This window comes from Delftia sp. 60 (assembly GCF_002754395.1).
Taxonomy (GTDB): domain Bacteria; phylum Pseudomonadota; class Gammaproteobacteria; order Burkholderiales; family Burkholderiaceae_C; genus Comamonas; species Comamonas acidovorans.
Genome location: NZ_PEFD01000001.1, coordinates 2,220,865 through 2,276,415, shown reverse-complemented (window position 1 = coordinate 2,276,415; position 55,551 = coordinate 2,220,865). Strand labels below are relative to the sequence as shown.

At 67.7% G+C, this 55,551-nt stretch carries 51 protein-coding genes and 1 pseudogene (2 of these 52 cut by a window edge); 24 read left to right on the top strand and 28 right to left on the bottom strand.

Annotation, left to right across the window (positions count from 1 at the left end):
* Window positions 1-395, top strand: partial view of an AI-2E family transporter gene (locus CLV01_RS10300; RefSeq protein ID WP_012204107.1) — the 3' portion only. The gene continues 664 nt to the left of window position 1, outside the view; the window shows 395 of its 1,059 coding nt (coding positions 665-1,059); its start codon lies off the left edge, out of view; its stop codon occupies window positions 393-395.
* 30 nt (window positions 396-425) lie between these two features.
* Here CLV01_RS10300 and CLV01_RS10295 read toward each other — a convergent pair whose 3' ends face one another.
* Complete coding sequence (locus CLV01_RS10295) at window positions 426-1,271, bottom strand: SirB1 family protein (protein ID WP_012204106.1); 846 nt, start codon at window positions 1,269-1,271, stop codon at window positions 426-428.
* 58 nt (window positions 1,272-1,329) lie between these two features.
* Window positions 1,330-2,895, bottom strand: a complete 1,566-nt coding sequence (gene murJ / locus CLV01_RS10290) for a murein biosynthesis integral membrane protein MurJ (RefSeq protein WP_099734375.1) — start codon at window positions 2,893-2,895, stop codon at window positions 1,330-1,332.
* Between the two features lie 180 nt (window positions 2,896-3,075).
* Here murJ and rpsT point away from each other — a divergent pair, with 180 nt between their 5' ends.
* The gene (rpsT, locus tag CLV01_RS10285; RefSeq protein ID WP_012204104.1) at window positions 3,076-3,369 is read left to right on the top strand and encodes a 30S ribosomal protein S20; all 294 of its coding nucleotides are present in this window, start codon (window positions 3,076-3,078) and stop codon (window positions 3,367-3,369) included.
* Between the two features lie 229 nt (window positions 3,370-3,598).
* On the opposite strand, the gene CLV01_RS10280 is transcribed toward rpsT, so the two are convergent.
* On the bottom strand, window positions 3,599-3,916 hold the full coding sequence (locus tag CLV01_RS10280; RefSeq protein ID WP_012204103.1) for a DUF3579 domain-containing protein: 318 nt from the start codon (window positions 3,914-3,916) through the stop codon (window positions 3,599-3,601).
* A gap of 350 nt (window positions 3,917-4,266) precedes the next feature.
* On the opposite strand from CLV01_RS10280, the gene CLV01_RS10275 reads away from it, so the two are divergent.
* The gene (locus tag CLV01_RS10275) at window positions 4,267-5,463 is read left to right on the top strand and encodes an aspartate aminotransferase family protein (protein ID WP_099734376.1); all 1,197 of its coding nucleotides are present in this window, start codon (window positions 4,267-4,269) and stop codon (window positions 5,461-5,463) included.
* A 10-nt stretch (window positions 5,464-5,473) separates the two neighbouring features.
* Window positions 5,474-6,406 (top strand): ornithine carbamoyltransferase, encoded by a 933-nt coding sequence (argF, locus tag CLV01_RS10270; protein ID WP_012204101.1) that lies wholly within the window; start codon window positions 5,474-5,476, stop codon window positions 6,404-6,406.
* A gap of 85 nt (window positions 6,407-6,491) precedes the next feature.
* On the opposite strand, the gene CLV01_RS10265 is transcribed toward argF, so the two are convergent.
* Genes CLV01_RS10265 through CLV01_RS10255 form a run of 3 tightly spaced genes read right to left on the bottom strand, consistent with a single transcriptional unit; the run spans window position 6,492 to window position 8,982 of the window.
* Complete coding sequence (locus CLV01_RS10265; protein WP_099734377.1) at window positions 6,492-6,686, bottom strand: hypothetical protein; 195 nt, start codon at window positions 6,684-6,686, stop codon at window positions 6,492-6,494.
* 14 nt (window positions 6,687-6,700) lie between these two features.
* Window positions 6,701-8,644, bottom strand: a complete 1,944-nt coding sequence (gene feoB, locus CLV01_RS10260; protein WP_099734378.1) for a ferrous iron transporter B — start codon at window positions 8,642-8,644, stop codon at window positions 6,701-6,703.
* Complete coding sequence (locus tag CLV01_RS10255) at window positions 8,641-8,982, bottom strand: FeoA family protein (RefSeq protein WP_043824050.1); 342 nt, start codon at window positions 8,980-8,982, stop codon at window positions 8,641-8,643. Before CLV01_RS10255 ends, feoB begins: the two co-directional genes overlap by 4 nt.
* 199 nt (window positions 8,983-9,181) lie before the next feature.
* Here CLV01_RS10255 and CLV01_RS10250 point away from each other — a divergent pair, with 199 nt between their 5' ends.
* The gene (locus CLV01_RS10250) at window positions 9,182-9,502 is read left to right on the top strand and encodes a YkgJ family cysteine cluster protein (protein ID WP_034391185.1); all 321 of its coding nucleotides are present in this window, start codon (window positions 9,182-9,184) and stop codon (window positions 9,500-9,502) included.
* Between the two features lie 37 nt (window positions 9,503-9,539).
* Here CLV01_RS10250 and CLV01_RS10245 read toward each other — a convergent pair whose 3' ends face one another.
* Window positions 9,540-10,010, bottom strand: a complete 471-nt coding sequence (locus tag CLV01_RS10245; protein ID WP_012204096.1) for an Lrp/AsnC family transcriptional regulator — start codon at window positions 10,008-10,010, stop codon at window positions 9,540-9,542.
* 137 nt (window positions 10,011-10,147) lie between these two features.
* Here CLV01_RS10245 and CLV01_RS10240 point away from each other — a divergent pair, with 137 nt between their 5' ends.
* From CLV01_RS10240 to kynU, 9 genes are all read left to right on the top strand, one after another.
* Entirely contained in the window at window positions 10,148-11,569 is a 1,422-nt protein-coding gene (locus tag CLV01_RS10240; protein WP_099734379.1) for an amino acid permease, read from the top strand.
* 74 nt (window positions 11,570-11,643) lie between these two features.
* Window positions 11,644-12,849 carry an amino acid aminotransferase gene (locus CLV01_RS10235; RefSeq protein ID WP_099735291.1) on the top strand — a complete coding sequence of 402 codons (1,206 nt, stop codon included), beginning with the start codon at window positions 11,644-11,646 and terminating at the stop codon, window positions 12,847-12,849.
* Entirely contained in the window at window positions 12,846-13,706 is an 861-nt protein-coding gene (gene kynA, locus CLV01_RS10230) for a tryptophan 2,3-dioxygenase (protein ID WP_099734381.1), read from the top strand. Before CLV01_RS10235 ends, kynA (CLV01_RS10230) begins: the two co-directional genes overlap by 4 nt.
* Before the next feature lie 161 nt (window positions 13,707-13,867).
* On the top strand, window positions 13,868-14,245 hold the full coding sequence (locus CLV01_RS10225; RefSeq protein WP_013803668.1) for a RidA family protein: 378 nt from the start codon (window positions 13,868-13,870) through the stop codon (window positions 14,243-14,245).
* Window positions 14,246-14,350: 105 nt separating this feature from the next.
* Window positions 14,351-14,971: a LysE family translocator gene (locus CLV01_RS10220; RefSeq protein ID WP_043824044.1), complete on the top strand. Its 621-nt coding sequence runs from the start codon at window positions 14,351-14,353 to the stop codon at window positions 14,969-14,971.
* Window positions 14,972-14,983: 12 nt separating this feature from the next.
* Window positions 14,984-15,769 (top strand): helix-turn-helix domain-containing protein, encoded by a 786-nt coding sequence (locus tag CLV01_RS10215; protein ID WP_099734382.1) that lies wholly within the window; start codon window positions 14,984-14,986, stop codon window positions 15,767-15,769.
* A gap of 141 nt (window positions 15,770-15,910) precedes the next feature.
* Entirely contained in the window at window positions 15,911-17,299 is a 1,389-nt protein-coding gene (locus tag CLV01_RS10210) for an amino acid permease (RefSeq protein WP_013803671.1), read from the top strand.
* A gap of 4 nt (window positions 17,300-17,303) precedes the next feature.
* The gene (gene kynB / locus CLV01_RS10205; RefSeq protein ID WP_099734383.1) at window positions 17,304-17,933 is read left to right on the top strand and encodes an arylformamidase; all 630 of its coding nucleotides are present in this window, start codon (window positions 17,304-17,306) and stop codon (window positions 17,931-17,933) included.
* A 67-nt stretch (window positions 17,934-18,000) separates the two neighbouring features.
* Window positions 18,001-19,305 carry a kynureninase gene (kynU, locus tag CLV01_RS10200; protein WP_043824039.1) on the top strand — a complete coding sequence of 435 codons (1,305 nt, stop codon included), beginning with the start codon at window positions 18,001-18,003 and terminating at the stop codon, window positions 19,303-19,305.
* A gap of 17 nt (window positions 19,306-19,322) precedes the next feature.
* Here the strand turns inward: kynU and CLV01_RS10195 are convergent, their stop codons facing one another.
* Both CLV01_RS10195 and ada read right to left on the bottom strand, forming a co-directional pair.
* Window positions 19,323-20,309 carry a DNA-3-methyladenine glycosylase family protein gene (locus CLV01_RS10195; protein ID WP_099734384.1) on the bottom strand — a complete coding sequence of 329 codons (987 nt, stop codon included), beginning with the start codon at window positions 20,307-20,309 and terminating at the stop codon, window positions 19,323-19,325.
* Entirely contained in the window at window positions 20,306-21,226 is a 921-nt protein-coding gene (gene ada / locus CLV01_RS10190) for a bifunctional DNA-binding transcriptional regulator/O6-methylguanine-DNA methyltransferase Ada (protein WP_049801450.1), read from the bottom strand. Before ada ends, CLV01_RS10195 begins: the two co-directional genes overlap by 4 nt.
* Before the next feature lie 163 nt (window positions 21,227-21,389).
* Between ada and kynA (CLV01_RS10185) the strand changes: the two genes are divergently transcribed.
* Complete coding sequence (kynA, locus tag CLV01_RS10185; RefSeq protein ID WP_034391164.1) at window positions 21,390-22,265, top strand: tryptophan 2,3-dioxygenase; 876 nt, start codon at window positions 21,390-21,392, stop codon at window positions 22,263-22,265.
* A 91-nt stretch (window positions 22,266-22,356) separates the two neighbouring features.
* A pseudogene (locus CLV01_RS10180) lies at window positions 22,357-23,657 on the top strand (MFS transporter).
* A gap of 18 nt (window positions 23,658-23,675) precedes the next feature.
* Here the strand turns inward: CLV01_RS10180 and CLV01_RS10175 are convergent.
* From CLV01_RS10175 to CLV01_RS10165, 4 genes are all read right to left on the bottom strand, one after another.
* Complete coding sequence (locus CLV01_RS10175) at window positions 23,676-24,884, bottom strand: FAD-dependent monooxygenase (RefSeq protein WP_013803678.1); 1,209 nt, start codon at window positions 24,882-24,884, stop codon at window positions 23,676-23,678.
* Window positions 24,885-24,958: 74 nt separating this feature from the next.
* On the bottom strand, window positions 24,959-25,138 hold the full coding sequence (locus CLV01_RS28645) for a hypothetical protein (RefSeq protein ID WP_143290083.1): 180 nt from the start codon (window positions 25,136-25,138) through the stop codon (window positions 24,959-24,961).
* A gap of 123 nt (window positions 25,139-25,261) precedes the next feature.
* The gene (locus CLV01_RS10170) at window positions 25,262-25,552 is read right to left on the bottom strand and encodes an H-NS histone family protein (protein ID WP_012204081.1); all 291 of its coding nucleotides are present in this window, start codon (window positions 25,550-25,552) and stop codon (window positions 25,262-25,264) included.
* Between the two features lie 100 nt (window positions 25,553-25,652).
* Window positions 25,653-26,966 (bottom strand): hemolysin family protein, encoded by a 1,314-nt coding sequence (locus tag CLV01_RS10165; protein ID WP_099734385.1) that lies wholly within the window; start codon window positions 26,964-26,966, stop codon window positions 25,653-25,655.
* Between the two features lie 24 nt (window positions 26,967-26,990).
* On the opposite strand from CLV01_RS10165, the gene CLV01_RS10160 reads away from it, so the two are divergent.
* Window positions 26,991-27,836 (top strand): symmetrical bis(5'-nucleosyl)-tetraphosphatase, encoded by an 846-nt coding sequence (locus CLV01_RS10160; RefSeq protein WP_097203171.1) that lies wholly within the window; start codon window positions 26,991-26,993, stop codon window positions 27,834-27,836.
* 88 nt (window positions 27,837-27,924) lie between these two features.
* Here CLV01_RS10160 and CLV01_RS10155 read toward each other — a convergent pair whose 3' ends face one another.
* The 3 genes from CLV01_RS10155 to CLV01_RS10145 all read right to left on the bottom strand — a co-directional run bounded on the left by CLV01_RS10155 (window position 27,925) and on the right by CLV01_RS10145 (window position 31,003).
* Window positions 27,925-29,439: a DEAD/DEAH box helicase gene (locus tag CLV01_RS10155; RefSeq protein WP_099734386.1), complete on the bottom strand. Its 1,515-nt coding sequence runs from the start codon at window positions 29,437-29,439 to the stop codon at window positions 27,925-27,927.
* 220 nt (window positions 29,440-29,659) lie between these two features.
* On the bottom strand, window positions 29,660-30,538 hold the full coding sequence (ypfJ, locus tag CLV01_RS10150; protein WP_012204077.1) for a KPN_02809 family neutral zinc metallopeptidase: 879 nt from the start codon (window positions 30,536-30,538) through the stop codon (window positions 29,660-29,662).
* A 108-nt stretch (window positions 30,539-30,646) separates the two neighbouring features.
* On the bottom strand, window positions 30,647-31,003 hold the full coding sequence (locus CLV01_RS10145; RefSeq protein ID WP_224986416.1) for a hypothetical protein: 357 nt from the start codon (window positions 31,001-31,003) through the stop codon (window positions 30,647-30,649).
* A gap of 101 nt (window positions 31,004-31,104) precedes the next feature.
* Here CLV01_RS10145 and CLV01_RS10140 point away from each other — a divergent pair, with 101 nt between their 5' ends.
* The 4 genes from CLV01_RS10140 to nadB all read left to right on the top strand — a co-directional run bounded on the left by CLV01_RS10140 (window position 31,105) and on the right by nadB (window position 36,609).
* Entirely contained in the window at window positions 31,105-32,052 is a 948-nt protein-coding gene (locus CLV01_RS10140) for a delta(1)-pyrroline-2-carboxylate reductase family protein (protein WP_099734387.1), read from the top strand.
* 15 nt (window positions 32,053-32,067) lie between these two features.
* Window positions 32,068-33,819, top strand: coding sequence for a sensor domain-containing diguanylate cyclase (locus tag CLV01_RS10135; protein ID WP_063326915.1), 1,752 nt, complete (start codon window positions 32,068-32,070; stop codon window positions 33,817-33,819).
* Window positions 33,820-33,962: 143 nt separating this feature from the next.
* Window positions 33,963-35,096 (top strand): quinolinate synthase NadA, encoded by a 1,134-nt coding sequence (gene nadA, locus CLV01_RS10130; RefSeq protein ID WP_099734388.1) that lies wholly within the window; start codon window positions 33,963-33,965, stop codon window positions 35,094-35,096.
* Between the two features lie 10 nt (window positions 35,097-35,106).
* Window positions 35,107-36,609, top strand: coding sequence for an L-aspartate oxidase (gene nadB / locus CLV01_RS10125; protein ID WP_099734389.1), 1,503 nt, complete (start codon window positions 35,107-35,109; stop codon window positions 36,607-36,609).
* Between the two features lie 135 nt (window positions 36,610-36,744).
* On the opposite strand, the gene dcd is transcribed toward nadB, so the two are convergent.
* The 3 genes from dcd to CLV01_RS10110 form a co-directional block, all read right to left on the bottom strand.
* A complete protein-coding gene (gene dcd, locus CLV01_RS10120) occupies window positions 36,745-37,317 on the bottom strand; it encodes a dCTP deaminase (protein WP_013803686.1) in 573 nt (190 codons plus the stop codon).
* Window positions 37,318-37,385: 68 nt separating this feature from the next.
* The gene (guaD, locus tag CLV01_RS10115; protein WP_099734390.1) at window positions 37,386-38,678 is read right to left on the bottom strand and encodes a guanine deaminase; all 1,293 of its coding nucleotides are present in this window, start codon (window positions 38,676-38,678) and stop codon (window positions 37,386-37,388) included.
* A 112-nt stretch (window positions 38,679-38,790) separates the two neighbouring features.
* Window positions 38,791-39,897: a BMP family ABC transporter substrate-binding protein gene (locus CLV01_RS10110; protein WP_099734391.1), complete on the bottom strand. Its 1,107-nt coding sequence runs from the start codon at window positions 39,895-39,897 to the stop codon at window positions 38,791-38,793.
* Window positions 39,898-40,358: 461 nt separating this feature from the next.
* Between CLV01_RS10110 and CLV01_RS10105 the strand changes: the two genes are divergently transcribed.
* Window positions 40,359-40,799 carry an HIT family protein gene (locus tag CLV01_RS10105; protein WP_071954654.1) on the top strand — a complete coding sequence of 147 codons (441 nt, stop codon included), beginning with the start codon at window positions 40,359-40,361 and terminating at the stop codon, window positions 40,797-40,799.
* A 6-nt stretch (window positions 40,800-40,805) separates the two neighbouring features.
* On the opposite strand, the gene CLV01_RS10100 is transcribed toward CLV01_RS10105, so the two are convergent.
* From CLV01_RS10100 to CLV01_RS10065, 8 genes are all read right to left on the bottom strand, one after another.
* Window positions 40,806-41,855 (bottom strand): adenosine deaminase, encoded by a 1,050-nt coding sequence (locus CLV01_RS10100; RefSeq protein ID WP_034366623.1) that lies wholly within the window; start codon window positions 41,853-41,855, stop codon window positions 40,806-40,808.
* Window positions 41,855-42,853, bottom strand: coding sequence for an aromatic ring-hydroxylating dioxygenase subunit alpha (locus tag CLV01_RS10095; RefSeq protein ID WP_099734392.1), 999 nt, complete (start codon window positions 42,851-42,853; stop codon window positions 41,855-41,857). The genes CLV01_RS10100 and CLV01_RS10095 overlap by 1 nt, the downstream gene beginning before the upstream one ends.
* A gap of 198 nt (window positions 42,854-43,051) precedes the next feature.
* Window positions 43,052-44,209: a BMP family ABC transporter substrate-binding protein gene (locus tag CLV01_RS10090; protein ID WP_012204065.1), complete on the bottom strand. Its 1,158-nt coding sequence runs from the start codon at window positions 44,207-44,209 to the stop codon at window positions 43,052-43,054.
* Window positions 44,210-44,459: 250 nt separating this feature from the next.
* Window positions 44,460-45,632: a BMP family ABC transporter substrate-binding protein gene (locus CLV01_RS10085; RefSeq protein ID WP_099734393.1), complete on the bottom strand. Its 1,173-nt coding sequence runs from the start codon at window positions 45,630-45,632 to the stop codon at window positions 44,460-44,462.
* A 46-nt stretch (window positions 45,633-45,678) separates the two neighbouring features.
* Window positions 45,679-46,599, bottom strand: a complete 921-nt coding sequence (locus CLV01_RS10080; RefSeq protein WP_013803692.1) for an ABC transporter permease — start codon at window positions 46,597-46,599, stop codon at window positions 45,679-45,681.
* A complete protein-coding gene (locus CLV01_RS10075) occupies window positions 46,599-47,705 on the bottom strand; it encodes an ABC transporter permease (RefSeq protein ID WP_012204059.1) in 1,107 nt (368 codons plus the stop codon). The genes CLV01_RS10080 and CLV01_RS10075 overlap by 1 nt, the downstream gene beginning before the upstream one ends.
* Window positions 47,692-49,281 carry an ABC transporter ATP-binding protein gene (locus CLV01_RS10070; RefSeq protein WP_063326924.1) on the bottom strand — a complete coding sequence of 530 codons (1,590 nt, stop codon included), beginning with the start codon at window positions 49,279-49,281 and terminating at the stop codon, window positions 47,692-47,694. Before CLV01_RS10070 ends, CLV01_RS10075 begins: the two co-directional genes overlap by 14 nt.
* 120 nt (window positions 49,282-49,401) lie before the next feature.
* Complete coding sequence (locus CLV01_RS10065) at window positions 49,402-50,334, bottom strand: LysR family transcriptional regulator (RefSeq protein ID WP_012204057.1); 933 nt, start codon at window positions 50,332-50,334, stop codon at window positions 49,402-49,404.
* Window positions 50,335-50,610: 276 nt separating this feature from the next.
* Between CLV01_RS10065 and CLV01_RS10060 the strand changes: the two genes are divergently transcribed.
* Window positions 50,611-52,935, top strand: coding sequence for a DUF6351 family protein (locus CLV01_RS10060; protein WP_099734394.1), 2,325 nt, complete (start codon window positions 50,611-50,613; stop codon window positions 52,933-52,935).
* 114 nt (window positions 52,936-53,049) lie between these two features.
* The gene (locus tag CLV01_RS10055; protein WP_099734395.1) at window positions 53,050-53,742 is read left to right on the top strand and encodes a Crp/Fnr family transcriptional regulator; all 693 of its coding nucleotides are present in this window, start codon (window positions 53,050-53,052) and stop codon (window positions 53,740-53,742) included.
* A 16-nt stretch (window positions 53,743-53,758) separates the two neighbouring features.
* On the opposite strand, the gene CLV01_RS10050 is transcribed toward CLV01_RS10055, so the two are convergent.
* Window positions 53,759-55,551, bottom strand: partial view of a sensor domain-containing diguanylate cyclase gene (locus tag CLV01_RS10050; RefSeq protein WP_099734396.1) — the 3' portion only. It continues 484 nt past the right edge of the window; only the last 1,793 of its 2,277 coding nucleotides appear in the window; the start codon falls outside the window, past its right edge; its stop codon occupies window positions 53,759-53,761.

Below are 55,551 nucleotides of genomic sequence, written 5' to 3'. Positions count from 1 at the left end.
CCTTCAACACCTTCCTGACGGCCATCTTCCTGCTGGGCGTGCTGCCGCACTGGAACCTGACCCTGCCCTACACGCCAGCCCTGATCACGCTGACCTTCATCGCGGGCCTGGTGCCCATCGTGGGCAACCTGCTGTGCAATGCAGTGATCACCATCGTGGGGCTGTCGGTCTCCCCGGTGGCCGCCGCGGCCTGCCTGGGCTTTCTGATCCTGATCCACAAGGCCGAGTACGTGATCAACGCCAAGGTGGTGGGCCAGCGCACGCACATGGGCGTGTGGGAGCTGCTGGCCGTGATGTTCGTGGCCGAGTCGGTGTTCGGCCCCGCAGGCCTGGTGGCGGCGCCACTGTTCTACGCCTATCTCAAGAAAGAGCTGGAAGCCGTCCGGCTGGTCTGAGCAGCGCTCCGACACTGGGGGTTGCCGCCGCTACAGCCCCCTGAGCCGCCGGATCACCTCGCGCACGGCCACGGCCTGCGCGCCCTGCTGGGAATGCAGGAAGCGCTCCAGGTCTTCGAGCGCACGCTCGGTCACTCCCCACTGCGCATAGGCCAGCCCCCGGTCCCGGAAGATCTCCGGCATGTCGGGCCGCAGCACGGCCAGCCGGTTGAGCACGGCCACCAGCAGCGGCCAGTCGCGCCGCGCATGGTGGATCTCCTGCAGATTGCGCAGCATGCGCTCCAGGATGTCGCGCGGCGATGCGCCCTGCAGGTACATGCCCAGCGGAGCCGCCTCCTCGGCGGACAGGCCGGCGTTCTGCCAGAAGGGCTCCAGCCGCTCGGCCAGGCTGTTGGCCGAGAAGGATTCACCGCTCAGCGGGTCCATCACCACCTGCCCCTGGGGCAGGCGCAGCTTGACCAGGAAATGCCCGGGAAAGCTCACGCCCTGTGCCGGCAGATCGATGGCCGCAGCCAGCTCCAGCCAGATCAGCGCCACACTGATGGGAATGCCGCGCCGCGTCTGCAGCACATGGTGGATGTAGCTGTTGGCCGGGTCGTAGTAATCGTTGAGATTGCCGCCAAAGCCCAGCTCGCCATAGAAGAACTGGTTGAGCACGCGCAGGCGCTGCAGGGAATCGGTTTCGCCGGCCAGGCGCTGGAGCAGGCGCACCTGCAGCCGGTCCAGCTCGGCGCTGGCCGCCTGCAGGTCGAGATCGGGCACGGCATCCTGGGCGATGCTGATTGCCGCCTCCATCAACGGCAGGTGGTCATCGCTTTGCACCAGCGCTGCAAAGTATTGCAGGGCCGTTGGCGTGTCTTCGTAACTCCAGCTCATGATGCTTTGTATATTGCAGCGCCCAAGCCTGCAATTATGCGGGTTTGGGCGATGCCTCTCAGCGCCGCAGCAGTGCGCGCAGCTTGAGCCCCGCCGCCCACAGCGCACCGAAGTACAGCAGCACCGAGGCGGCCATCAGCGCGGCGAGCAGGCCCACACGCTGCCAGCCGTTGGCGCGCAGCGCGATCCAGTCGAAATGCTGGCTGCCCCAGGTCAGCAGCACGGCCAGCAGGCTGCTGGCCGCGACTACCTGCAAGCCCAGCCGTCCCCAGCCCGGCTTGGGACGGTAGACGCCCCGGCGCAGCAGACCCCACAGCAGCCAGCCCGCGTTGACCAGGGCCGCCAGGCCGATGGACAGCGCCAGGCCGGTATGCGCCATGAAGGGCACCAGGACCAGGTTGAGCAGTTGGGTGATGACCAGCACCACGATGGCGATCTTGACGGGCGTGCGGATGTCCTGGCTGGCGTAGTAGCCTGGCGCCAGCACCTTGATGGCCACCAGGCCCACCAGGCCTGCGCCGTAGCCGACCAGCGCCAGGGCGATCTGGCCCACGTCGCTGTCCTGCAGCGCACCGCGGTGGAACAGCGTGGCCACCAGCGGCTCGGCAAAGGTGAGCAGGCCCACGGCGCACGGCACGGACAGCAGCACCACCAGGCGCAGCCCCCAGTCCAGCATGGCCGAGTAGCGCTCCGAGTCGTCGGCCGCCTTGGCAGCGGCCAGCTGGGGGGTGAGCACCACGCCCAGCGCCACGCCCAGCAGCGCCGTCGGAAACTCCATGAGCCGGTCGGCATAGAACAGCCACGTCACGCTGCCCGGTTGCAGATAGGAGGCGATCTGGGTGTTGATCATCAGCGAGACCTGGGCCACGCCCACGCCCAGCAGGGCCGGCGCCATCAGCTTGAGGATGCGGCGCACGCCGGCCTCGGCCCAGGCTTCGCGCAGCGCAGCTGGCGAAAAGCCGATGCGCGGCAGCAGGCCCAGGCGCGCCAGCGCAGGCAGTTGCACCGCCAGCTGCAGCACGCCGCCCAGCATCACGCCACCGGCCATGGCATAGATGGGCTCGATGCCACGCGCCTGCAGCCAGGGCGCGCCCCAGAAGGCAGCGGCGATCATGGCCAGGTTCAGCAGCACCGGCGTGGCGGCCGAGACGGCAAAGCGCCGCCAGGTATTGAGCACACCGGCCGACAGCGCCACCAGCGACATGAAGCCGATGTAGGGGAACATCCAGCGTGTCATCAGCACGGCGGCGTCATAGCCCTCGGGCGACTGGCGCAGGCCGCTGGCCAGCAGCCAGACCAGCAGCGGCGCGCCCACCACGCCCAGCACGCAGGTCACCAGCAGCACCCAGAACAGCAGCGTGGCCACGTGCGAGATCAGCGTGCGCGTGGCCTCTTCTCCCTCCTTGGCCTTGCTGGCGGCCAGCACCGGCACGAAGGCCTGGCTGAAGGCCCCCTCGGCGAACAGCCGCCGAAAGAGATTGGGAATCCTGAAGGCGACATTGAACGCATCGGTCAGCGCATTGGCTCCGAACATGGAGGCCATGAGCAGATCGCGCACCAGCCCGGTGATACGGGAGGCCAGCGTCAGCAGGGAAACGGTGGAGGCGGCTTTGAACAGTGACACCGTGGGGAGTGTATGCGCTGGCATGCCCCGCCGGCCGGCGCGCCAGGCGGGCCTGGCCGCTCTTGCACTCCGTTGCAACAGGCCGGCCCGCGCGGCCTGGGCCCTCAAGGCCCTGTCCAGGCTGCGTGCTATAATCCCGCGCTTCGCCGACAACATCCTCAGACACTAGGAATACATATCATGGCATCCAAGCCCGCAAAGAAGAACCCCCGTCTCGCCTCCGGCCGCAAGCGCGTCCGCCAGGACACCAAGCTCAACGCAGCCAACACCTCGCTGCGTTCCAAGTACCGCACCGCCGTCAAGAAGGTCGAAAAGGCCGTTCTGACTGGCGACAAGGCCAAGGCAACCGAACTGTTTGCCGCAGCCCAATCCGTTCTGGACACGATCGCCGACAAGGGCATCTTCCACAAGAACAAGGCCGCTCGCGACAAGAGCCGCCTGTCCGCCAAGGTCAAGGCCCTGGCCGCCGCCTAATCCAATTAGGCAACCGCACGGATGGCTCCGGCCATCTGCCGTTTGTAACGGGTGCGCTGTCAGCGAACGAGAAAACCGCCTTCGGGCGGTTTTTTTGTGCCTGAACGATGCTCCTGCATCCGCAGGATCCACCAAAAAAGCCCCACCCTCCGGAGCACAGGCGAAAAAAAACGCACCCCAGGCGCGCTTCACATCGGACGGGAACGACCCGCAAAAAAAGAAGCCGGCCTCAGCGGGCCGGCTCGTCCGGTATCAGGCAGGCCTCGGCAACCTGCAGGTTGTTGTCCTTGGCGAAGTTCAGGCAGAAATCCCAGGCCATGGGCTCGTAGTCGCGCAGGTCGCGGTGCACGACCACGCACTTGACGCCATTGAGCGTTGTGGGAACACACCAGGGCGAGTAGCTCAGGTGGCTGCCGCGCTGGGCACCACCGGGGCGAAACTGGCTCATGACGCCTGCCAGCCGCTCAGCCCAGTCACTGGGCCGGAAAGTCTTGCCTTCGTGGGTGATGCCCTGGATGAACAGTTCTTTGCTGGAGGGAGAGACCATCAGGATGCACGCCAAAATACGACTTGCGCAACAAGGAACAACACAGGCAACCTGCCAAGGGGCACGGCGCCCTGCCACGTCCTGTTTGCGCAAGTCCTTCAAAAAAGTCAGAGCCCACAGGCAGGATCGCTGCCAGCAGGCCAAGCCGGCATTTTATCTCTTATATAAGAGCTGAGGCCTTGTTGCAGCGCACTACCCAAGTGTGGCGTAGGTTCATTGCATGGCTGTGATGCGCAAACCGCAACGGTAGGCCATCGCGCGGCCCCTAGAATCGGGCTTCGCTGTTTTTCAGGCATCTGCGGCGGCAACGCCCGGATGCCGTTTACTTTCCAGCTCAGGAGATTTTTGCAATGACCGCTTTCATTGAGGCTGCCTCGCCCCACGTGATGAACACCTATGGCCGCGTACCGATCGCTCTGGAGCGAGGCCAGGGCTGCCGCGTGTGGGACGTCAACGGCAAGCAGTACCTCGATGCGCTGGGCGGCATTGCAGTGAACACGCTGGGCCACAACCACCCCAAGCTGGTGCCTGCGCTGCAGGACCAGGTGGCCAAGCTCATCCACACCTCCAACTACTACCACGTGCCCGGCCAGGAAACGCTGGCCAAGCTGCTGACCGAGCGCGCGAAGATGACCAATGTCTTCTTCTGCAGCACGGGCCTGGAGGCCAACGAGGCCGCCATCAAGATCGCGCGCAAGTACGGCGTGGACAAGGGCATCGCCAAGCCGGTGATCGTGGTCTACGAGCATGCCTTCCACGGCCGCTCCATCGCCACCATGACGGCCACGGGCAACCCCAAGGTGCGCGACGGCTTCGGCCCGCTGCTCGACGGCTTCCTGCGCGTGCCGGTGAACGACTTCGAGGCGCTCCAGAAGGCCACGGCCGGCAACCCCGACGTGGTGGCCGTGATGATGGAGCCCATCCAGGGCGAAGGCGGCCTGCACCCCATGCGCATCGAGTACATGCAGCAGGTGCGCGCACTGTGCGATGCCAACGGCTGGCTGATGATGTTCGACGAAGTCCAGGCCGGCATGGGCCGCACGGGCAAGTGGTTCGCCCACCAGTGGGCCGGCATCATTCCCGACGTGATGACCCTGGCCAAGGGCCTGGGCTCGGGCGTGCCCATCGGCGCCGTCGTGGCCCATGGCAAGGCGGCCACCGTGCTGCAGCCGGGCAACCATGGCTCCACCTTCGGCGGCAATCCGCTGGCCATGCGTGCGGGCATCGAAACCATCCGCATCATGGAAGAGGACGGCCTGCTGGCCCACACCACCAAGGTGGGCGACCACCTGAAGGCCACGCTGCAAAAGGAACTGGCCGACGTCAAGGGCGTGGTCGATGTGCGCGGCCAGGGCCTGATCATCGGCATCGAGCTGAACAAGCCCTGCGGCGCCCTGCTGGGCCGTGGCGCCGAAGCCGGCCTGCTGTTCAGCGTGACCGCCGACACCGTGGTGCGCCTGGTGCCGCCGCTGATCATGACCGAGGCCGAAGCCGACGAAGTGGTCGCCAAGCTCAAGCCCCTGATCGTGCAATTCCTGTCCGAATGAGTACCTGCCTATGACTGCCATCAAGCACTATCTGCAGTTTTCCGACTTCACGGCCGACGAGTACGCCTATGTGCTCGAACGCGCGGCCCTGATCAAGAAGAAGTTCAAGGGCTACGAAAAGCACCACACGCTCAGCGACCGCACGCTGGCCATGATCTTCGAGAAGGCCAGCACGCGCACCCGCGTGAGCTTCGAGGCGGGCATGTACCAGCTCGGCGGCTCGGTGGTCCACCTGACCACGGGCGACAGCCAGCTGGGCCGCGCCGAGCCCATCGAGGACAGCGCACGCGTCATCAGCCGCATGACCGACCTGGTGATGATCCGCACCTATGGCCAGGACAAGATCGTGCGCTTTGCCGAATACTCGCGCGTTCCCGTCATCAACGGCCTGACCAACGAGTTCCACCCCTGCCAGATCCTGGCCGACATCTTCACCTTCATCGAGCACCGCGGCTCGATCCAGGGCAAGACCGTCGCCTGGGTCGGCGACGGCAACAACATGGCCAACACCTGGCTGCAGGCGGCCGACCTGCTGGGCTTCACCGTCCACGTCAGCACGCCGGGCGGCTACGAGGTGGACGAGAAGCTGGCCTTTGGCGGCAAGACCCCGCGCGAGGGCTGCTACAAGGTCTTCAAGGACCCGCTGGACGCCTGCAAGGGCGCCGACCTGGTGACCACCGACGTGTGGACCAGCATGGGCTACGAGGCCGAGAACGAAGCCCGCAAGAAGGCCTTTGCCGACTGGTGCGTGGACGCCGAAATGATGGCCGCCGCACGTGGCGATGCCCTGTTCATGCACTGCCTGCCCGCCCACCGCGGCGAGGAAGTGGAGGCCGAGGTCATCGACGGGCCGCAGTCCGTGGTCTGGGATGAGGCCGAGAACCGGATGCATGTGCAGAAAGCTCTGATGGAATACCTGCTGCTGGGCCGCCAGCCGAACTGACAACGCAGTCCGCTCAAAAAAGAATGCCTGCAGGCTTTGCGCCTGCAGGCATTCTTTTTTCCCGGCGGAAGTTCGGGCCGTGGCCTTACGGTCCCCGCTTGTCCGGTGCGCAACTGTCCCCGCCGCAGGCACTGCAGCCGCCACAGCCGCCCGCATCCTTGGGCGCCAGTGCCGGATGCATCTGCCCGGCCTTCTGGCGCCAGCGCGCAGGCAGATAGCGCCAGACCAGGGACACGCCGGCCATGGCCACGATCAGCCCGACGATGATGTTCTGCCACATGGTGCTTGTTCCTTTCAGCCCGCGCCCAATGCGATGGCCACGCGGTAGGTGATGAAGCTGGCAAGGTAGGCCAGCGCGAACAGATAGCCGGTCATCAGCAGCGGATAGCGCCAGCCGTTGGTCTCGCGCCGCACGGCGGCCAGCGTGGAGATGCACTGGGGCGCGAACACGAACCAGGCCAGCAGCGACAGCGCCGTGGCCATAGACCAGGTGTGGGCGATCAGCGGGCCCAGTTGCTCGGCCATGGCCTCGTCGCTGGCGGCGGACAGGGCATAGACCGTGCCCATGGCGCTGACGGCCACCTCGCGTGCGGCCATGCCGGGCACCAATGCAATGGCGATCTGCCAGTTGAAGCCGATCGGCGCCAGCACCACCTCCAGCCAGCCGCCGATGCGGCCCGCAAAGCTGTAGCGGATGGCCGCTTCGGTGACGCCATCGGGCGGCGCCGGGTAGCTGGCCAGGAACCACAGCACGATGCTCACGGTCAGGATGATGCCGCCCACGCGGCGCAGGAAGATCATGGCGCGCTCGTACAGGCCCAGGGCCAGGCTGCGCGGGCTGGGCCAGCGGTAGGAGGGCAGCTCCATCAGCAGCGGCGTGGGTCCGGCGCTGCGGCCGGCCAACTTGGCCACGCCGGCCACGGCCATGGCGCTGACGATGCCGGCCACGTACAGCGCGAACAGCACCAGGCCCTGCAGGTTGAAGATGCCGCCCACCGTGCGCTCGGGAATGAAGGCGCTGATCAGCAGCGCATAGACCGGCAGGCGCGCCGAGCAGGTCATCAGCGGCGCGATCATGATGGTCACCAGGCGGTCGCGCCAGCTGGTGATGGAGCGCGTGGCCATGATGCCGGGCACGGCGCAGGCGAAGCTGGACAGCAGCGGAATGAAGGAGCGGCCCGACAGGCCGACCTTGCCCATGATGCGGTCCAGCATGAAGGCGGCACGCGGCAGGTAGCCCGAGTCTTCGAGAGCAAGGATGAACAGGAACAGGATCAGGATCTGCGGCAGAAAGACCAGCACGGCGCCCGTGCCCGCGATCACGCCGTCGGCCAGCAGGCTGCGCAGCGCGCCTTCGGGCATGTGCTCGTTGACCAGGGCCGAGACGGCCGAGACGCCGCCCTCGATGCCGTCCATCAGCGGCTGCGCCCAGCTGAACACGGCCTGGAACATCAGGAACAGCGTGGCCGCCAGCAGCAGCATGCCCCACAGCGGGTGCAGGACCACGGCGTCGATGCGGTCGTCGCGCCGGGTGTCCACCACGGGCTCCTTGACGCAGTCGGCCATGATGCGGGCCACCTGCTGGTGCAGGGCCAGCACCTGCTCGCGCGCATCGCCCGGGCGGGCCGGGGCCTGCAGCTGCGGCGCCGCCAGGGCGCGGGCTTCGGGGCCGTCCAGCCATTGCAGCAGTTCGCGCGCGCCGTCCTGGCGCACGCCCACCGTGGACAGCACGGGCATGCCCAGGGCGCGTGACAGCGCCTCTCGGTCGATATCGATGCCCTGGCGCCTGGCCATGTCGCTCATGTTCAGCACCAGCAGCATGGGCAGGCCCAGGCGCTGGGCTTCCAGCACCAGGCGCAGGTTCAGGCGCAGATGGGTGGCGTCGGTGACGCAGACCAGCAGTTCGGGAGGCGCCTCGCGCGCGTGGCGGCCCGAGACGATGTCGCGCGTGATGCGTTCGTCCTCGCTGTGGGCGTGCAGGCTGTAGGTGCCCGGCAGGTCCAGCACGCGCACACGCCGGCCGCTGGCCGTGCTCAGCCAGCCTTCCTTGCGCTCCACGGTCACACCCGCGTAGTTGGCCACCTTCTGGCGTGCGCCGGTCAGCAGGTTGAACAAGGCTGTCTTGCCGCAGTTGGGGTTGCCCAGCAAGGCCAGGCGCAGTGCGGAATCACCGCTGCCGACGCCACCCTGGGCAGGCTGCAGCGGCTGGATGAGCTTGGGAGAGGACGACGCGCTCATGCCACCGCCTCCGGTGCCACGCGCACCAGGGCCGCCTCATGGCGGCGCAGTGCGAACGTGGCCTGGCCCACGCGCACGGCCAGCGGGTCGTCGCCCGGAAAGCCTGCGGCCAGGATGCGAACGGGCTCGCCCGGCAGGAAACCGATTTCCATGAGGCGCAGCAGCAGTTCCTGCTCGGCCGTGTCGCGCGCCGCATGGAGCTCGACCACGCGCGCCGGAACCTGGCGCGGCAGCGCATCCAGGGTGATGGCCGCAGCGGTGGCCGGGCTTGGAGAGCTGGGAGGCGCGGACAGCGCGGACGGAGCCGTGGCGTCCGTCCCGGGATTCATCGAATGCATGGCGTGTTGTATCAACTGATTTTTATTCTCATTTTGATTTTGATCGAATCCCCGTGGGAAGCCCGCGCATGGTATCGGAGTAAGAGGCAGGGTCTTGCCAAAGGGCCGTCATGGTTTTTGGCCGGTTCCAGGCGCCCCGCACGCGTGCGCGCGACAATCGCGCTCCCACGATCCGCACCTGCACCTGCTTGCCCACGCCATGACCCATCCCTGCCTGAGCTGCGGCGCCTGCTGCGCATCGTTCCGCGTGGACTTTTCCGTGCACGAGTCGCAGGAGCATGGCGGCCGCGTGCCGGCCGGGCTGATCGAGGAAGTCACCGACTACACCTGCCGCATGCGCGGCACGGACTGGTCGCGCCCGCGCTGCGCAGCGCTGGTGGGCAAGGTGGGCGAGAAGGCCCATTGCGGCATCTACGAGTGGCGGCCCTCGCCTTGCCGCGAATTTGCGGCCGGCAGCGATGCCTGCAACCGCGTGCGCGTGCGCCATGGCATGCAGGCGCTGGACAGCGGCCTGCTGTAGCAACCAGCCAGGCGCCAACAGCCGCCACCACCAGCCGCTATTCCACGGGCAGCCCCGCCAACTGCCCCTTGAACTCCTGCAGCGAGAAATGCGTGTGCACCTGGCGCACGCCGGGCAGCCGGTGCAGGCGGGTGAGCAGCAGGTCCGAATAGGCATCGAGATCGCGCGCCACGACGACCAGCAGGAAGTCCTCCGGCCCCGAGATGCCGTGGAACATCACGACCTCGGGAATGGCGCAGACCGCTTCCTGGAAGTGGCGCGATGACTCCTCGTTCTGATGGTCTATGCCCACCATCACGAAGGCCAGCACGCCAAAGCCGATGGCGCGCCGGCTCAGCGCGGCGTGGTAGCCGGTGATCACGCCCTCGTCCTCCAGCCGCTTGATGCGCCGCCATGACGGCGATTGCGACAAGTGCACGCGTTGCGCCAATTCGCCCGAGGTCAGCCGCGCGTTGTCCTGCAGGGCGCGGATCAGCAGCCGGTCCGTTCTGTCGATCTCGATTGACATAAACCACCTATGAATTCATGTTTCACAGAATAACTTATCCAAGATCAAGCGCATTTAGGGATAACTACTAAACGCCCTGCGAAGGCCGTAACTAGCATCCGCCTCCGAAGCCCCCACAGCAACGGAGACAACAACCCATGCCAGCCTTCGAAGACATCGTCCAGCGCGAAGCCGGACTCCAACAGCAGCTGTCCGCCGGACAGATGACCATGATCGCCATCGGCGGTGCCGTCGGCACCGGCCTGTTCCTGGGCAGCGGCTTTGCCATCGGCTTCGCCGGGCCCAGCGTGCTGATCAGCTATGCCATCGGCGCGGTGATTTCGCTGCTGCTCATGGGTTGCCTGGCCGAGATGACGGTGGCCCACCCGACCTCGGGCTCGTTCGGCGCCTATGCCGAGCACTACATCGCCCCCTGGGCCGGCTTCGTGGTGCGCTATGCCTACTGGGCCTGCGTGGTGCTGGCCGTGGGCACCGAGGTGACGGCCGTGGGCCTGTACATGGGCTACTGGTTCCCCGAGGTGCCGCGCTGGGCCTGGGTGGTGATCTTCTCGGGCGCGCTGATCGGCGTGAACATGATGAGCGTCAAGGCCTTCGGCGCCGTGGAGTACAGCTTCTCCATGATCAAGATCATCGCCATCGTGGCCTTCATCGTGGTGGGCGCCTGGGTGGTGTTCGGCACCCGGCCGGCCGGCGTGGGCTTTGCCAACTACGTCAACAACGGCGGCTTCTTCCCCAACGGCCTGTGGGGCACCTGGGTGGGCGTGATCATCGCCATCTTCAGCTACCTGAGCATCGAGATGATCGCCGTGGCCGCCGGCGAGGCCAAGGACCCGCAGCGCGCAGTCACCAGCGCCTTCCGCTCCACCATGGTGCGCCTGGTGGTGTTCTACCTGGCCACGATCGCGCTGATGCTGGCCATCGTGCCGTGGTCGGCCGCCGGCAAGGACGGCAGCCCCTTCGTGAAGGTAATGGAGATCATCGGCCTGCCCGGCGCGGCCAGCGTGGTCAATTTCGTGGTGCTGGTGGCTGCCCTGTCGGCCATGAACAGCCAGCTGTACATCACCACCCGCATGATGTTCAGCCTCTCGCGCGCCGGCCATGCGCCCGCCGTGCTGGGCCGCGTGAACTCGCGCGGCGTGCCGCTGCCGGCGCTGCTGCTGTCCTGCCTGGGCATTGCCGTGGCCACGCTGTTCAACATCGTCAATCCAGAGCAGTCCTTCATGCTGATGATGGCCGTGGCCATGTTCGGCGCCATGTTCACGTGGTTCATGATTTTCGTGACCCACCTGTTCTTCCGCATCCACTGGGTGCGCCAGGGCAACAAGCCGCTGGCCTTTCGCATGTGGGGCTTTCCGGTGCTGACGCTGCTGGGCGCGGCTCTGATGCTGGCCGCCCTGGTGTCCACGCTGTTCACCGACGTGTTCCGCCTGACCGTGCTCACCGGCCTGCCCTTCCTGCTGCTGCTGGGCGCCATCTACGCCATCTGGTACCGCAAGCCGGCCGGCCAGCCCGCAACCACTCCTCAAACCAATACCCCAACCCAGGCCCAGGCCCGGTGACATCCGGCCTCCCGTTTTTCTCCCTCCCTTAGAAACATGACGACTCTTGCCCCCTCGATACCGCCCGCGCCTCGATGTTCAGCCACGTCCCGCCCTACCCCGGAGATCCCATCCTGTCGCTGATGGAAGCCTTTCAGCAGGACCCGCGCGCCGACAAGGTCAGCCTGAGCATCGGCCTGTATTTCGACGAGGCCGGCCGCCTGCCCGTGCTGGACTCCGTGCGCCAGGCTGGCGATGCCCTGGCCCGCGAGCAAAGCCCCAGCGGCTACCTGCCCATCGAAGGCATAGCCCCCTACCGCCAGCTGGTGCAGAACCTGGTGTTCGGCGCCGAGCACAAGGCCGTGCGCGCGCAGCGCATCGCCACCGTGCAGACCCTGGGCGGCTCGGGCGCGCTCAAGCTGGGCGCGGACTTCATCAAGCACTATTTCCCCGACGCCGAGGTCTGGCTCAGCGATCCCACCTGGGACAACCATCTGGCCATCTTCCAGGGCGCGGGCCTGCGCACCCACAGCTACCCCTACTACGACGCGGCCACGGGCAGCCTGCGCTTCGACGCCATGCTGCAGACGCTGCGCGGCCTGCCCTCGGGCAGCGTGGTGCTGCTGCATGCCAGCTGCCACAACCCCACGGGCGTGGACCTGTCGCGCGAGCAGTGGCAGCAACTGATCCCCGTGATCGTGGAGCGCGGCCTGATCCCCTTCGTGGACATGGCCTACCAGGGCTTTGGCGATGGGCTCGATGAAGACGCCTGGTCCGTGCGCGCCCTGGCCGATGCGGGCGCCCAGGCCTTTGTGGCCAACTCGTTTTCCAAGAACTTCTCGCTGTATGGCGAACGCGTGGGCGGCCTCAGCGTGGTCTGCAGCGACGCGGCCACGGCCGGCAATGTGCTGGGCCAGCTCAAGGCCACGGTGCGCAGCAACTATTCCTCGCCCCCCACCCGTGGCGCGCGCCTGGTGCAGCTGGTGCTGGCGTCGCCCGAACTGAGCGCCCAATGGGCGCAGGAGCTGGCGCAGATGCGCGGCCGCATCAAGGACATGCGCGCCCAGCTGCACGGCGCGCTGCATGAACGCTTTGGCGAGCGGCGCGACTTCGGCTTCCTGCTGACCCAGCGCGGCATGTTCAGCTACACCGGCATCAGCGAGCCCCAGGTCCACCGCCTGCGCGACGAGCACGGCGTGTACCTGATCCGCTCGGGCCGCATGTGCATGTCGGGCCTGTCCGCCGCCAACGTGCAGTACGTGGCCGACGCCATTGCCACGGTGCTGGAGGCACCGCAATGAGCGGCTGCCCCGTCCATGGCGGCCTGACCGAGCGCATCGTCGCCGAGGAAAGGGCGCAGCTGGATTTCAGCCAGTCCATGAGCTATGGCGACTACCTGCAGCTGGACGCCATCCTCGGCGCACAGCAACTGCTTTCGCCCACGCATGACGAGCTGCTGTTCATCATCCAGCACCAGACCAGCGAGCTGTGGATGAAGCTGATGCTGCACGAGCTGGGCGCGGCCACGGCCGCCGTGGCGGCCGACCGCCATGCCGATGCCTTCAAGATGCTGGCCCGCGTGAGCCGCATCATGGAGCAGCTGGTGGGCGCCTGGTCCGTGCTGGCCACCATGACGCCTACCGAGTACACGGCCATGCGCCCGTATCTCGCCAGCTCCAGCGGCTTCCAGAGCTACCAGTACCGCTGCATCGAGTTCGCGCTGGGCAACAAGAATGCCGCCATGCTCCAGCCCCATGCCCACCGGCCCGACCTGCTGGCACGGGTGGATGCCGCATGGCGCGCACCTTCCCTGTACGACGAAGCCCTGCGCCTGCTGGCACGCCAGGGGCTGGCCATTCCTGCCGGGCACATGGAGCGCGACTGGACCCTGCCCTACACGGCCAGCCCCGAGGTCGAGGCCGCCTGGGCCCAGGTCTACCGCGACCCGCAGTCGCACTGGGACCTGTACCAACTGGGCGAAAAGCTGGCCGACATCGAGGACGCCTTCCGCCTGTGGCGCTTTCGCCATGTGACCACGGTGGAGCGCGTCATCGGCTTCAAGCGCGGCACGGGCGGCACCGGCGGTGTCAGCTATCTGCGCAAGATGCTGGACGTGGTGCTGTTCCCCGAAATCTGGTCTGTGAGAACGAAACTGTGACCCCTGAGCGGCTTTGCCGCTTCCCCCGCTCTCGCTGCGCGGGCGCGGGACGACACCATCGCTGCGGGACGGCCCTTGCTCGGCGTCCGCCGATGGGCCGCGCCAAGTTTCCGACGCAAGAACACCATGCCTTCGCGTGTAGTCAAGACACAAGGAAATCCATGAAGCAAATCATCGACGTGGGACTGCCGCCGCTCAAGCAGCCCTTCTCCTGGGCCGTCAAGGCCAGCGGCCAGATGCTGTTCACGGCCCACGGCCCCGTGCGGCCCGACGGCAGCATCGACACCGGCCCCATTGAACAGCAGGCGCGCCTGACCTTCACCAACCTGCGCAACGCGCTGCAGGCCGCAGGCGGCACGCTGGCGCATGTGACCCAGGTGCTGATCTACATGACCGACGTGGCCGACATGCCGGCCATCGACGCCGTGTACCGCGAGTTCTTCGAGGCGCCCTACCCCAACCGCTCCAGCATGGGGATTTCGGCGCTGGTGGTGCCGGGGATGAAGCTGGAGATCGTGGCCTACGCCATGCTCCCCTAGAGGATGTGACGGACATGCCGGCGCCCCGCAATTGCGTTCAATACAGGGGCGGCGTGCGGGACGAGACTGCGGGCCCTGTGCAGTCCTGCGTCCGCGCGAAATCTCATGTCCTCCTCGCTGCTCGCCATGGGCGTCTTCACCCTCGTCGGCGCCATCACGCCCGGCCCCGTCAATGTGCTGGCCCTGCGCCACGGCGCAGCCCGCTCGCGCCTGGTCTCTGCCGCCTATGTGCTGGGCGCCAGCGCCAGCTATGCGGCCGTGGTCTGGGTCATGGGCCAGGGAGCACAGTGGCTGCTGCAGACGCTGCCGCAACTGTCCACGGCCGCGCAGTGGCTGTGCGCCGCCTATCTGCTGTGGCTGGCCTGGCGGCTGGCCAATGCGCCTGTGGGCCAGGCCGGGGGGCAGCAAGACGGCGGATCGCAGCGCACGCTGCAGGCCCTGCTGCAAGCGCTGTTGCAGGGCACGGCCGTGCAGACGCTCAACCCCAAGGCCTGGCTGGTGGCGCTGGCCGGCGTGGGCCTGTTCGTGCTGCCCCACGCGAATGCGCCATGGGCGCTGCTGCAGTTTTGCGCCATCTCGCTGCTGGCCTGCCTGGTGGGGGTCGGCAGCTGGGCGCTGCTGGGGCAGCTGCTTTCGGGCTGGCTGCGCACCGAACGCCGCCAGCGCCTGTTCCACCGCCTGCTGGCCCTGCTGCTGGTCGCCAGCGTGGCGGCCATGCTGGCATGATGGCTGGCCGCCATGACTTCAACCTCTCCCCACCGCTTCCACCGCCATCCGGCCGCCCCCTGGGCCGAATTGCGCGACAGCGCGCGCTCGCCGCATTGCTTTCGGCTGCACATGCATGCCGAGTACTCGATAGGCATCGTGGACGCGGGCCGCACCGTGTTCCACCATGCCCACGGCCCGCAGCCTGTGGAGGCGGGCGGCGTGGTGCTGATCGAGCCCGGCGCCTGGCATGCCTGCAATCCCGACCCTGGAGCGCCGTGGTCCTACCGCATGCTGTTTGTCGATGCCGACTGGCTGCACGCGCGGCTGGGCGTGGCCGCGCTGCGCTTTCCCCGGCGCACGCTCACGGATGCGGACATCGCCAGCCTGGTGGATGGCCTGTGCCGCCCCATCGATGGCACGGCGGCCGCCGACCGCCTGGCCCTGGGCCTGGAGCACCTGCTGGACCATTGCGCCCAGCCCGCAGCCTTGCCCCTGCCCGGCGATGCGGCGGCCCTGGCCCCCGCACTGCAGCGCCTGCATGCGGGGCCCGATGCGGGCCTGACCGTGCAATCGCTGGCCCAGGAATGCGGCATGAGCGCCACGCGCTTCATCCGCCGCTTCAAGGCGGCCACGGGCATGACGCCCGGCAGCTACCGCCTGAACCTGCGCATCAACGGCGCGCGCCGCCTGCTGGCCACGGGCGCAGCGCTGTCCGAGGCCGCCTATGCCATGGGCTTTGCCGACCAGGCGCACCTGCAGCGCGCCTTCAAGGCCCACCATGCGCTGACGCCGGGCTGCTACGCACGCGGCGCCTGAGCCGGTACCTGGGCCGGCCGCACCTGAGCCGACCGCATCTGGGCCGGACCCTCCCATGGTTTTGCAGCGGCCAGCCCGGGGCCGGCGGTGAAAGCGCAGATACTTACGCCTTCCGCTTTCAGCCCCCACCTGCCGCGCACCATGGCCGCCTTCCAAGACATTCAGCAACGAGAAACCGGCCTGCGCCAGCAGCTGTCCGCCGCCCAGATGGTGATGATCGCCATTGGCGGCGCCATCGGCACCGGCCTGTTCATGGGCAGCGCCTTCGCCATCGGCTTCGCCGGGCCCAGCGTGCTGGTCAGCTACGCCATCGGCGCGCTGATCTCGCTGCTGCTCATGGGCTGCCTGGCCGAGATGACGGTGGCCCACCCGACCTCGGGCTCGTTCGGCGCCTATGCCGAGCACTACATCAGCCCGCTGGCCGGCTTCATGGTCCGCTATGCCTACTGGGCCGCCGTGGTGCTGGCCGTGGGCATGGAGGTGACGGCCATCGGCATCTACATGGGCTACTGGTTCCCGGACGTGCCGCGCTGGATCTGGGTGCTGGTGTTCTCGGGCGCGCTGGTGGCCGTCAACGCCAGCAGCGTCAAGGCCTTCGGCCAGGTGGAGTACGGCTTTTCCATGGTCAAGATCATCGCCATCGTGGCCTTCATCCTGATCGGCGCCTGGGTGGTGTTCGGCTCGCAGCCCCAGGGCATCGGCTTTTTCAACTACACGGCCGATGGCGGCTTCTTCCCCAAGGGCCTGTGGGGCACCTGGGTGGCCGTGATCATCGCCATCTTCAGCTACCTGAGCCTGGAGGCCGTGGCCGTGGCGGCCGGCGAGGCCGAGGACCCCAAGCGCGCCATCACCCGGGCCTTTCGCACCACCATGGCGCGCCTGGTGATCTTCTACCTGGCCACGATCGCGCTGATGCTGGCCATCGTGCCCTGGCAGCAGGCGGGCACGGACAAGAGCCCCTTCGTGAAGGTGATGGAGATCATCGGCATCCCGGGCGCTGCCAGCATCATCAACTTCGTGGTGCTGGTGGCCGCGCTGTCGGCCATGAACAGCCAGCTGTATGTGACCTCGCGCATGATGTTCAGCCTGTCGCGCGGCGGCTATGCGCCCTCGGTGTTCGGGCGGTTGAACAGCCGGGGCGTGCCCGTGGCGGCGATTGCCATCTCCTGCCTGGGCATTGCCGTGGCCGTGGCCGTGAACCTGTGGAAGCCCGAGGGCTCGCTGCTATGGATGATGTCCGTGTCCATGTTCGGCGCCATGTTCACGTGGTTCATGATCTTCGTGACCCATCTGTTCTTCCGCGCGCGCTGGTCGCGCGAGCATCCGGGCCAGCGCCTGCAGTTCCGCATGTGGGGCTTTCCGCTGTTCACGCTGGCCGGCGCCGCGCTGATGCTGGGCGTGATCGTCACCACCTATTTCACCGAGGTCTTCCACATGACGCTGCTCACGGGCCTGCCCTTCCTGGGCCTGCTGGCCCTGGTGTACGCGCTGTGGTACCGGCCCCGCGCACAAGCGCGCAAGAAGGACTGAAGCCATGACCCGCAGACTCTGGGACATCTCCCCGGCCGTGCAGGCCGCCAGCCCCGTCTTTCCCGGCGACACGGCCTACAGCCAGCAGTGGTGCGCCACCATCGGGCCGGGCTGCCCGGTCAATGTCAGCGCCATCACGCTTTCGCCCCATGTGGGCGCGCATGCCGATGCACCGCTGCACTACGAGGCCGACGGGGCATCCATCGGCAACGTGGATCTTGACGCCTTCCTCGGCCCCTGCCGCGTGATCCACGCCATCGGCAAGGGACCGCTGGTCGAATGGGAGCACATCGCCCACGCCGTGGAGCATCTTCCGGCACGCGTGCTGGTGCGCACCTACGAGCGCACCCCCACCACCTGGGACCAGGAACTGGCCGCCTATGCACCGGCCACAGTCGAGCGGCTGGCCGACCTGGGCGTGAAGCTCATCGGCATAGACACGGCCAGCATCGATCCGGCCAGCAGCAAGAGCCTGGACAGCCACCAGGTGATCCGCCGGCGCGGCCTGCGCGTGCTGGAGAACCTGGTGCTGGACGAGGTGGCCGAGGGCGACTACGAGCTCATCGCCCTGCCGCTCAAGCTGGTCGAGGCCGATGCCTCGCCCGTGCGCGCCGTGCTGCGCGCCCTGGCCTGATCCCTGCCCGCATTGCGGCGCCGGCCCTGCCCGCGCCTTTCGCCTTTTCGATACCCAAGGAGACCCCGTGACGAGCCTGCAAGACTGCCTCACCCTCGATGCGCAAGACCCGCTGCGCGCCCTGCGCGACCAATTCACGCTGCCCGAAGGCGTGATCTACCTTGACGGCAACTCGCTGGGCGCCAGCCCCCGCGCCGCCGCCGCGCGCGTGGCCGAGGTGGTGCAGCAGGAATGGGCGCAGGGCCTGATCCGCTCGTGGAACGATGCCGGATGGATCAGCCTGCCCCAGCGACTGGGCGACCAGTTCGCCCCCTGGCTGGGCGTGGGCGCGGGTGAGCTGGTGTTCACCGACACGGCCTCCATCAACCTCTACAAGGTGCTGTCTGCGGCGGCCCGCATTGCGCGCGAGGACGCGCCGCAGCGCAAGCGCCTGATCAGCGAGCGCAGCAACTTCCCCACCGACCTCTATATCGCCCAGTCGGTCTGCCAGGAATACGGCCTGGAGCTGGTGCTGCTCGAACCCGAGGAAATTGCCGGCGCGCTGACCGACGAGGTCGCCATCTGCATGCTCACCCATGTCAACTACCGCACGGGCGCCATGCACGACATGGCTGCCGTGACGGCTGCCGCGCAGGGCAAGGGCATTCTCTGCGTCTGGGACCTGTGCCACAGCGCGGGCGCCGTGCCTGTCGATCTCAAGGGCGCGAATGCCGACTTCGCCATTGGCTGCAGCTACAAGTACCTCAACGGCGGCCCCGGCGCGCCGGCCTTTGTCTGGGCCAACCCGCGCCTGATCAACCGCTTCTGGCAGCCGCTGTCGGGCTGGTTCGGCCATGCCGAGCCTTTCAAGTTCGTGCCGGACTACCACCCGGCCCAGGGCATACAGCGCTACCTGTGCGGCACCCAGCCCATGGTCAGCCTGAGCGTGCTGCAGTGCGGCCTGGACGTGTTCACGGCCGTGGAGCCGCTGGGCGGCATGGACGCGCTGCGCAACAAGTCGCTGGCGCTGACCGACCTGTTCATCGCCCTGGTCGAGGAACGCTGCCAGGGCCACGGCCTGGGCCTGGCCACGCCGCGCGAGCACGGCCGACGCGGCTCCCAGGTCTGCCTCACGCGCGAGGAGGGGCTGGGCGTGGACGGCAAGGACAGCGGCGCCTATGCCATCGTGCAGGCGCTGATCGCACGCGGCGTGATCGGCGACTTCCGCAAGGGAGACGGCACGGGCCTGCACAAGGACATCCTGCGCTTCGGCTTCACGCCGCTGTACGTGGGATTCGAAGATGTCTGGCATGCCGTGGAGCACCTGCGCCAGGTGCTGGAATCGGGCGAATGGCGCAAACCGGAGTTCAACCGCGTCAATGCGGTGACCTGAAGCCTGAAGCCCTGCGCTCAGAACGCCGTGGACGACAGCGAGGCCCAGAGATGGGCCGCGACCAGGGCGCGCCAGGGTGCGAAGTCCCGCAGCCACAACTCGGTCTGCACCGCGTCCATGGCGTCCGTCTTCAGCAGCAGGGCCAGGGCCCGGCGAACGGCCACATCGCCGTGCAGCGGGCCGTCCAGGTGGCCATAGCCGCGCAGCAGCATGTAGTTCACGGTCCACGGGCCTATGCCCTTGAGTGCCAGCAGCCGCTCGCGGATCTCGGCCACCGGCAGTTCAGGCAGGGCCGCCCAGTCGTCCAGCGGCAATTCACCCGACTGCACAGCCTGGGCCAGCAGGCGCAGCGTGTGCGTCTTGCTCCGCGAAAAGCCGGCTGCGCGCAAATCCTCCTCACCGAGCTGCGCCAGCTGGGCGGCCTCCGGCATGCACCACAGCTGCTGCGGCGCGTCGGCATGGCCATCGTGCAGCGCCACCGGCTGGCCGGCTGCGGCGATCAGGCGGCGGCGCAGCGACACGGCTGCCGCCACGCTGATCTGCTGCCCGGTGACGGCCCAGCTCAGCGCCTCCCAGGGCGTGCAGGCCGCGGGCACATGCAGGCCACGCTGGCGCGCCAGCAGCGGCCCCAGCCGCGCATGGCGGCCAAAACGGCGCTCGAATTCGCCCACATCCTGGGACAGTCCGAACATGCGCCGCAGCATGGCGGCCAGCACATCGTCCATGCCGGCGATGGCGCCTGCACCGGCGGGCAGGCGCCATCGGGCCTGCACCACGGCCGCCTCTTCGCACTGCTGCGTCAGCTCCAGGGTCAGCAGCGTGGGAAGGCCTTTCCACATCAGGCCCTTGTGCATGCGGATGGTGTCGCCGTCCTGCAGATCGCATTCGGACAGGCGCTGGGCATCGCGCCGGTGAAAGCCCCAGAACTCGTTCATGCGATAGCCGGCCGGCAGCGTCAGTTGCTGCTCTGCGCCATGGCTGTGGCCGCCACGCCGCCCGCTCATGCCTTGCCGGCCTGGCGCAGCGGGGCTCGGCCGCTCTCCCGCCCTGTCTCCCGGCCAGCGGCCTCCTGCGCCTGGCGCGCCTCGCGCAGCAGCAGGGCACGCTTGCGCTCCACGCCCCAGCGGTAGCCGGAGATGCTGCCGTCGTTGCGCACCACACGGTGGCAGGGCACGGCCACGGCAATCGGGTTGGCAGCGACGGCGCTGGCCACGGCGCGGGCGCCCGTGGGCATGCCCAGGCGCAGGGCCAGTTCCGAATAGCTCAGGGTCTGGCCGGCCGGAATGGCGCACAGCGCCTGCCACACGCGCTGCTGGAAGACCGTGCCCTGCACGTCCAGCGGCAGCGCCAGGCCGCGGCGCGGCTGCTCGACCAGGGCCACGACCTGGGCCACGGTGTGCTCGAAGCCCGCATCGCCGCCCACCAGCTCGGCCAGCGGAAAGCGCTGCTGCAGGTCCTGCACCAGGGCCTCGGCGTCGTCGCCCAGCAGTACGCAGCACACGCCGCGCTCGGTGCTGGCCACGAGGATGCTGCCCAGCGTGCATTCGGCCACGGCAAAGCGGATGGTCTGGCGCATGCCGCCGCGCCGGTAGTCGCCGGGTGCCATGCCCAGCATGGCGCCTGCGTCGCGGTAGAAACTGCTGCTGGCCGCATAGCCGCTGGAGTAGGCCGCATCGGTGACCGAGTCGCTCTGGCCCGGCTGCAGCGCCGCGCGCAGGGCATGCGCGCGATGGGCCTTGGCATAGGCCTTGGGCGTGAGGCCCGTGGCCTGCTTGAACAATCGGTGCAGTTGCCAGGGGCTCAGGCCCGAGCGTTCGGCCAGAGCGCCCAGGGCAGGCGGGGGCTCCTCGGTCTCCAGCCAGCGGCAGCATCGGGCCACCAAGGCCGTGGGGTTGGCAGTGGCATCGCTGGCTTGATTCATGGCTTGGTTGGACACGGCATGTCTTTCTGGGTCATCGGATGCCCTACTCTACGCAGCCCGGAGCACCCGCGCATCCCGCTTCTTGCAACCCGCAGGATTTCAGCGCGGGATTCGGTTACGCTGCGCCCTGCATTTTCCGCGTCGAGACTTGCGAGACTCCCACATGACCACCGAACACTCTGGCTGCCCCATGAACAGCCCCGGCCGCACCGAATCCATCGTCAAAGAGGAGCGCGCCCAGCTGGACTTCAGCCAGTCCATGAGCTATGGCGACTACCTGCACCTGGACCAGATCCTCACGGCACAGCATCCGCTGTCGCCCGCGCATGACGAGATGCTGTTCATCATCCAGCACCAGACCAGCGAGCTGTGGATGAAGCTGATGCTGCATGAGGTCCGAGCCGCCACGGCCGCCATCGCAGGCGGCACGCGTGCCGACGCCTTCAAGATGCTGGCCCGCGTGAGCCGCATCATGGAGCAGCTGGTCAGCGCCTGGACCGTGCTGTCCACCATGACCCCGCCCGAGTACACGGCCATGCGTCCCTACCTGGCCAACTCCAGCGGCTTCCAGAGCTACCAGTACCGCTGCATCGAGTTCTCCCTGGGCAACAAGAACGCCGCCATGCTCCAGCCCCATGCCCACCGGCCCGATCTGCTGGCCCAGGTGGAGGCGGCATGGCGCTCGCCCTCGCTCTACGACGTGTCCCTGCAGCTGCTGGCGCGCGAGGGCATCGACGTGCCCGCCGACCGGCTGGAGCGCGACTGGACCCAGCCCTACGAGGCCAGCGAGGGCGTCAAGCAGGCCTGGATCACCGTCTACCGCGATCCCCACAAGCACTGGGACCTGTACCAGCTTGGCGAAAAGCTGGCCGACATCGAGGACGCCTTCCGCCTGTGGCGCTTCCGCCACCTGACCACGGTGGAACGCGTCATCGGCTTCAAGCGCGGCACGGGCGGCACGGGCGGCGTCAGCTATCTGCGCAAGATGCTGGACGTGGTGCTGTTCCCCGAAATCTGGGCGCTGCGCACCGAGCTGTAAGAACTGGCGGGCGCCACCGACGGCAGACCGCTGCGGTGGCGACAGCGCGCAGGCGCGCAAACGGGTAAGCTGCGGCGCCAGGAGAAATACCGTGTCCGCAGCGCCACAACAGCCCCCACACAACAACATACACACAGAGGCTTCGCAGACCTCCCCCGCAGCACCGCCGCCGCGCAGCCAACTGCTGTGGGCCATGCTGCTGTCCCTGCTCTCGGCCTTTGCGCTGAGCCAGGCCTTTCGCACCACCACCTCGGTCATGGCCACGGGTCTTCAGCAGGATTTCGGGCTCACGGCCCAGTCGCTGGGCGCCTTCGCCGGCCTGTTCGGCCTGTCCTTCGGCGTGGCCCAGCTGCTGATGGGCATCGGCATGGACCTCTACGGCCTGCGGCGCACGGTGCTGCTGTCGTTTCCGCTGGCGATTGCGGGGTCGGCACTGTCCGCCGCTGCACCCAATTACGGCTGGCTGATGGTGGGCCAGTTGCTGATAGGCGTGGGCTGCTCGCCCGCCTTTCTGGCCTGCACCATGTTCATCTCGCGCCACTTTCCCATGGACCGCTTTGCCTTTCTGTCGGGCGTGGGCATGGGTGTCGGTGGACTGGGGCTGCTGTTCACAGGCACGCCGCTGGCCTGGCTGGTCCAGCATTTCGGCTGGCGCTCGGGCTTTGCGCTGCTGGCCGTGATGTCGGCCCTGTCGTGGCTGCTGATCTGGTGGCGCGTGCACGAGCCCGCCCGCAGCGGAGCACAGACCGCCGCACGGGAAAGCTGGGGTGTGGCGGCACGCCGCATGGCCGAGCTGTTCACGCTGCCGCACACGCTGGGCATCGTCCTGCTGGCCATGGCCTGCTATGCATCGTTTCTGGCGCTGCGCGGCCTGTGGCTGGGGCCGCTGCTCATCCATCGCTATGGCTTTTCGCTGGTGGAAAGCGGCAATGTGGCGCTGGTCGTATCGATGATCTCGCTGTTCAGCCCCGCGATTTTCGGGCGCATGGATCCCGGCCCAGGACGGCGCCGGCGCTGGCTCACCAATTACTCGCTGCTCATGGGCAGCCTGTTCATGCTCATGGCCTTTTTGCACCATGGCTGGACCAATGTGGCGCTGATCTTCGCCATGGGCCTGCTGTCGGGCTATTCGGTGCTGCAGTACGCCGATGTGCGCGCTTCCTACCCCCAGAGATGACCGGCCGCGCACTGTCGCTGTTCACCATGGCCATGTTCCTGGGCGTGGCCCTGGTGCAATGGTTCACGGGCTGGGTGGCGGCCTGGGCCGAGGCCTGGGGCGTGGAGCCCTACAAGGCCGTGATGATCTCGATTGCAGCCACGCTGGTGGGCGCGTCAACCGCGTTCCGTTTCCTGCCCTCCTCGCCGCTGCTGCGCCAGGCATCCGCCGCCTAGCGGCCGGAGTCTCTGTCTCTACAAGGCGTTGGCGGCCGAGCCATCGCCACGGTACAGCCATGGCAGATCCATCAGCCGGGAGCCCAGCAGGCGCAGCGACAGGTCACGCCCCCAGCGCACGGGACCCGTGGCATGGAAGATGCGGCCGTTGCGCTGCGAGCGTGCCTGCACGCGCGCATTGCGCTGCCAGCGGTTGAGCGCGTAGCGGCGCAGGCGCATGTTGACGTCGAGATCGTGCATGGACAGGGCGCGCTGCAGCTCCGCTGCATCTTCAATCGCCATGCCGGCGCCCTGGGCCAGATAGGGGCGCATGGGATGGGCCGCATCGCCCAGCAAGGCCACCACGCCGCGCGCCATCTGCGCGGCCGATTGCACGGGCGGGCGGTCCCCCACCGGCCACAGCCGCCAGTCTCCACCGGCCGCTGGCACATGCTGGACCAGGTCCAGCAGCTGGGGGCAACTGCCCTGCAGCACCCGCACCAGATCGTCGAGATTGCCCGCATGGTCCCAGTTCGCCAGATCCTCGGGCGCCGGGCCCTGGATGATGATCACCAGGTTCTGCAGCTCGCCCCGGCGCACGGGATACTGGATGGCATGCATGCGCGAGCCCAGCCAGGCCGTGACATCGGTGGCCCGCAGGCGCTTGGGCAACTGGGCCTGGTGCACCAGGGCGCGGTAGGCCAGGTGCCCGGTGACACGCGGCGGGCCGTCGCCCAGCAACTGCTGGCGCAGAACGCTGCGCACGCCGTCGGCGGCGACCAGGGCATCGCCTTCGATCAGCTTGCCGGCCCGGGTTCGCACGGTGACCACGCCGTCGGTCTCGGAAAAGCTCTCGATGGGCTGGCCCAGGTTCAGGTGCATGCCCGGATAAGTCTGAGCGGCTTCCCGCAGCAATTGCTGCAGATCGGCCCGGTGGATGGTGGCGTAGGCCGCGCCATAGCGTTGCACGGACTCGCTGCCCAAGGGCATATGCGCCAATTCCTGTCCGGTGACTGCGCTGCGCACGCGCAGGCTGCCCGGCAGCGCCACCACCTGCTGCAGCGGTTTTTGCAGGCCCCAGGCCTGAAGCCGCCGCACGACATTCGGACCGATCTGGATTCCGGCGCCCACTTCACTGAGCGCGGGCGCCTGCTCGAAAAGACGCACTTCCCAACCCGCCCGCGACGCACCGATGGCGGCGGCCAGGCCACCAATGCCGCCGCCGGCAATCAACACCTGCTTGTTCATGTGCGTATTGTGCCCCTGCCGCCACCCATGGCGGCCGGGGCCTGATTATTCAAGTCGGACACCGCTGAAGAAAATCAAAGAATGCTCGGAATCTTCTGAAACATGCGCGCATCCCCTAGGCATTGAGGCGCATCAAGATCCCAAAAACGGGCATCTCGCCACGCACCAGACTGCCATAAAGGACATCGCCCCACCATCACCTGTGCGGCGCGGCCAAAAATCGGCCTTTGCATCGCCGCTCTGGAAATGTCCATACACGGATCCACACTTTACGCCTCAGATGATAGAGATTCTCAACTGAGACAATGTTTTGACAAATGGCCGTGACAATGAAAAAAGCCCGCACTGGGCGGGCTCTTTCATGCGCGACGGGAAAATCAGATGACAAACTTCTCACGGTCCTGATTCTGAATCCACTTTGGCGGCTTGCCACGTCCGGTCCAGGTTTGGCCGGTTGCGGGATCGCGGTACTTGGGAGCCACTTTGGCGCCGGTTGTGCCAGCGGTACGACCACGAGCTGCAGGAAACACGTCATCGGCAGTCAGACCATATTCGGCAATCAAGTTGCGAACCTGTCCCACGGCGTCGGCAAGCTCGCGCTTGCGTGCTTCCTGGATCTGTTGCTCCAGTTCCTGTCGCTGCTTCAGCAGTTCCTTGTAAGAGCTCATGGTATGCGCCTTGAAAGTAGTTTAAGAGCTTTCATTATAAAAACATAATCAGCCCATGGCGCAAGACGCATGTAAGCAAAACCCACAATATCGCTGCTGCCTATTGCGAAGAGTAGTTCTCGGATAAATCCGATATGGCCAGCACCTTGTCAATGCGTTTGCCATCGAGATCGATGACCTCGAAGATCCAGCCCGCACAGCTGACCCGTTCCCCCAGAATGGGCAAATGACCGCTTTCTGCCATGAGAAGGCCCGCCACGGTGTTGTATCGGCCGCGGTGCTCATCGGGAAGATCACGAATATCGAGGCGCGCCTTCAGCTCCGATATGGGCATCAGACCGTCCAATAGCCAGGAGCCATCCTCACGCTGCATGGCCCAGGCTTCTGCCTCGGTCACAGGCTGTAACTCGCCGGTAATCGCCTCGAGCAAATCCCGGGGCGTCATGATGCCCTGCACCACGCCATATTCATCCACCACAAACACCATGCGCCCGGACCGGGCACGCAATTGCTCCAGCAGCTCCATGGCGCTGAGCGTCTCGGGCAGGAAAGAAGCCGGCAGCACATGTTCGTACAGCGTGGTGCCGGCGGCATCCGAGCCCAATGCCAGCAGGCGCGCCACGCTGATGATGCCGACCACGTCATCCAGCGAATTGCGGCACACCGGATACCAGGAATGCCCGCCCTTCGAGTGGTCGTCGGCCGAGGCCTGCAATGCCTCGGTGACGGTCATGTCGGCATCCAGCCATTGCACGTCGCCGCGCGGGACCATGATCGACGTCAGTGAGCGGTTATCGAGGTGAAAGACGTTTTGCACCATCTGGTGCTCGTTGGCCTCGATCACCCCGGCATCCCGCCCTTCGGCCAGGCTTGCCACGATTTCCTCTTCGGTCACGGCGCGCGCTGCGGATTCATTGATGCGCAGCAGAGTCAGCATGGCGCGCGTGGAAAAGGCCAGCAGCCGCACAAAGGGCTTTGCAGCCGACGCCACCCAGGTCATCGGCCGGGAAACCACCGTGGCCACGGTTTCGGGATAAAGCTGGCCTATGCGCTTTGGCACCAGCTCGCCGAAGACGATGGTGACGAAGGTGATCACGGTCACGACGAGCGCCGTGGCAGAAATGCTGGCCGCGCGTTCCGGAATTCCCAGGCCCAGCAGCCATGCGGCCAGCCCGTCACTGAAGGCCGCCTCGCCCAAAATGCCGTTGAGCAGGCCGATGGAGGTGATGCCCACCTGCACCGAAGAAAGAAATTGCGTGGGGTTTTCGAGCAAGGCCAGTGCTGCCACCGCACCCTTGTCGCCTGTTTCAGCCAGTGCCACCAACCGAGCCTTGCGGCTGGAGGCCAGTGCCAATTCGGACATTGCAAACACCCCATTGAGCAGCGTAAGCAACGCGATCAGCAGAAAATCCATGGTTCGTATATCAGAAAGAAGACCATGGCACTTTACTGTATCGGCGATATCCAGGGATGCCACGACGCCTTTGAGCGCCTGCTGCACCGCGTGGACTTCTCCGCCAGCCGCGATACCTTGTACATCCTGGGCGACCTTGTGAACCGCGGTCCGGAATCGGACAAGGTGCTGCGCACCTGCATGGCCGCTGGCGACTCCATGCGCGCCCTGCTGGGCAACCATGACCTGCACCTGCTGGCCGCCGCCCAGGGCGTGCGCCGCAGCAGCCGGCGCGACACGCTGGCCCGGGTGCTGGATGCGCCCGATCGCGATCAGCTGCTGGACTGGCTGCGCCACCAGCCGCTGGCACGCAGCCACCGCATGGCGCATGGCGAGGAACTGCTGATGGTCCATGCCGGCGTGCTGCCGCAGTGGAGCAGCCAGGAAGTGATGGCGCTGGCGGGCGAGGTGCATTCGGTACTGCGCAGCAAGCAGTTGCCCGATTTCTTGCAGGCCATGTACGGCAACCAGCCCGATCGCTGGTCACCCGACCTGCAGGGTTGGGAGCGCCTGCGGGTCATCGTCAACGCCTTGACCCGGCTACGCTTTTGCACCGCACAGGGTGTCATGGATTTCGACAGCACCGAGTCGGCCGAGCAGGCGGCGCCCGGCCTCATGCCCTGGTTCGATGTGCCGGGCCGCGCCACGGCGAGCGCAACGATTGCGTTTGGCCACTGGTCCACGCTGGGCCACATCAACCGGCCCGACCTTGTGGCGCTGGACACCGGCTGCGTCTGGGGCGGCTGCCTGAGCATGATGCGTTTCGGCGATCACCTGGCGGACCGGGAACTGATCCAGGTGGACTGCCCGCAGGCGCAGGCTCCGGGCTGACCTGGACGACGCCGATGGGCGAGCACCCATAAAAAAAAAACGCCTGCAAGGCAGGCGTTTTTCGTGAGGCAGGCGGCTTGCGCGGCGCTCAGACCTCGGAAGTGGCGACGGGTGCCACAGGAGGGACCGGCGCGACAGGCGCAACAGGCGCCTTGAACAGCGCGGCCAGCTTGCGCTTGGGCTTGATGCTGCTGCCCGCCTTGGGCGCGGCAGCACCCTGGCTGTCCCAGCTCGCATCGACGCTGGCGGTTGCCTCGTAGGGCTTGTCGAAGAACGGGTCCGAGTGCGCCGGGCGCTGGGCCATGCGCGAGCCGCGATGGCCAAAACCGGAACTGCCCCGCGACGCATCACCGCCGCGATCGCCACGCTCGGCGCCGCGATCCCGTTCACGACCGTAGCCGCCGCTGCTTTGGCGCGGCAGCTCGTCAAAACGGTGACCACGCGGTACGCTGCCACGGAAATCTTCCATGGGGCAGGCCTCGACGTTGATCTTCTTCTTGATGAGCTTCTCGATCTCGCCCACCAGGCGCGCATCGTGGTTGGTCACCAGGGTCACGGCGATGCCGGAGGCGCCTGCGCGACCCGTGCGGCCGATGCGGTGCACATAGTCTTCGGCGTTGAAGGGCACGTCGTAGTTGAAGACGGCCGGCACGTCCTTGATGTCCAAGCCACGGGCCGCGACATCGGTACACACCAGCAGATCCACCTCGCCGCGCTTGAAGGCTTCAAGCGCCTTCAGGCGCTCGTCCTGGCTCTTGTCGCCGTGCAGCGCCGTTGCGCGCAGGCCATCACGCTCCAGGGCACGCGTCAGGCGCGCACAGCCCAGCTTGCTGTTGGAGAAGACGAAGGCCTGGCGGATGTCGCGCTGCTTGAGCAGGGAGCGCAGCGCATAGCGCTTGTCGTCGTCGCTGACGCTGTAGAAGCGCTGCTCCACCGTGGACGCCGTCTCGTTGGGGCGGGCCACTTCGATGGTGACGGGGTCCTGCAGGTAGCTGCTGGCCAGGCGCTTGATCTCGGGCGAGAAGGTGGCGCTGAACAGCAAGGTCGTGCGTGTCTTGGGCAGGTGGGACAGGATGCGCTGCAGATCGGGCAAAAAGCCGATGTCCAGCATGCGGTCTGCCTCGTCCAGCACCACGTACTCGACCTGGTTGAGCACGGCGTTCTTGGCTTCGATGTGGTCAAGCAGACGGCCCGGAGTGGCCACCAGCACCTCGACGCCCTTCTTGAGCTCCAGCGTCTGCGGCTTCATGTCCATGCCGCCGAACACCACGGTGCTGCGCAGCTTGGTGTACTTCGCATACTGGGCGATCTGCTGGGCCACCTGGTCCGCCAGTTCGCGTGTGGGCAAAAGCACCAACGCCCGCACGGGGTGGCGTGCAGGCGAAGCGGAGGTATTTTCGTGGCGCATCAGCCGCTGCAGCAACGGCAGCGAGAACGCCGCCGTCTTGCCTGTGCCGGTCTGGGCGGCGCCCATGACATCCTTGCCGGTCAGAACGACCGGAATGGCCTGTGCCTGGATGGGCGTCATGGACTCATAGCCCATGTCGGCTACGGCGCGCGCCAGGGACTCAGCCAGCTGGAGATTGGAGAAAGAGCTTGTCATTGAGAGCGCTATTGTCGCACCTAGCGCGATTTGTGCGTTGCAATAACGCCAATTGGCACCTGGACAAGCATGGCGTTGTGTGAGCGCAACCCGCAAAAACCCGGTATGAGGGCCTGCAATGCGGGCATTTTGTCGTCGCCGGGCAGCCTTCAGATGAAAAAGCGGCCCCTCGCAGGGGCCGGCGAAGCTTGCGCAGCAACGCGGGCGTGGGGGGTACTCCTCAGAGGGAAGCAGCCGAAAAAGTGTCGCAGGACTTGACGCTGCCGGTACGCAGGCCGGTGCTGAACCAGCGCTGGCGCTGGGCGCTGGTGCCGTGCGTGAAGCTGTCCGGCACCACGGCGCCGCCGCCTGCGCGCTGCAGGGCGTCGTCGCCGATCTTGGATGCCGCATTCATGGCCGACTCCACATCGCCCTGCTCCAGGATCTGGCGGGCGCTTTGCGCGCGGTTCGCCCAGACGCCTGCCAGGCAATCGGCCTGCAGTTCCAGCTTGACCGACAGGTGGTTGTACTCCACCTTGCTGACGCGGCCACGGGCGCGGTCCACCTGGGCGCTGATGCCCAGCAGGTTCTGCACGTGGTGGCCCACCTCGTGGGCAATCACATAGGCCTGGGCGAAATCGCCGGGCGCGCCCAGCTGGTTCTTGAGCGTTTCGTAGAAGCCCAGGTCGATATACACCTTCTGGTCGGCAGGGCAGTAGAACGGCCCCATGGCCGACTGCCCCGTGCCGCAGGCCGTGGGCGTTGCGCCACGGAACAGCACGAGCTTGGGATCGGTATATTGGGCGCCGCCCTGGCGGAACACATCGCGCCAGACATCTTCGGTATCGGCAAGCACGGTGGAGACAAAGCGGGCGAGCTTGTCATCGGCCGGCGGCTTGTGGGCCGGGCCCTGAGGCTGCTGCACCTGCACCGGCGAGCCGCCGCTGAGCGCACCCAGGATGGTCAGCGGGTTGATGCCCAGCACCCAGCCGCCGACCAGGGCGATGACGATGGTGCCAATGCCTATGCTGCGTCCGCCGAAGACGGGGCCGCCGCCACCGCCACCCTCGTCACGGCGGTCTTCCACATTGTCCGACTCGCGGTTGCCATCCCATCTCATGGTGTTCACTCCTGGATCTGTGCTGCAGCCTGCAGCATCGGGCGGCGATATTACGTCGGAACCTGCGGGACTGCAGCGACCGCAGCTGTGGCAATGATACGGCGTGTATCAGCGCACGGGCTGCACCGCCATGGGGGCGGTGGCCGGTGGCGCCTGGCTGCGCAGGACCTGCTCGCGGGCCACCAGCACCATGGCGGCCAGCAGCGCGGCGACGATGCCCAGGCCGATGACGACCGCCAGGCCCAGCCCCCATCCGCCGCGCCTGCGCCGCTCGCGTGCAGGCTCGCCGGGCCGGCGGGGCGCGGGAGCCTGCTCGCTGGGCGGCTGCTCGCGCTGCCACGGCTCGGGCGCGGGTCCGCGCCGCTGCTGCTCATAGCGCGGGGCCGATTCCTTGCGCGGAGCTTCGGGCCGCGCCGAACCGTCCCAGCGGGGCTCTTCGCGCGGATAAGAAGGCTTTTGTGACATAGGCGACATCGTAGTGCCTGCGCAGGCCCTCACGGGCCTGTGCGCAGCACTGGACACATCGCGAATTGGTCGATCCAAGCCTACTGTGTACAGTCGCGGCCATGAGCCATTCCAGCATGCCCTCCTCCACCGCCCTTGACGCCCAGGCCACGGCCGGGCTGTTGCCCTGGAACGAACTGGCCGAAGAGATCGCCGCCCTGCTGCTGCAGCCCCAGGCAGCGCAGGTGCCGGCGCGCATCGTGATGCCCCTGCCGGCCGGTGGCAGCCTGTTTTGCATGCCCGCCACCGACGGCCAGGTGGCCATGACCAAGCTGATCAGCTTCACGCCCGGCAACGCCGGCACGCCGCGCGCCACCATCCAGGGGGATGTGGTGGTCTTCGACGTGGCCACGGGCGAGCGCCGCCTGATCCTGGACGGCCCCACGGTCACGGCGCGGCGCACGGCCGCCGTATCGCTGCTGGCCGCGCAAAGGCTGGCGCCGAATCCGCAGGGTCCGTTGCTGATCGTGGGCGCCGGCGTGCAGGGCCTGGCCCATTTGCAGGCCTTTGCCGCAGGCCTGGGCGTGCGCGAGGTTCAGGTGGCATCGCGCAGCGCGCAGAGCGCCCAGGCGCTGGTCGACCAGGCCCGGGCCATGGGACTGCAGGCCACCGCCGTGCAGGATGTGGAGGCGGCGGCGCGCCACTGCCCGCTGATCGTGACCTGCACGCCCGCCCGGGCCGTGGTGCTGCGCGAGGCGCCGCGCAGCGATACCTTCATCTCGGCCGTGGGCGCCTTCACGCCGCAGATGGTGGAGCTGGCACCCGGCCTGTGCCAGGGCTTGCTGCAGTCGGGCCGCGTGGTGGTCGATACCGGGGATGCGCTGCATGAGGCCGGTGACCTGCTGCAGGCCGGCATCGATGTCGCCGCCCTGCCCACGCTGGAGCAGGTGGTGCGCGAGCAATGGCCGCGCTCGGATTCGCCCGTGCTGTTCAAATGCTGCGGCTGGGGCGGCTGGGATCTGGCAGCCACCCGCCTGGCCATGCGCCGGGCCGCACTCCAGAACAGTTGAAAGCGGATTTCTGCGTTGAACGAGCTTTTCCCCCCGGATTCCCCCGCCCCGGCTTCCAGCACCGCGCCCAGTCGCTGGCAGCGCCTGGGCCTGCGCACGCAACTGGCCCTGGTCTTCGGCTCGCTGCTGGTGGGCGTGACGGTGCTGATGTCGCTGGCATTCGGCGAGCTGCTGCGCTGGCGCATGGAGCGCGAGGTCAGCGCCTCGCTGCATGCCATGGCCTCCAACGCCGCCCGGCAGCTGTCCGATGGCCTGTTCAGCCGCGCCCATACCGTGGAAGTGCTGGCCGCCTCGCCGGAGCTCTGGATCCAGGGGCTGGAGGCCCCGGGCGTGGGCGCACTGCTCAACCGCGCCCGTTCGCTGACGCCCACCAGCCTCTGGATCGGCGTGGCCGACGCCGAGGGCACGGTGCGCAGCGCGACCGACCAGGTGCTGGTGGGCCTCGATGTCAGCGACCGGCCCTGGTTCGAGCCGGGCCTGCAGCGCGTCCATGTGGGCGATGTGCGCGCCTCCTCGCCTGTGATGTCCGCCTTGCTGCCGCCTGCGGCCGACGGCGCGCCGCGCCGGTTCATGGACTTCGCGGCGCCCATTCGCGTGGGCGATCTCACCCAGGGCGTGCTGTGCATGCACAGCAGCTGGGAATGGGTGCGCGAAACCATGCAGACCCTGCAGCAGGCCGACAGCGCCGACCGGCAGATCGGCCTGTTCATCTTCGACCGGCGTGGACGGCTCATCCACGCGCCGGGCGACAGCCTGGAGCCGTTGCTGGCCCTGGACCAGCGCCTGCCGGTGGCCCATACCGTGTCTGCCGATACGGCCGATGCCACGCTGCAGCCCGTACAGGTGGCGCGCTGGCAGGACAGCCCGCAGAGCTTTCTGACGGCCACCGTGCCGCTGCAGGCCCACAACCGGGCAACGGCCATGGGCTGGCACATCGTGGCCCGCCAGCCGCATGACAGCGCCTACGCGCCCGCGCGCCAGGCCATGCACCAGGTGCTGGCCGGCGGCCTGGCAGCCGCGCTGGTGGCCGCCGTCATCGCCTGGCTGGTGGCGCGCAGGCTGAGCCAGGATCTCAAGCGCCTGGCCCGTGCCGCCAATGGCATCGACGGAAGCGGTGCGGCCTCCGACATCCCGCAGTTGCACAGCAGCCGCGAAGTGCATCGCCTTTCTCAGGCGCTGCGCGGCAGCATTGCCCAGTTGCGCTCGGCCAACGAGGCCATGGAGCGCCAGGTGCGCGAGCGCACGCTGCAGCTGCAGCAGGCCAATGCCGAACTGGAGCACCAGGCGCGCAGCGACCCGCTCACGGGCCTGCTCAACCGCCGGGGCTTCGACTTCCAGCTGGACTTCGCCATGGCGCTGGCGCGCCGCAGCGGCCGCCCCTTGAGCGTGCTCGTCATCGACGTGGACTACTTCAAGCGCATCAACGACCAGCACGGCCACGACATGGGCGACGCCGTGCTGCGCACCCTGGCGCGCGCCTTCCGCATGCGGCTGCGCGAGTCCGACGTGCTGGCCCGCATGGGGGGCGAGGAATTCCTGGCGCTGCTGCCCGACACCACGGCCGATGCCGCCGTGGTCATTGCCGAGCAACTGCGCGAACTGCTGGCGGCCACGCCGATGGCCCACGGCGAGCCCGTCACCGCCAGCGTGGGCGTGGCCACGCTGCGCGGCACCACGGACACTGCCACCGCCATGCTGCGCCGTGGCGATGAGGCGCTGTACGAGGCCAAGGGCGCAGGCCGCAACAACGTGCAGCTGCAGCGCTGAGGCGGCCCCGCGCCGCTTTTCCCGCCCTCGATTTTCTGACTGCCGCAAAACACCTGTGCGGCAAAAAACACCACACTAATACTCAAATTGAGCATATTATTCGCAGCCATCACCAGCCCTTTCCACAGTCCCGGACGGCCACCATGCAGCTCAAATCCGTGCAGTACGACAAGCCCCATTTCTCCCTCGCCGGCCAGTGCGGCATCGGCGAGGCCTGGGCCCGCATTCCTCCCGAACTTGACCGCGCCCAGCGCCTTCGGACCGCCGAGCGCATACGCGCCCTGCTGCACGAGCGCGATGCCGTGCTCGTGTCCCATTACTACGTGGACGGCGAACTGCAGGACCTGGCGCGCGAGACCGGCGGCTGCGTGGGCGATTCGCTGGAGATGGCGCGCTTCGGCGCCCAGCACCAGGCCAGCACCCTGGTCGTGGCCGGCGTGCGCTTCATGGGAGAGACCGCCAAGATCCTCAGCCCGGAAAAGCGGGTGCTCATGCCCGACGACGACGCCAGCTGCTCGCTAGACCTGGGCTGCCCGGCAGACGAGTTCAGCGCCTTTTGCGACGCCCACCCGGACCGCACGGTCGTGGTCTACGCCAACACCAGCGCGGCGGTGAAGGCGCGCGCCGACTGGGTGGTCACATCGTCGGTGGGACAGGACATCGTGGCCCACCTGCACGCCTGCGGCGAGAAGATCCTCTGGGCCCCCGACCGCCACCTGGGCGCCCACATCCAGCGCCAGACCGGCGCCGACATGCTGCTGTGGCATGGCTCCTGCCTGGTCCATGACGAGTTCAAGGCCGACGAACTGGCCGCCATGGCGCTGGAGTATCCGCAGGCCGCCATCCTCGTGCACCCCGAGTCGCCGGCCGCCGTGGCCGCCCAGGCGAACGTGGTGGGCTCCACCACCCAGCTCATCAACGCGGCTGGCCGGCTGCCCACCGACACCTTCATCGTCGCCACCGACCAGGGCATCCTGCACGACATGCGCATGCGCTACCCGGGCAAGACCTTCCTGCCCGCGCCCACGGCCGGCCAGGGCGCCACCTGCAAGAGCTGCGCCATGTGCCCCTGGATGGCGATGAACAGCCTGCAGGGCGTGGAACTGGCCCTGGAGCAGGGCCTGTGCGCCATCGAGGTGGACCCCGCCATCGCCCAGGCCGCGCGCCGCCCCATCGAACGCATGCTGGCTTTCGCGGCCGGCCACCGCCAGCCCGTGCGCGCCAGCGGCGACCTTGCGCGCGATGCAGCGCTCTTCCAGCATTTCGGTCCCGCCTGAGGAGCACGCCATGACCCAGCCCTCCATGGACGTACTCATCATCGGCGCCGGCCTAGCCGGCATGGCCGCCGCCCTGTCACTGCCGCCGCATCTGCGCGTGGCCCTGCTCAGCAAGGGCGCGGCCGAGGAATGCGCCAGCGCCTGGGCCCAGGGCGGCATTGCCGCCGTGCTGGATGCACAGGACAGCATCGACGAACACCTGGCAGACACCCTGGTCGCGGGCGCAGGCCAGTGCGATGCACAGGCCGTGCGCGCCATCCTCGAGCAGGCGCCTGCCGCTATCGATTGGCTGGTGGCCCACGGCGTGCCTTTCACGCGTGACGACAGCGGTGGCCTGCACCTCACGCGCGAGGGCGGCCACGGCCGCCGCCGCATCGTGCATGCCGCAGACTGCACCGGCCAGGCCGTGCACGCCGCCCTGCTGCGCGCCTGCCGGGAGCGCGCGAACATCGATTTGCATGAGCACACCAGCGCGCTGGACCTGCTGACCGAAGGACAGCCTGCGCACTGCACAGGCGCGCTGGTGCGCCTGCCCGATGGCCGCCTGCAGCGCTGGCATGCCGCGCATACCGTGCTGGCCACGGGCGGGCTGGGGCAGGTCTATCCCGCCACCACCAACCCGGCCACCGCCACGGGCGACGGCGTGGCCATGGCCTGGCGCGCGGGCTGCCGCGTGGGCGACCTGGAGTTCATGCAGTTCCATCCCACGGCCCTGCAGGTGGGCGGCCGTGCGGCCGGCCTGGTCTCCGAGGCATTGCGCGGAGAAGGCGCCCTGCTGCGCCTGCCGGACGGCACGCGCTTCATGCCTGCCCATGACGAGCGGGCCGAACTGGCGCCGCGCGACATCGTGGCCCGGGCCATCCGGCACGAGATGGACCGCCATGGCCTGGCCTTCGTGCACCTGGACATCACCCACCGGCCACGTGCCTGGCTGCAGTCGCATTTCCCAGGCGTGATGGCCCTGTGCGCCAGCCATGGCATCGACATTGCCACGCAGCCGATTCCCGTCGCCCCCTGCGCCCACTACGCCTGCGGCGGCGTGCTGGCCGGCATCGACGGGCGCACGGATGTCGATGGCCTGCGCGCCATTGGCGAGGTGGCGCGCACCGGCCTGCACGGCGCCAACCGGCTGGCCAGCAATTCGCTGCTCGAATGCGTGGTGATGGGGCGCGCGGCCGCCCAGGCCATCGCGCAGCAGCCGGCTGCCGCCCCGGCGCCGGCCCGGCCGACCGAAACCCTGCAGGCCGGCGCACAGGAGCAGGACACGGCCGCCATCGCGCAGGAGTTGCGCCAGCTCATGCAGGACTGCGTGGGCATACAGCGCAGCGACCAGGGCCTGGCGCAGGCCGTGCAGCGCATTGCGGCATGGCGTGAAAGGCTGGCACCTGCCGCAGGCCATGCGCTGCGCAACCAGCTCGATGTCTGCTGGCTAATGGCCACGGCCGCCGCCGCACGGCGCGAGAGCTGCGGCGCACATTCGCGCATCGACGCCGCCCTGGCGCTGGTGGAATGAAAAATGGCCCCCACGCTCCCCTTGCTGCGCAAGGTCCGCTGCCCCCCGAGGGGGCTGCTTTTCATCTTGGGGCGGCCCGGCGATGAAAAAGGCCCCCAGCTTTCGCTGCGGGCCTTGTCTTCCGGGTCAAAGCCGTCAGGCCTTGGGAAGCGTCACACCCACCTGGCCCTGGTACTTGCCGCCACGGTCGCGGTAGCTGACCTCGCAGACATCGTCGGGATCGCTCTCGAAGAACAGCACCTGGGCGCAGCCCTCGCCAGCATAGATGCGGGCGGGCAGCGGCGTGGTGTTGGAGAACTCCAGCGTCACATAGCCTTCCCATTCGGGCTCGAAGGGGGTGACGTTGACGATGATGCCGCAACGCGCGTAGGTGCTCTTGCCCAGGCAGATGGTCAGCACATTGCGCGGGATGCGGAAGTACTCGACCGTGCGCGCCAGCGCGAAGCTGTTGGGCGGGATGATGCAGCTGTCGCCCTCGAAATCGACGAAGCTTTTCTCATCGAAGTTCTTGGGGTCCACCACGGTGCTGTGGATGTTGGTGAACACCTTGAATTCGGGTGCGCAGCGGATGTCGTAGCCATAGCTGCTGGTGCCGTAGCTGATGATCTTGCGGCCATCGACGTTGCGAACCTGGGCCGGCTCGAAAGGCTCGATCATGCCGTGATCCTCGGCCATGCGACGGATCCACTTGTCGCTCTTGATGCTCATGGCAATTCCTCGTTCCCTAGCTGCACTTGTCAGGCGCCAGCACCCGGCCGGGCACTGGCGCAAAGGCGCTATTTTGCTTGAGAAACGACGGTGCGCTCGATCAGGCGGTCATCGCCCAGGATGATCATGGCGAACAGCAGCTCGTCCAGGCTCTCGGCCTGGCGGGTCTTGCGCTCGAGCAGCGGCGTGCAGGCCGGGTTGATGACCACGAAGTCGGCCTCGCAGCCCGGCTGCAGGTTGCCCACCTGGCCCGCCAGGCCCAGGGCGCGCGCCGCGCCCGCCGTGTGCTGCCACCACAGGTTGCCCGGAGACAGGCTCAGGCCCTGCTTGGTCTGGCCCTCGCGGCCCGCCACATAGGCGGCCTGCATGGTGCGGAAGGGGCTGAAGCTCATGCCGCCGCCCACGTCGCTGGCCAGGCCGTAGAGGAACTGCGCGGCATCGGCCCGCGCAAAGTCGAAGAAGCCGCTGCCCAGGAACAGGTTGCTGGTGGGGCTGACGGCGGCGGCGGTGCTGCGTTCACGCATCAGGGCGCGGTCTTCGTCGTCCAGGTGGATGCAGTGCGCGTAGACGGCGCGCTCGCGCATCAGGCCGAAGTCGTCGTAGACCGACAGGTAGCTGCGCGCCTTCGGAAAGAGCTCGGCCACCCAGCGCACTTCGTCCAGGTTCTCGGCCACGTGCGACTGGATCCAGACATCGGCGTAGCGTGCGGCCAGCTCGCCCGCGCCGCGCAGCTGCTCGTGCGTGCTGGTGGGCGCAAAGCGCGGCGTGATCGCGTAGCCCAGGCGGTCCACGCCATGCCAGCGCTGGATCAGGGTCTCGGTGTCGATCAGGCTTTGCTCGGTCTGGTCGCGCACGCCGTCGGGGCTGTGGCGGTCCTGCAGCACCTTGCCCGTGATCATGCGCATGCCGCGCGCCTGCGACGCGCCCATGAGCGCATCGACCGAACCCGGGTGCGAGGTGGCAAAGGCCAGCGCCGTGGTCACGCCGTTGCGCTGCAGCTCGTCCAGGAAGAACTCGGCCACGCTGTCGGCATGGGCGCGTTCGCAAAAGGCCGACTCGTGCGGAAAGGTGTATTTCTCCAGCCAGGGTAGCAGGCCGGGGGCGGGCGCGCCGATCACATCGGTCTGCGGGTAGTGGATGTGCAGGTCGATGAAGCCCGGCGCGAGGATGCGGCCCGGCAGATGGGTGACTTCGGCGCCCGGCTGTCCGGTGAACTGCGCCTGCAGCGCCTGCCAGCTGCCGGCGGCGACGACGCGCTGCTGCCCCCTGTCATCCGGGGCGACGGCCAGCAGGCCGTCTTCGTCGTAGAGCGCCTGGCCATCGTCGGCAAAACGCAGCAATGAGGAACGGTAGATTTGCATGCCGCCAAGCTTAGCGGGCGGACAGGCAGATGCCATATCCGCAGCGCTATAGGCGCCATCGGCAGGCGCCATCCTAGGGTTTACGCCAGGACCGGAGGCCTCGCAGGCCGCATCACTTGGGCAGGGTGGCCTGCACGCCGTCCACCAGCCAGTTCATCTGCAGGATCTGCGCATCGTCCAGCTGCTTGCCGGCAGGAATGCGCACCTGGCCCTGGTTGTCGCGCACCGGCTGGTCGCCGGCCTTGAAGGGCTGCAGGCGGCCCTGGGCCATGTCCTTTTGGCGCTGCAGCACTTCCTCGCGCACGGCGGGCGGCAGCTTGGGACCGAAGCCCTCAACGCGGATCATGCCCTCGCGCACGCCGCCCCAGGTGTCCTGGCTCTTCCAGCTGCCGTCCAGCACGGCGCGGGCGCGCGCCGTGTAGTAGTCGCCCCACTGGTGGGTGACGGCCAGCAACTGGGCGTCGGGCCCGTCCTTGCGCATGTCGGAGTGGTAGGCAATCGCCATGCGGCCGCGCTCCTGGGCGGCCTGCATCACGGCGGTGGATGCGACCTGGAAGGACACCACGTCCACGCCGCCGTTGAACAGCGCCATGGCCGCATCGCGCTCGCGCGGCGGGTCGAACCAGGTATCCAGCCAGACCACCTTGACCGTGGCCTTGGGATTGACCGAACGCATGCCCAGCGTGAAGGCGTTGATGCCCTGCAGCACCTCGGGAATCGGAAAGCCGACCACGAAGCCGGCCACGCCCGTCTTGCTGGCACGGCCTGCGGCAATGCCCGACAGATAGCGGCCCTCGTAGTAGCGCGCATTCGAGGTGGCCACGTTGTCGGCGCGCTTGAAGCCCGTGACCGACTCGAACTTCACCTGCGGGAAGTCGCGCGCCACGCGCATCACGGACTCGGTGTAGCCGAAGCTGGTGGTGAAGATCAGCTGGTTGCCCGAGGCGGCCAGGTCGCGCAGCACGCGCTCGGCGTCGGGCCCCTCGGGCACGCTGTCCACCGCACGGGTCTGCACGCGCGGGCCCAGCGCCGCCTGCAATGCGCGCCGGCCCTCGTCGTGCTGGCGCGTCCAGCCGGCGTCGAGCACGGGCGTCAGATAGACGAAGGCGGCCTTGAGGGGCGCGGAACCTGCGGGGGATGAAGGGGCGGGATGGCCTTGGGACAAGGCCGTGGATACAAGACTTGCGGCCGCGACTGCGGCTGCGAGGTTTTTGTACATGGTGTTCCTCTACATGGCCCGGAAATGAAAACGCACCTGCCGTGGGCAGCGGCCGGTGCGGGGCGCGATTATAGGCAGCGGCCCTGAGGGCTGCCTGGGCCTGCGCTTATGGCCTCCATAAGGGACGGCAGATACCGTCCACTAGAGCGTGTTATGCACTTTTAAGTGCCCGCGAAAGCCGGGAAATGGGCCCGGAACGAGGCGCAGCGCGCGCCGCGGTTGCCATACCGCAAGTGTGCTGCAACGAAGGGCCGGGCCCATTTCCCGGCTTTCCCCATGGGTTGGCTCTGCGCGCAGGCGCTCGCGGCGTTGCAGCGCTTGCCAAGGCTCCAGCCTTGGCGGCGCACTGCGCCTTGCGATCACCAGCGCGCAGAACCAACGCGGGTACTTAAAAGTGCATAACACGCTCTAAGATCGTCGGCAAATTCCAACCCCAAGCAACCACCAAGGAGTACAGGACCATGCCGATGTTCGTCGATACCTCGCCCCCGGGGCAGTGCCTTTTTTGCCGCCTCGTGGCGGGCGAGATCCCGTCCGCCAAGGTGTTCGAGGACGAGCAGACCATCGCCTTCATGGACATCGGCCAGGTCAACCCCGGCCATGTGCTGGTGGCCAGCAAGCGCCATGCCGTGACCCTGCTGGACCTCACGCCCGACGAGGCCGGCGCCGTGATGCGCACGGCCCAGCGCGTGGCGCAGGCCGTGCAGTCAGCGTTCGACCCCGAAGGCATCAGCCTGTTCCAGGCCAATGGCGCGGCCGGCGGGCAGACCGTCTTCCACTTCCACCTCCATGTGCTGCCGCGCCACGAGGGCGACGGCGTGGGCCTGGGCTGGCCGCGCAAGGAGCCCGGCATGCAGGCGCTGCAGGACCATGCCGAGCGCCTCAGGCAGGCGCTGGCCTGAACGGGCTCAGGCCAGGGCGGCGTATCGGGCGAACACGGCCTCCAGCTGGCGCATCCAGTGGGCGCGCTGCTGGGGTGTGACGAAGCTGGCGTCAAAACTGTTGACCGCCAGCTGCCAGGCCTGCTGCGAATTCATGCCGGTGGCGGCGAACAGCTGCAGGTAGTTCTCGTTCACGTAGCCGCCGAAATAGGCCGGATCATCGGAATTGACCGTGACCTTGAGCCCTGCCTCCAAGAGCTGGGGCAGGTTGTGCTGGGCCAGGTCGGACACCACACACAGCTTGAGGTTGGACAGCGGGCACACGGTCAGCGGCACGCCGTCGCGGACCAGGCGCTGCATCAGGGCCTCGTCGCGCGCGGCCTGCACGCCGTGGTCTATGCGCTCGGAATGCAGCACGTCCAGCGCGCCCCAGATATAGGCGGGAGGCCCCTCCTCGCCCGCATGCGCGACCAGGTGCAGGCCCAGCTCGCGGCAGCGGGCGAACACTCGGGCGAACTTCTCGGGAGGGTTGCCGACCTCGCTGCTGTCCAGCCCCACGCCGATGAAGCGGTCGCGCAGCGGCAGCGCGGCTTCCAGCGTGGCGAAGGCGTCCTCTTCGCTGAGGTGGCGCAGAAAGCTCAGGATCAGCGCCGACGAGATGCCCTGCTCTATCTCCGCATCGCGGCAGGCCCGGTACAGGCCGTTGATCACGGTCTCCATGCCCACGCCGCGCTGGGTGTGGGTCTGGGGGTCGAAGAAGATCTCGGCATGGACCACGTTGTCCTGCGCGGCGCGCGTCAGGTAGGCGCGGCCCATGTCGTAGAAATCCTGCTCGTACAGCAGCACGCTGGCGCCGGCGTAGTAGATGTCCAGAAAGCTTTGCAGGTCGGTGAAGGCATAGGCGCGGCGCAGGTCTTCCACGCTGGCATAGGGCAGCTTCACGCCGTTGCGCTGGGCCAGCGCGAAGATCAGCTCGGGCTCCAGCGAGCCTTCGATGTGCATGTGCAGCTCGGCCTTGGGCATGGCCTTGAGCAATTGGGGCAGATGCGCGGCATCCACGGCGGGTACGGTGTGCATCAGCAGACTCCGAAGGTGATGCCGCTGGCCCGGAGGTAGCGGCGGTAGGCGGACGACATGCGGTCGGCCGCAGAGTGCATTTCGGCGCGCGGGTCCAGCGGCAGGCACTTGGGCTGCTGGGACTCCAGCACGGGCTGGTCCTGGCAGAAGATGGTGTGCTGGAATTCCTGCAGCTGGGCGTCGGGCGAATCGAAGTCTGCCACGGCCAGCCGGAACCAGACGCGGCTGGTTTCGGGCGTGACGGGGCAGATGAACAGGGCGATGGACTCGCGCCAGCCGGCCCGGGTGGTGCCGGATTCGGGCAGCTTGGTCAGCACGGCGGCATAGGGCGCCGTCACTTCGTAGGTGTACTCGACTTCGGCCGCGCTGGTGGAGTGCAGGTTGGACTGCGGCTGCACGGCCTTGCAGCCCGTGGCCAGCACGCCCGTGGCCGTGGTCTCCACGGCATAGGCTTCGATGGCCGTGGCATCGCGGCTGCCCAGCCAGCCTTCGTGGACAAAGCCGAAGTGCGACATGTCCAGGAAGTTCTCGATGATGCGCGGCGCGCTGGCGACCACGTCATAGGGGCCGCAGTTGAGCTTGCGCAGGTGCGCGTCCGCCTCGGCTTCAAAGGCTGGAAGGGCCGCCAGGGCCGGAACAGCCGAGAGCTCCTCGCCCTTGGCCAGCCGCACCCAGACCAGGCCGTAGGCTTCCTGTGCCTCGAAGGCCTTCACGCATTGCGAGGGCGGGGGCGTGAAGCTGGGCAGGGCCGGCACCTTGACGCACTGGCCGCTGTCGGCGAACTGCCAGCCGTGGTAGGGGCATTCAAGGTGGCCGTTCTCGACACGGCCCATGGACAGGCGTGCGCCACGGTGCGGGCAGCGGTCCACGAAGACGCGGACCAGGCCTTGCGGATCGCGCCACAGCACCAGGGGCTGGTCCAGCAGTTGCACGCCCAGCGGCGCATCGACAACTTCGTGGGCCTGGGCCACGGGATGCCAGAGGGAGTTTTCGATCATGGGGGGAATCTCTTGCTGTCTGTCTGTGCCGCGGCGGCGGGCAGGCCGCGGCTGGGAGCGAGCATAAACCCACTCGATGCGCAGCACAGGTACGGCACCTGTTCAGCACCTGTGCGGCGCATGAACGCCAAGGCCGCCCGAAGGCGGCCCTGGCGGCAGCGGGCAACCCGGCCTGCGCCGGGCGGCCTGGCGTCTGTCTTACTTGCTGTCCTGGCCCGGCACCTTGCCTTCCACGCCCTTGACGTAGAAGTTGATGCCCGTGAGGAACTTGTCCTCGGCCACGGCGTCGGCGGCCAGCAGTTCCTTGCCGTCCTGGCCTGCGATCGGGCCCTTCCAGATGTGGAAGGTGCCGTCCTTCAGGCCCTTCTTGACCTCTTCGATCTTCGCCTTGGCTTCGGCGGGCACGTCATCGGCCAGCGAGACGATGTCGATCGCGCCTTCCTTCACACCCCACCAGGTCTGCTGGCTGCTCCACTTGCCGTCCAGCATCTCGCGCACGGTCTTGGTGTAGTAGGGCGTCCAGTTGATGATGGCCGAGCCCAGGTGGGCCTTGGGGCCGTAGGCCGTCATGTCGGAGTCCCAGCCGAAGGCGCGCTTGCCCTTTTCCTCGGCCGTCTTGAGCACGGCGGCGGAGTCGGTGTTCTGGAACAGGATGTCGGCGCCGCCGTTGATCAGCGAAGTCGCAGCCTCGGTTTCCTTCGGGGGTGCGAACCACTCGTTGACCCAGACCACCTTGGTCTTGATCTTGGGGTTCATGGACTGCGCGCCCAGCGTGAAGCTGTTGATGTTGCGCAGCACTTCGGGAATCGGCACGGAGCCGACCACGCCCAGCACATTGGACTTGGTCATGGAGCCCGCGATGATGCCGGCCAGGTAGGCACCTTCGTAGGTGCGGCTGTCGTAGGTGCTGACGTTGGCGGCGGTCTTGTAGCCGGTGGCGTGCTCGAACTTCACATCGGGGAAGTCGGGAGCGATCTTCTGGATGGGCTCCATGTAGCCGAAGGTGGTGCCGAAGACCAGCTTGTTGCCGTTGGCGGCCATGTCGCGCAGCACGCGCTCGGCGTCGGCGCCCTCGGGCACGCTCTCCACATAGGAGGTCTTGATCTTGTCGCCGAATTCCTTCTCCAGCGCCAGGCGGCCCTGGTCGTGGGCAAAGGTGTAGCCGCCGTCACCGACGGGGCCCACGTAGGCGAAGGCGATCTTCAAAGGCTCGGTTGCAGCGGCAGCAGGGGCCTCGGCAACGGGAGCGGGCGCAGGCGCGGCCTCCTCCTTCTTGCCACAGCCGGCCAGCGCGGCGGCGGCCACGGCCGACAGCGCTGCCACCTTGATCAGGGAGCGTTTGTGAAGATCAGTCATCGAAGTTTCCTCAAGTGGTCCTGCGGCAGGCAGGAAGAAGGCGGTGTCCGCAGGGGCGCAGACCCGCCGCGATGGGTCCCGAGAATAAAGCAAGAATGGCGCCAGCCGGCTGCGCCAGAGCCACCAGGCATGCGGGAAAACCACATTTTGGGGGCTTTGCACAATCGTGGTGCATAGGGCGGACCCGTCTGGCGGATCGCGGCAGAAAAAAGGGCCCCGAAGGGCCCTTGGTGCATGGACTGCCGCCGGATCACTTGGCGCCCGGCACCTTGCCTTCGACGCCGTTGACGAAGAAGTTGATGCTGGTCATGAAGCCCAGGTCGCCGACCTGGCCTGCCGTCAGCACTTCCTTGCCGGCGTTGTCCTTGATGGGGCCGGTCCAGACGGCGAAGCTGCCATCCTTCAAGCCGTCGCGTGCCTTGGCGACCTTGTCCTTGATGTCCTGGGGCACGTCGTCGGCGATCTTCACGAGGTCGATGGCGCCTTCCTTCACGCCCCACCAGAACGAGCCGCCCTGCCACTTGCCGTCCAGCGTGTCCTGGGTGACCTTGCTGTAGTAAGGCGTCCAGTCGATCACGGCCGAGCCCAGGTGGGCCTTGGGCGCGAAGGCGCTCATGTCGCCGTCCTTGCCGAAGGCGCGCGCACCGCGTTCCTCGGCCGTCTTGAGCACGGCCGGGGAGTTGGTGTTCTGGTAGAGCACGTCCACGCCGCCGTTGATCAGCGAGGTGGCAGCCTCGGACTCCTTGGGCGGGGCGAACCATTCGTTCACCCAGACCACCTTGGCCTTGATCGAGGGATCGACGCTTTGCGCGCCCAGCACGAAGCTGTTGATGTTGCGCACCACTTCAGGAATCGGCACCGAGGCCACGACGCCGACGGTCTTGGTCTTGGTCATGCCGCCGGCCACGATGCCGGCCAGGTAGGCGCCCTCGAAGGTCTTGGTGTCGTAGGTGGCCACGTTGTCGGCGTTCTTGTAGCCGGTGGCGTGCTCGAACTTCACGTCCTTGAGGTCGGCCGCGACCTTCTGCACGAACTCCTGGTAGCCGAAGCTGGTCGCGAAGATCAGCTTCTTGCCCTGGCCGGCCATGTCGCGCATCACGCGCTCGGCGTCCGCGCTCTCGGGCACGCTTTCGACAAAGGAGGTTTCCACCTTGTCGCCGAACTTCTCCTGGATGGCCTTGCGGCCCAGCTCGTGCTGGAAGGTCCAGCCACCGTCGCCGATGGGGCTGACGTACATGAAGCCGATCTTGAGCTTCTCGGCCGGCGCCTGGGCGGCAGGCGCGGCAGCGGGAGCAGGCGCTGCGGCCTCTTCCTTCTTGCCGCAGGCGGTCAGGGCCGCCACCGAGATGGCCGACAGGCCGATCATCTTCACAAGCGTGCTTTTCAGGCCAGGTTTCAGGGTGCGTTCGCGCAAAGCGGGCATGCGTTTGTCCTTTTGTGGTTCTGGAGGGAGAGAAAAAATGAAAGCGTCAGGAGCCCGGATAGAAGGGCTTGCCCAGCGAGGCCGGCATGTTGGCACGGATCCAGGCCGGATTGCGCGAGATCAGCACCAGCACGACGATGGTCGCCAGGTAGGGCAGCATGGACAGCAGCTGGCTGGCCACCTGCACGCCCGTGGCCTGCAGGTGGAACTGCAGCATGGTCACGCCGCCGAACAGGTAGGCGCCCAGCAGCACGCGCGCAGGGCGCCAGGTGGCAAAGGTGGTCAGCGCCAGCGCGATCCAGCCCCGGCCCGACACCATGCCCTCCACCCACAGCGGCGTGTAGACGGTGGAGATGTAGGCGCCGGCCAGCCCGCACATGGCGCCGCCGAACACCACGGCCGCCAGGCGGATGCGGCGCACCGGGTAGCCCAGCGCATGGGCCGACTGGGGCGACTCACCCACGGCGCGCAGCACCAGGCCGGCCCGCGTGCGGTAGAGGAACCAGACCAGGGCCGCCGCAATGACCACCGCCCCATAGACCAGCGGATGCAGGCGGAACAGCGCCGTGCCGACCACGGGCAGGTCGGACAGCCAGGGCACGGCGAACTTGGGCAGCTCGGGCAGGCGCGCCTGCACATAGCCCAGGCCCAGGAAGGCCGAGAAGCCCGTGCCGAACAGCGACAGGGCCAGCCCCGTCGCGTACTGGTTGGTGTTCAGCCAGATCACCAGCACGCCGAAGATGGCGGCCAGCAGCGCGCCCGCACCCATGCCGGCCAGAAAGCCCACGGTGGTGCTGCCCGTGTGGACCACGGCGGCAAAGCCCGCGATGGCGGCGCACAGCATCATGCCCTCGGCACCCAGGTTGACGATGCCGGCCTTTTCATTGATCAGCAGGCCCAGCGCGGCCAGCGCCAGCACGGTGCCGGCGCTGAGCGTGGAGCCCAGCAGCAGTGCATAGGATTCCATCAGCGGGCCTCCTTGACGGCAGGCGCCGCTGCGGGCGGAACCACGGGCGTGCGGGACACCCAGCGCACGCGGTAGGCCACCAGCGTGTCGCAGGCCAGCAGCGTGAACAGCAGCAGGCCCTGGAACACGCCGGTCAGCGCCTTGGGCAGGCCCAGGCGCGACTGGGCGAGTTCGCCCCCGATATAGAACATGCTCATGAGAATCGCGGAAAAGATCATGCCCACGGGATGCAGGCGGCCGACGAAGGCCACGATGATGGCGGCGAAGCCGTAGCCGGCCGGGACATAGGGCGTGAGCTGGCCCAGCGGGCCGGCCACTTCCAGCGCACCGGCCAGGCCGGCGGCGGCGCCCGAGATCAGCAGCGCCGTCCACAGCGCGCGGCGCGAGGAAAAGCCCGCGTAGCGCGCAGCAGCCGGGGCCAGGCCACCGACCTGCAGCGCAAAGCCGGCACGGGTGCGGAACAGGAAGACCCACAGCATGGCCGCCGCAGCCAGCGCCAGCAGCAGCCCGATGTTGGTGCGCATGCCCTGCATGAGCTTGGGGATCTGCGTGACGCGCTCGAAGGTCTTGGTCTGCGGGAAGTTGTAGCCCATGGGGTCCTTCCACGGCCCGTAGACCAGAAAGCCCAGCACCAGGGTGGCCACGTAGACCAGCATCAGGCTGACCAGGATTTCATTGGCATTGAAGCGGTCGCGCAGCAGGGCCACGATGCCGGCCCAGACCATGCCGCCGAGCATGCCGGCCACCAGGATGGCGGGCACGATCCACGGGCCCGTGGTCTTGTCCGCCAGCAGCGCCACGCCGCCTGCGGCCACGGCGCCGATCACGAACTGGCCTTCGGCACCGATGTTCCACACATTGGAGCGAAAGCACACGGCCAGTCCCAGCGCGATCAGCAGCAGCGGCGTGGCCTTGACGGCCAGCTCGCCCAGCGCATAGGTGGACTTGACGGGGTCCCAGAAGAAGGCCTGCAGGCCGCGCACCGGGTCCTTGCCCAGCATCACGAACAGGCACACGCCGATCAGCACGGTGATGGCCAGCGCCAGCACGGGCGAACCGTAGGTCCACAGCTTCGAGGCCTGGGGGCGTTGCTCAAGCTTGAACATGGGCGCCTCCCCTGGCGGCGTTCTGGGCGGCGTTCGGGGCGGCAGCACCGTCCCACAGGCCGCTCATCCACTCGCCGATCTGCTGCACGGTGGCATCGGCCCGCGCCACCGAGGGCGACAGCCGGCCCTTGGCCACCACATGCAGGCGGTCACATATTTCGAACAATTCGTCCAACTCCTCGCTGAGCACCAGCACGGCGCAGCCTTCGTCACGCAATTGCAGGATGGCGCCGCGGATCTGCGCGGCCGCCCCCACGTCCACCCCCCAGGTAGGCTGGGAGATGATGAGCAGCTTGGGCCTGGCATCGATCTCGCGGCCCACGATGAATTTCTGCAGGTTGCCGCCCGACAGCGACTGCGCCGCCGCGTTGGGGCCACCGGCCTTGACGTTGAAGCGCGCGATGATGGCGCGCGCCTGCTCCTGCAACTGGCCCATGCGGATCCAGCCGCCCGCGCCCAGCGCGGTCTTGCGCGTCAGCAGCAGGTTGTGCGCCAGGCCCATGCTGGGCACGGCACCGCGGCCAAGACGTTCCTCCGGCACGAAGTGCAGGCCCAGCGCACGGCGCCGGCCGGGGCCCAGGCGCCCCGCCTCCCGGCCGGCAATCTGCACCATTTCGGGCGCTGCGCGCGTGTCCTCGCCGGACAGGGCGTACAGCAATTCCTTCTGGCCATTGCCCGAGACACCGGCGATGCCCACGACTTCGCCCGCGCGCACATCGAGCTGGATGCCATGCAGGTCCACGCCGAAGGGCTCCGAGCGCGGCAGCGCCAGGCCCTGCACGCGCAGCACGCTGGCGCCGACCTGGGATTCGCGGTGCGTGAGCTCGGGCGGCTCCGAGCCGATCATCAGCCGCGACAGCGAGGCATTGCTCTCCACGGCCGGGTTGCACACGCCGGTCACCTGCCCGCCGCGCAGCACGGTACAGGCCGTGCACAGCGAACGGATCTCGTGCAGCTTGTGGCTGATGTAGAGGATGGAGCAGCCCTCGGACGCCAGGCGGCGCAGCACGACGAAGAGCTTCTCCACCGCCTGCGGCGTGAGCACCGAGGTGGGCTCGTCAAGAATGAGTACGCGCGGGTGCGTGAGCAGGGCGCGGATGATTTCCACGCGCTGCATCTCGCCCACGCTCAGCGTGTGCACGGGGCGGTGGGGATCGACCTCCAGCCCGTAGTCATGCGCCGTGGACTCGATGCGCTTCACCACCTCGGCCAGCGGCAGGCTCTTGTCCAGGCCCAGCCAGACGTTCTCAGCCACGGACAGCGTGTCGAACAGGCTGAAATGCTGGAACACCATGGCGATGCCCAGCTGGCGCGCCTCCTGCGGGTTGCGGATGTGGACCGGCTTGCCATCGACCTCGATGCGGCCCTCGTCGGGCTTGACGGCGCCGTAGATGATCTTCATCAGCGTGGACTTGCCGGCACCGTTCTCACCCAGGATGGCGTGCACTTCGCCGGCGCCCACGGTCAGCGAAATACCGTTGTTGGCCACCACCGCCGGATAGCGCTTGGTGATGCCTGTCAGCTGCAGCCGGGGCGGCGCTGCGGCTGGCAGGGGGACTGTATCGGGGGGATTCATGGCTGGGATTGTCTTTCAATTTCTGCAACAAACTGGAACACAAGTCCTTGAAACCGCCTCGGCGGCCCTCATATCGACCACCACTTTGTTCACCAAAAAGGCGGTTCCTGCCGCCATCGCCTAGCGGGCACGGGACATCAGGGCCACATGCCGCACGGCGTCGCGCAGCCAGCGCGTGGAGGCGCCCATGTGCGTGCGGGCGTGCCACAGCTGGTAGTACACCAGCGGCGCGAACTCCACCGGGCAGGGCAGGATCACCAGGGGCAGGCGCTGGCTGAAGCGCTCGCAAAACAGCCGCCCCGTGGTCAGCACCAGCAAGCTGGTGGCCACGATGTCGGGGATCAGGCTGAAATGCGCGCAGCGTGCCGCCACCTGGCGCTGCAGGCCCATGCGGGACAGCTGGTCGTCGATCACGCCGCGTGCGCCCGGATAGGTGGGCGTGGGCGCGATGTGCTCGGCCTCCAGCCACTGGGCCACGTCCCAGCCGCGGCGCACGGCCGGGTGCTGGGGGCTGACCAGGCAGACCACCTCGTCCTCGAACAGGCTGGCCATGTGCAGGCCCTGCGGCGGCTCGGGCCAGTTGCCGATCACCACGTCCACATCGCCCTGGGCCAGCTGCACCTCGTAGTGCGCGTCGCCGTTGAGGGCCAGGATGTCCACGGGGCAGCCGGGCGCCTCGGTCTTGAGATGGGCCACCAGGCGCGGCAGGAACAGCGGGTCCAGGTAGTCGCTGGCGGCGATGCGGAAGGTGCGCGTGGAGGTGCGGGGATCGAAATGCCGTGCATCGCTGAACAGGCCCTCGGCCGCGCGCAGGATGTCGGCGGCCGGCTGCACCATGCGCAGCCCGGCCTCGGTGGGCTGCATGTGCGCGCCCGAGCGCACCAGCAGCGAATCGCCGGCCAGGTCGCGCAGGCGCTTGAGCGCGGCGGACACCGCCGGCTGGTGCATGCCCAGGCGCAATGCGGCACGCGAGACGCTGCGCTCGGTCAGCACCGTGTGCAGCACCCGTATCAGGTGCAGATCAATCTTGTCGAACAGGGCCTGGTCGCGCATGTAGCGAAGCAATCAGCGAAAAAAAGAGCGGTCGCGCCGGGGACGCGCCGCAGGTCATGGGGAGCCCGCAGCGTAACCCAGCCATGACCCCCGCCAGCTAGATACAAGCACCAAGAATGCCCTGGGCAGAGGCGGTTAAACACTTGTGCACGCAGCACATGCAATATGCGAGCCAGTCGTCGGCAAATCATTGTCCAAACCTATACAGACTTGCAGACTGTTAGCGTGATTCAATGAAATCGCTTCAAAAGGAAGTGGATTGCAGGAGACAAGACGATGAAACAGCCAACCCCTTTTTCGGGCATGGTGGCCGCAGCCACGCTCGCCAGTGTGCTGACCGCCTGCGGCGGCAGCGGTGACTCAGGCCTGGGTGTCATCGAGATACGCAGCCTGTCCAACCGGGCCGACATGATCAGCGACGGCAATGCCTATATTGAAATTGTGCTGCCCAAGGGCAGCCCGCCCGGTGCGCTGAAGGTGGCGCTCAATGGCACGGATGTCACCGCCCGGTTCGCCCAGCGCGCCAATGGCCGGATTCTGGGCCGGGTCGAGGGATTGAAGGTGGGCGCCAACACCCTCACCGCCACGGCGGCCGGCAGCGCGAGGGCACGGCTGGACATCACCAACCATGGCCGGGGCGATCCCATCTTCGCCGGGCCGCAGACCGCGCCGTGGATCTGCGCCACGCGCAATGGCGCGCAAGCCACCGTTTCCGTGCCCGGCACGGCACTGTCGGCGACCGTGACCACGCGCGTCAGCGGTCTCGATACCGATCCGGTGGATGTCCAGTGCAATACCAGGACCCAGTACACCTACTACTACATGCCCAAGGCCAGGCAAGGCAGCGCCTGCACGATGGGTCCGGCAGGCGCCACGCCCTGCCATGTGGCCTACGACCCATCGCAGCGCCCGGCCGACAGCGAGATCGCCGACTTCACCAACGACCGCGGAGATACGGTCAAGCACCTGCTGCGCATGGAAACTGGCGTCATGGGCCGCGGCACCTTCCAGATCCTGGCCTACCATGACCCCGCGCAGGCCTGGACGCCCTGGGAGCCGCAAAAGGGATGGAACGGCAAGGTGCTGTGGCGATTCGGCGCAGCCGCTTCCGGCAATCGCTTCCAGGAGCCGGCGGTCAACCTCCTCGACCAGTTCAGCGGCAGCCTGCCTTTCGACCCCAACGCGCTCGCGGCAGGCCACATGGTCGTGAAAGCCATGCTGACCAACCACCTGCACAACAACAACGAGTTGCTGGCCGCCGAGAACATGATGCGCATCAAGGAGCATCTGATCGAGAACTACGGCGAAGTGCGCTACACCATGGGCGACGGCGACTCGGGTGGCTCCATGATGCAGACAGTGATCGCCTCCGCCATGCCGGGTCTGCTGCAGGGCATACAGACGGGGCTGAGCTATCCCGATGCGGTGTCCACCTGGATGGAAACACGCGACTGCGGCCTGCTGTCCAGCTACTACAGGACGGCCGCAGGACAGGCACTGAGCGACACCGCGAAGGCCGCCATCAATGGCCATCCGGCCAGCTACTGCGACAAATGGGTAGGGAGCTTCATCGCCCCCCAGAACCCCCGGCTGCCCGACAACTGCGGCGTGGGCTTTCCCGCCTCCATCGTCTACGACCCGCGCACACGCGGCCAGGGCGTGCGCTGCTCGATCCACGACATGCTGGTACCAGTGTTCGGGACGTTCAAGGACACCGACGGCCACACCAAGCCGCAGCTGCCGTATGACAACACGGCCCTGCAGTACGGACTTAAGGCACTGCAGTCGGGCGCCATCGACGCGGAGGCTTTCGTGCAGCTCAACGAAGGCATCGGCAGCTACACCAACGACATGGACTGGACCGGCGGCACTGCGTCCCGGCCGGCAGCCCGCGAGCGGGCCGTGGCCAGCCTGCTGCCCAGGCTCTACAGCAGTGGCCTCACCAGCAACGGCAGGAACCTGTCCCAGGTGGCCATCATTGACCTGCGGCCCGAGGGCGGCAGCGACATCCACATGACCTGGCGCAGCCTGCAGCAACGCGCACGGCTGGATGCTGCCAACGGCCACCATGACAACCATGTGATCCGTGCCAGCAAGGGCATGGTCCCGCTGCTGATCGCCCCGGCCATGCGACGCGAGGCCTTTGTCATGATGGACCGCTGGCTGACCGCCGTGGAGCGCGACACCACCGGCGCTGCGCTGGCACAGAAAGTGGTGCGCAACAGGCCTTCGGATGTCAGGGATGGATGCATCGCCGCAACGGGAGCCGCCCCTTCGGATCTCGACAAAGTCCTGGCCCTGGACGACCCAGCCTGTCCCCTCAAGCCGACCCTGTCACCACGCCAGGTGGCCGGAGGTCCGCTCGCGGAGGACATCTACCAGTGCCAGCTCAAGCCCCTTTCGTTCACCAGCCCGGAGTACGCCGGCATCACCTTCAGCCCGGCCCAGCAAAAGCGCCTTGCCGCAGTGTTTGCGGCGGGAGTGTGCGACTGGAGCCAGGCCGGAACGGGCCAGAGCCAGGAGGCGGCCTTCCTGACCGATTTCAGTGCCGGCCCGGCGGGCACCAAGGCCGGGCCTGCGCCGGTCTCGCGCAACGATTGAGTTGCACCCTGCGCGAAGTCCCGCAGGGGTCCGGGGGCCGGTGATCAGGGTTTGCAGCGTGCCAATTCATGCAATGAAGCAGCAGACTTTCATTGAAGATTTGCATCAAGCACCATGCAGCCGCCCACGATCAACGCCGTCCTCAAGTCCGCGCCCTTTGCGACCCACCTGAGCAGGGCCCACCTGCTCAGGTTGCGGCGGGAGGTGCTGTTGCGGCACATACCGGCCGGCACCCCGCTTTGCCACAAGACGCACCGGGCCGGCCACTGGGCCGGTGTCGTCCAGGGAGCGGTCAAGATCCATGCGCTGTCGCCTACCGGGCGCAGCACTACGCTGGCCACCTTTACCCCGGGTTGCTGGTTCGGCGAGGGCACACTGCTCAAGCACGAATGCTGGCCGTTCGACGCGACGGCGATCGAGGATACGCTGGTGGCACTGATGCCGGCCAGCACCTTTCACTGGCTGCTGGAGCGCAGCCTCGGCTTCAACCGCTTCCTGCTGGACCAGCTCAATGCGCGCCTGGGCCAGTTCATCGGCCGCTGCGAGCATGCGCGGCTGCACCATTCCAGCCGCCATGTGGCGCACTGCATCTCGGAGCTGACCGACTCGAGGCTGTATCCGGACACCGGCAACCGGCACCTGGGCATGTCGCAGGAGGAGTTGGCCAGCCTGGCCGGCGTGTCGCGCCAGATCGTCAATCGCACCCTGGGGGAGCTGGAGGACATCGGAGCAGTCCGCGTCTCCTATGGCGCATTGACCCTGATCGATCCCGAAGGACTGCGGCGCTTCAGCGAATCCTTCGAGTGAGGCACGGCCCCGGCGCTCAGGCAGCCTCCAGCACCTCGACGCGGTTGCGGCCCTTGCGCTTGGCCGCATAGCAGGCCATGTCGGCCGAGCGCAGCGCGCTGCTGACCGTGTGCTGGCGGGCATCGAGCACCACCATGCCGACGCTGGCGCCCATCAGATAGCGCTGGCCCTCATGGGCACCCTCCCAGTCCTGCACTGCCATGCACAGGCTTTGCGCCAGCAGCATGCCCTGCTCCGCCGAGGTGCCCGCCAGCAGCACGGCGAATTCATCACCGCCCAGGCGCGCCACCCAGCCCAGCGGCCGGACCACGCTGTCGATCAGCCGGGCCATGTGGCACAGCACCTCGTCGCCCGCCGCATGGCCGCCCTGCTGGTTGACGTGGGCGAAGTGGTCCAGGTCCAGGAACAGGATCACGCCATGCTGCTGCAGGCCGACGGTCTCCTCCTCTGCCTCTTCCTCTTGCGCCTCCTCTACCGTGGCGACGGCGGTGTTATCGCTCTGCTGCAGGGCGGATTCACCCTGCTGCAGCGCCTCGGCCGGCAGGCGCTGGGCGGCACTGCATTCCTGCAGCCACTCATGCAGGCGCATGGCAAAGGCCTCGCGGTTGGGCAGCAGGGTCAGCGGATCGTGCATGGCCTTCCAGCCCGGCTGCTCGCGCACCAGTCGCTGCATGGTCACGTCCTCGACCACCCAGACCAGGGTGGGGTCTGCCGGCACCACGGCGCGCGGCTCCAGGCCGCGCTGCAGGCGCTGCAGGCTCTGGCCGTGCAGGCGCACCCAGATGGGGCGGCCGTCCTTGCGGACAAAGCACTGCTCGCTGTCGAACTGGCCGTACATGTCCAGGTCCTTGCGCACGCGCTCCAGCAATTGGATGTGCGCCGCGTCGGAGGCGCACAGCTGGCGTATCGCCTGCCCCTGCAGCTCGCGCGGCGGGTAGCCGAGCATGCGCGCGGCCTGCAGGCCCACCAGCTCCAGATGCGTCGACCGCGTGACCACCAGGCCCACGGGCGCGTAATCCATCAGCGTCTGCAGCTGCAATTGCAGCCGGCCGACCTCGTGCGCCTGCTCCTGCCCCATCTGCCCCAGGCGGTGCAGGGCCTGCCACAGCGTGGAGGCTTCGCCCCAGGCATGGGTCCAGGGCATGCGCCAGCCGCCTTCCTCGGCATGGCCCGGCTCGGGTTCGGGCGCGGGATCGGGCTCCTCGGCCATCAGCCTTCCCTGGCTCGCCAGCCATTGGCGTGCAGTGCGGTGCAGGGCCGCCATGGGTTCGGTGACCAGGATCAGCAGCAGGACCAGCAGGCCAGCGACACCGGCCACGGCGGCCAGCAGCCACCACAGCACGCGCGGCGCCAGGCTGGGTGCGATGGCTTCCTCGGGGGTGATCCTGACCACCAGCCACTGCGGCAGCGGCATGCCTGCCGTCGTCACCAGGTAGCCCGCGCGCCGCTGAGTGTCGGGGCCCACCTGCACTGCGCCGGCCGCGGGGTCCTGCAGCCAGTCCGCGCCCAGGCCGGGCTCGGCCTCGGCGCGAGCCGACCAGCGCGAGGGGTCGGAATGGGCCAGGATCTGCCCGTCGCGCTGCATGACCAGCAGGCGCCCGCCGGAGCGCGAGGGATCGATGCTGGGCGGCAGCAGGGCCTGGGCGGACATGCGCACGCCGGCCGACAGCACGCCGCTGACCGTGCCGTCGCCGGTGCGCAGCGGCACGGCGTACAGCAACTCCATCATTCCGGGATCAGCCCCCTTGCGCACCATGGTGGAGACCACCGGCCGGCCATCGGCCAGGCTGCGCCGCATCACGTCGCGCA

Excerpts from the sequence above, each read along its gene's own strand:
- dcd (WP_013803686.1), bottom strand. The coding sequence starts at position 37,317 with ATGAGCATCAAGAGCGACAAGTGGATCCGTCGCATGGCCGAGGATCAC.
- CLV01_RS10160 (WP_097203171.1), top strand. The coding sequence starts at position 26,991 with ATGGCACTTTACTGTATCGGCGATATCCAGGGATGCCACGACGCCTTT.
- kynB (WP_099734383.1), top strand. The coding sequence starts at position 17,304 with ATGACCCGCAGACTCTGGGACATCTCCCCGGCCGTGCAGGCCGCCAGC.
- CLV01_RS10210 (WP_013803671.1), top strand. The coding sequence starts at position 15,911 with ATGGCCGCCTTCCAAGACATTCAGCAACGAGAAACCGGCCTGCGCCAG.
- CLV01_RS10225 (WP_013803668.1), top strand. The coding sequence starts at position 13,868 with ATGAAGCAAATCATCGACGTGGGACTGCCGCCGCTCAAGCAGCCCTTC.
- feoB (WP_099734378.1), bottom strand. The coding sequence starts at position 8,644 with ATGAGCGCGTCGTCCTCTCCCAAGCTCATCCAGCCGCTGCAGCCTGCC.
- CLV01_RS10070 (WP_063326924.1), bottom strand. The coding sequence starts at position 49,281 with ATGAATCCCCCCGATACAGTCCCCCTGCCAGCCGCAGCGCCGCCCCGG.
- CLV01_RS10215 (WP_099734382.1), top strand. The coding sequence starts at position 14,984 with ATGACTTCAACCTCTCCCCACCGCTTCCACCGCCATCCGGCCGCCCCC.
- nadB (WP_099734389.1), top strand. The coding sequence starts at position 35,107 with ATGACCCAGCCCTCCATGGACGTACTCATCATCGGCGCCGGCCTAGCC.
- CLV01_RS10165 (WP_099734385.1), bottom strand. The coding sequence starts at position 26,966 with ATGGATTTTCTGCTGATCGCGTTGCTTACGCTGCTCAATGGGGTGTTT.
- CLV01_RS10155 (WP_099734386.1), bottom strand. The coding sequence starts at position 29,439 with ATGACAAGCTCTTTCTCCAATCTCCAGCTGGCTGAGTCCCTGGCGCGC.
- guaD (WP_099734390.1), bottom strand. The coding sequence starts at position 38,678 with ATGCAAATCTACCGTTCCTCATTGCTGCGTTTTGCCGACGATGGCCAG.
- CLV01_RS10265 (WP_099734377.1), bottom strand. The coding sequence starts at position 6,686 with ATGTGGCAGAACATCATCGTCGGGCTGATCGTGGCCATGGCCGGCGTG.
- CLV01_RS10145 (WP_224986416.1), bottom strand. The coding sequence starts at position 31,003 with ATGTCACAAAAGCCTTCTTATCCGCGCGAAGAGCCCCGCTGGGACGGT.
- CLV01_RS10060 (WP_099734394.1), top strand. The coding sequence starts at position 50,611 with ATGAAACAGCCAACCCCTTTTTCGGGCATGGTGGCCGCAGCCACGCTC.
- CLV01_RS10195 (WP_099734384.1), bottom strand. The coding sequence starts at position 20,309 with ATGAGCGGGCGGCGTGGCGGCCACAGCCATGGCGCAGAGCAGCAACTG.
- CLV01_RS10220 (WP_043824044.1), top strand. The coding sequence starts at position 14,351 with ATGTCCTCCTCGCTGCTCGCCATGGGCGTCTTCACCCTCGTCGGCGCC.
- CLV01_RS10100 (WP_034366623.1), bottom strand. The coding sequence starts at position 41,855 with ATGCACACCGTACCCGCCGTGGATGCCGCGCATCTGCCCCAATTGCTC.
- CLV01_RS10140 (WP_099734387.1), top strand. The coding sequence starts at position 31,105 with ATGAGCCATTCCAGCATGCCCTCCTCCACCGCCCTTGACGCCCAGGCC.
- CLV01_RS10255 (WP_043824050.1), bottom strand. The coding sequence starts at position 8,982 with ATGCATTCGATGAATCCCGGGACGGACGCCACGGCTCCGTCCGCGCTG.
- CLV01_RS10280 (WP_012204103.1), bottom strand. The coding sequence starts at position 3,916 with ATGGTCTCTCCCTCCAGCAAAGAACTGTTCATCCAGGGCATCACCCAC.
- CLV01_RS10105 (WP_071954654.1), top strand. The coding sequence starts at position 40,359 with ATGCCGATGTTCGTCGATACCTCGCCCCCGGGGCAGTGCCTTTTTTGC.
- CLV01_RS10250 (WP_034391185.1), top strand. The coding sequence starts at position 9,182 with ATGACCCATCCCTGCCTGAGCTGCGGCGCCTGCTGCGCATCGTTCCGC.
- argF (WP_012204101.1), top strand. The coding sequence starts at position 5,474 with ATGACTGCCATCAAGCACTATCTGCAGTTTTCCGACTTCACGGCCGAC.
- CLV01_RS10295 (WP_012204106.1), bottom strand. The coding sequence starts at position 1,271 with ATGAGCTGGAGTTACGAAGACACGCCAACGGCCCTGCAATACTTTGCA.
- kynA (WP_034391164.1), top strand. The coding sequence starts at position 21,390 with ATGACCACCGAACACTCTGGCTGCCCCATGAACAGCCCCGGCCGCACC.
- CLV01_RS10055 (WP_099734395.1), top strand. The coding sequence starts at position 53,050 with ATGCAGCCGCCCACGATCAACGCCGTCCTCAAGTCCGCGCCCTTTGCG.
- CLV01_RS10080 (WP_013803692.1), bottom strand. The coding sequence starts at position 46,599 with ATGGAATCCTATGCACTGCTGCTGGGCTCCACGCTCAGCGCCGGCACC.
- CLV01_RS10275 (WP_099734376.1), top strand. The coding sequence starts at position 4,267 with ATGACCGCTTTCATTGAGGCTGCCTCGCCCCACGTGATGAACACCTAT.
- CLV01_RS10245 (WP_012204096.1), bottom strand. The coding sequence starts at position 10,010 with ATGTCAATCGAGATCGACAGAACGGACCGGCTGCTGATCCGCGCCCTG.
- nadA (WP_099734388.1), top strand. The coding sequence starts at position 33,963 with ATGCAGCTCAAATCCGTGCAGTACGACAAGCCCCATTTCTCCCTCGCC.
- CLV01_RS10085 (WP_099734393.1), bottom strand. The coding sequence starts at position 45,632 with ATGCCCGCTTTGCGCGAACGCACCCTGAAACCTGGCCTGAAAAGCACG.
- ypfJ (WP_012204077.1), bottom strand. The coding sequence starts at position 30,538 with ATGAGATGGGATGGCAACCGCGAGTCGGACAATGTGGAAGACCGCCGT.
- CLV01_RS10235 (WP_099735291.1), top strand. The coding sequence starts at position 11,644 with ATGTTCAGCCACGTCCCGCCCTACCCCGGAGATCCCATCCTGTCGCTG.
- CLV01_RS10240 (WP_099734379.1), top strand. The coding sequence starts at position 10,148 with ATGCCAGCCTTCGAAGACATCGTCCAGCGCGAAGCCGGACTCCAACAG.
- CLV01_RS10095 (WP_099734392.1), bottom strand. The coding sequence starts at position 42,853 with ATGATCGAAAACTCCCTCTGGCATCCCGTGGCCCAGGCCCACGAAGTT.
- rpsT (WP_012204104.1), top strand. The coding sequence starts at position 3,076 with ATGGCATCCAAGCCCGCAAAGAAGAACCCCCGTCTCGCCTCCGGCCGC.
- CLV01_RS10175 (WP_013803678.1), bottom strand. The coding sequence starts at position 24,884 with ATGAACAAGCAGGTGTTGATTGCCGGCGGCGGCATTGGTGGCCTGGCC.
- CLV01_RS10090 (WP_012204065.1), bottom strand. The coding sequence starts at position 44,209 with ATGACTGATCTTCACAAACGCTCCCTGATCAAGGTGGCAGCGCTGTCG.
- ada (WP_049801450.1), bottom strand. The coding sequence starts at position 21,226 with ATGAATCAAGCCAGCGATGCCACTGCCAACCCCACGGCCTTGGTGGCC.
- CLV01_RS10075 (WP_012204059.1), bottom strand. The coding sequence starts at position 47,705 with ATGTTCAAGCTTGAGCAACGCCCCCAGGCCTCGAAGCTGTGGACCTAC.
- CLV01_RS28645 (WP_143290083.1), bottom strand. The coding sequence starts at position 25,138 with ATGGACATTTCCAGAGCGGCGATGCAAAGGCCGATTTTTGGCCGCGCC.
- CLV01_RS10170 (WP_012204081.1), bottom strand. The coding sequence starts at position 25,552 with ATGAGCTCTTACAAGGAACTGCTGAAGCAGCGACAGGAACTGGAGCAA.
- CLV01_RS10065 (WP_012204057.1), bottom strand. The coding sequence starts at position 50,334 with ATGCGCGACCAGGCCCTGTTCGACAAGATTGATCTGCACCTGATACGG.
- CLV01_RS10110 (WP_099734391.1), bottom strand. The coding sequence starts at position 39,897 with ATGTACAAAAACCTCGCAGCCGCAGTCGCGGCCGCAAGTCTTGTATCC.
- kynA (WP_099734381.1), top strand. The coding sequence starts at position 12,846 with ATGAGCGGCTGCCCCGTCCATGGCGGCCTGACCGAGCGCATCGTCGCC.